The following is a 41,278-nucleotide window of genomic DNA, read 5'->3' on the forward strand; positions in this document are numbered from 1 at the left end:
GCCGGCAGGATCACCAGCGCGATGCTGGCAGTGTCGCAGTTGCCGGCCGATGCCGCTTCGCAGGCCTGGTAGGTCAGGGTCAGCGGGCCGGACACGATGCCGGCAGGCACGGTCAGCACGCCATCGGCCGCGAGCACGAAGCCGGCCGGCGCGCCGACCAGGCTCACCAGCACCGTACCGGCGGCCGGCGGCGAAACGTTGTTGAGCGAGTCGTTGGCCAGCACGCTGGTACCGGTGCTGCCGCCCGGCGCGACGGTGAAGCTGTCATCGGCCGCCGCCAGCGTGCCGTCGTTGATGTTGAGCGTCACCGTGGCCGTGCCGCACAGCGCCGCATCCGGCGCAGGCAGGCAGGCCTGGTAGGTGAAGGTCACCGGGCTGGGCGTATTGGCCGGCGCCGTGTAGGTGAAGCTGCCATCGTTGTTGAAGGACAGGCCGGCCGGCACGGTGCCCTGCACCGAGAACTGCGAGCCGGTGGGCAGGTTGTCGTTGGCGGCCACGTTGCCGTTGCTGATGGTGCCCGCCGCCAGCACCGAATAGGCATCGGCCTGCGGCGAGGGGGTGATCACCAGCGCCACCGTAGCGGTGTCGCAGTTGCTCGGCGCGGCAGCTTCGCAGATCTGGTAGGTCAGCGTGGTGGCGCCGGACAGCACGCCACCCGGCACGGCGATGGTGCCGTCGGGATTGATGACGAAGCCGGCCGGCGCGCCGACCAGGCTGAGCTGCACGCTGGCGGCCACCGGCGGCGTGCCGTTGAGGCTGTCGTTGGCCAGCACGCTGGCCGTGGTGCCGCCGGCCGCGATGCCGCTGAAGCTGTCGTTGGCGGCGGCCAGGGTGCCGGTGTTGACGTTGATGGTGGCCGTAGCGGTGCTGCACACCGCCGTGTTGGGCGCCGGCAGGCAGGCCTGGTAGGTGAAGGTGACCGCCCCGAGGGTGCCCACCGGCGGCGTGTAGCTGAAGCTGCCATCGGCAGTGAACGCCAGCCCGGCCGGCGGGGTGCCCTGCACGGCCCAGCTGGAGCCCGCCGGCAGGTTGTCGTTGGTGGCCACGCTGGCACCGGTCAGGCTCGCGCCGGCCTGCACCGCGAACGCATCGGCCTGCGGCGCCGGGGTCACCACGAAGGTGATGGCCGCGGTGGCGCAGTTGGTCGGCGATGCGGTCTCGCACAGCTGGTAGGTCAGCGTGGTGGCGCCGGCCGGCGCGCTGGCCGGAATCTGCACGCTGCCATCGTTGTTGATGATGAAGCCGGCCGGCGGCGCCACCAGCAGCAGCTGCACGGCCGCCGACGGCGGCGGGGTGACGCCGTTGAGGACGTCGTTGGCCAGCACGCTGGGCGTCACCGAGCCGGCCGTCAGCGGCGCGGCGAACGCATCGTCGTTGGCGACGATTGCATTCACGGCGATGGTGAGGGTTGCCGTGGCGGTGCCGCACACGGCGGCATCCGGCGCGGGCAGGCAGGCCTGGTAGCTGAAGGTGACCGGGCCCAGGGTGCCCGCCGGCGGCGTGTAGGTGAAGCTGCCATTGGCATTGAACACCAGGCCCTGCGGCGGCGACGGCACGTTCCAGGTGGAACCGGCGGGCATCGCATCATTGCCGGCGACGTTGCCGGTATTGGCCTGGCCGGCCTGCACGCTGATGGTGTCGTTCTGCGGCGTCGGCCGCACCACCAGTGCGATGCTGGCGGTGGCGCAGTTGTTGGCCGCCGCCGTTTCGCACACCTGGTAGGTCAGCGTGGTGGCGCCACTGGCCGCATCGGCCGGCACCGACACCGTGCCGGTGGGGCTGATGCTGAAACCAGCCGGTGCGCCCACCAGCGTCAGTGCCACATTGGCCGGTGCCGGCGGGCTGATGCCATTGAGGGTGTCGTTGGCCAGCACGCTGGCGGTGGCAGCACCCGGCGCGATCGCACCGAAGCTGTCGTTGTTGGCCAGCAGGGCACCGTTGTTGATGTTCAGCGTCGCCGTGGCGGTCGCGCATACCGCGCTGTTCGGCGCGGGCAGGCAGGCCTGGTAGACGAAGCTGGTGGGGCTGGTGGTGCCGGCCGGCGGCGCATAGGTGAAGCTGCCATCAGCGTTGAAGGTCACGCCGGCCGGCGGCGTGCCCTGCACGGCGAAGGTCGAGCCCACCGGCATGCCGTCGTTGCTGGCCACGTTGGCGGTGACCGACAGGCCCGCCTGCACGGCGAAGGCATCGTTGGCCGGCGCCGGCGCGACCACCAGGGCCACGTTGGCAGTGGCGCAGTTGGTCGTGGCGGCCGCTTCGCAGACCTGGTAGGTCAGCGAGGTGGCGCCCGATGCGGTGCCGGTGGCCACGGCGATCGTGCCATCGGCGGCAATCGAGAAACCGGACGGTGCACCGACCAGGCTGAGCACCACCTCGTCCGCCGCCGGCGTCGCGCCGTTGAGCGTGTCGTTGCCCAGCACGCTGGACGTGGCGCTGCCAGCAGCAACCGGTGCAGTGATGGTGTCATCCACCGCGACCAGGGTGCCGCTGTTGACGTTGAGGGTGGCGGTGGCAGTGGCGCAGGCGCCGCTGTCGGGCGCGGCCAGGCACACCTGGTAGCTGAAGGTGACCGCACCGCTGAAGCCCGTCGCCGGGGCGAAGATGAAGCTGCCATCGGCGTTGAACTGCAGCCCGGGCGGCGGGGTGCCGACCACGCTGAACTGCGCGCCGCTGCCGACGTTGTCGTTGCCTGCCACCGAACTGGCCAGGTCCACGCCGGCCGGCGTGGACAGCGCATCGTCGACGGCCGACGGTGCCACCACCAGGCGCAGCGTGGCAGTGGCGCAGTTGCCCGGCGCCGCCGCTTCGCACAGCTGGTAGGTCAGCGTGCGGCCACCGGCCGGCACGCCCGCGGCAACGCTCACGGTGCCATCCGGGTTGAGACTGATGCCGGCCGGTGCACCAGCCAGGCTCAGCAGCACATCGGCGGCGGCCGGCGGCGTGCTGCCATTCAATGCATCGTTGAGCAGCACCGACGGCGTGCTGCCACCGGTCACCGGATTGACCGGCGCGCTGCTGAAATCATCGTTGTTGGCTGCCAGGCTGCCGACCGTGATGTTGATGCTGGCCGTGGCGGTGGCGCACAGCGCGGTGTTCGGTGCCGGCAGGCATACCTGGTAGGTGAAGGTGACCGGGCTGGCCGCGTTGACCGGCGGCAGGTAGGTGAAGCTGCCACCGCCGCCAAAGCTCAGGCCGGCCGGCGTGGCGCCGACGATGGTGAACACCGCACCGGCCGGCACGTTGTCGTTGTCACCGACACTGCCGTTCAACGGCTGGCCCGCGGCTGTGGAATAGCTGTCGTTCTGCGCCGACGGCGTCACCACCAGGCGGATGCTGGCACTGGCGCAGTTGCTGGGCGCAGTGGTTTCGCAGATCTGGTAGCTCAGCACCGTGGCGCCGGCGGCGGCGCTGGCGGGCACCTGCAGCAGGCCCGCCGTGGTCAGCGCATAGCCCGACGGCGCGCCCACCAGGGCCAGGGTGACGCTGCCGGCCGGCGGCGGCACGCTGCCATTGAGGCTGTCATTGACCAGCACGCTGGTGCTGCTGGTCGCGCCCGGCGCCAGCGGCGTCGCGCTGAAGTCGTCGTCCATCGCCACCAGGGTGCCGGCGTTGACGTTGATGGTCGCCCCGGCCGTGCTGCACAGCGCGCCGTCCGGTGCCGGCAGGCAGGCCTGGTAACTGAAGCTGACCGGCCCGGTGAAACCGGCCGGCGGCGTGTACTGGAAGGTGCCGTCGCGGCCCAGCTGCAGGCCGTCCGGCGTGGTGCCCGACACCGTGAACACCGCGCCCACCGGCGCATTGTCATTGCTGGCCACGCTGCCCGACAGCAGCTGCCCGGCCGGCGTGGAGAACACATCGGCCACGGCGGTGGGCGACACCACCAGGCGGATCTGCGCCGAATCGCAGTTGCTCGGCAGCGCGGTTTCGCACAGCTGGTAGGTCAGCGTCAGCGCGCCCGACGGCACGCCCGCATCGACGTTCAATACGCCATTGGCATCCAGGGTGAAGCCCGACGGCGCACCGACCAGGCTCAGCAGCACATCGGCCGATGCCGGCGGCTGGGTACCGTTGAGGCTGTCGTTGAGCAGCACCGACAACGTGCTGCCACCACCGGCACCGATCGGCGTGGCACGGAAGTCATCATCACCGGCCACCAGGGTGCCGGCGTTGACGTTGAGTGTAACCGTCGCGCCCGCGCACACCGTGCCGTTCGGCGCCGGCAGGCAGGCCTGGTAGGCGAAGGTGACGATGCCCTGCGTGCCGGCCGGCGGCGTGTAGGTGAACGCACCGCCAGCGTCCAGCACCAGGCCCGCCGGCGCGGTGCCGGTAACGCTGAAGGTGGCACCGGCGGGGACATTGTCGTTGCTGCCGACATTGCCGCTGACCGGCACGCCCACCGCGGTGCTGACGTTGTCATTCACCGCCACCGGTGCCAGCAGCAGCTGCACCGCACCGTCATCGCAGTTGGTCGGCAACTCGGCCTCGCACAGGCGGTAACCGAAGTTCACCGCACCCGCAGCGGCGCCACCGGGCACCGAGATCGTGCCATTGGGATTGAGCACGTAGCCGCTGGGCGCACCCAGCAGGCTCAGGATGACTTCGGCCGGGGCCGGCGGAATCGCACCGTTGATGGTGTCGTTGGCCAGCACGCTGATGGTGGTTCCACCGGTGGCTGGATTCAACAGGCTGCCGCGGAAGTCATCGTCATTGGCGACCAGCGTGCCGGCGTTGACGTTGATGGTGGCCGTGGCGGTGCTGCAGACGGTGTTGAACGGCGCGGCCAGGCAGGCCTGGTAGCTGAAGGTGGTGGTGCCGGTGAACTGCGCCGGCGGCGTGTAGGTGAAGCTGCCATCGGCATTGAACACCAGCCCCTGCGGCGCGGTGCCAGTGACGGCATAGGTGCTGCCGGCAGCGACGCGGTCATTCACCGACACATTGCCGCTGACCGCGCGACCCACCTGGGTGGTGAAGCTGTCGGCCACGGCCTGCGGCGCGATGACCACGGCGATGGTAGCGGTGGCGCAGTTGCTGGTGCCGGCCTGGCACAGCTGGTAGGCAAGGCTCAGCGGTCCGGCCGGAGCGCCCGCCGGTACCTGCAGTTCGCCGGTGGGCGCCAGCGTGAAGCCGGCCGGCGGCGCGTTGATCAGCGACAGGGTGGCCTGCGCTGCGTCGATCGCCACACCGTTGAGCGTGTCGTTGGCCAGCACGCTGGCGGTGGTGCCGCCGGTGCCGGGCACCGGCGCGGCGGTGAAGTCGTCATTGCCCGCCACCACGGCGGCGACCGCCACGTTCAACGTCACCGTGGCTGCATCGCAGATGCCGCCATTGGGCGCCGGCAGGCAGACCTGGTAGCGGAAGCTGTCCGCGCCCGAATACGTGCCCTGCGCGGTGTAGCTGAAGCCGCCATCGGCAGCAACGCTGACCGTGCCGTGCGCGGCACCAGCCAGCAGGCTGAACTGCGAACCCGCAGGCACGTTGTCATTGCCGGCCACGGTGTTGGCCAAAGCTACGCCCGCGGTCGCGGCAAAGCTGTCGTCCACCGCATCGGGGGCGATGACCAGCTGCACGTTGGCGGTGGCGCAGTTGGTGCCGCCCGGCAGTTCGCAGATCTGGTAGGTGAAGTCATAGGCGCCCGCTGCGACGCCGGCGGCTACCTGCAGCTGGCCGGCAGCGTTGGCGGTGATGCTGGCCGGTGCACCGCTCAGTGCCAGGCTGACACCCGCCGGGGCCACCGCCGTGCCGTTGAGGGTGTCGTTGCCGAGCAGGCTGACGGCGGTGGTGGTGCCCGGCTGCAGCGGCGTGGCGAACAGGTCGTCGGCGGCGGCCAACTGGTTGGCAGCCACGCTCACGGTCACCGTGGCGGTATCGCAGACGGTGGCGTTCGGTGCCGGCAGGCAGAGCTGGTAGGTGAAGGTATCCGGCCCGGTGTTGGCGTTGGCCGGGGTGTAGGTGAAGGTGCCATCGGCATTGACCACGGCCGTGCCACGGGTGGCCTGGGTGCCCAGAGTGAAGACCGAGCCGCTGGCGAAGTTGTCATTGCCGGACAGGGTGCCGGTCACCGGGCGACCCCCGCCCGGGGTGCTGACCGCATCGTCCACCGCATCCGGGCTGACCACCAGGTTGGCAGTGGCCGTCGCGCAGTTGGTGGCCGCGTTGGCATCGCACATCTGGTACGTCAACGCCCGCGGACCCGCAGCAGCGCTGGCCGGCACGACGATGGTGCCGTTGGGATTGATCGAGAAGCCGCTGGGCGCACCGACCAGGCTCAGCGTCACCTGCGCCGGCGTGACCGGGGCGGTGTCGAAGGTGTCGTTGCCCAGCACGCTGGGCGTGGTGCCACCCGCACCCGGCGGCAGCGGCACGGCGAAGGTATCGTCGTTGGCCACCAGCACGTTGGCATCGACCACGACCGACGCGATCGCCGTCGAACAGACGCTGGCATTCGGCGCGGGCAGGCACACCTGGTAGTTGATCTGCACGGGCTGGACGATGTTGCCGGCCGGTGCGTAGGTCAGCGTGCCGGTGCTGCTGATGGTTGCACCGGCCACCGGCGTACCGGTCTGGCTGTAGGTGGCGCCGGCCGGCGCGTTGTCGTTGGCGGCGAGGTTGCCGGTGAGCGATGGGGTGCCCGCGTTCACGTTGTAGCTGTCAGCCACGGCCGTCGGCGCGATGACCAGGCTCGCGGTGGCAGTGGCGCAGTTGGTCGGCGAGGCGTTCTCGCAGATCTGGTAGCCGATCGACGTTGCGCCTGCCGCGGCACCGGCCGGCACCGCGATGACGCCCGCGCTGTTGATGGTGAAGCCCGCCGGCGCGTTCTGCAGCGAAATGATCAGGTTGCCGCCGACCACCGGCTGGCCGTTCAGGGTGTCGTTGCCCAGCACCGTCGGCGTGCTGCCACCGGTGGTGGAGGAAACGGGCGTGGTGAAGCTGTCGTTGGCCGCGACCAGCGCGTTGGCCTGCACCGGCACGGCCGGCGTGGTGGCGCTGTTGTCGCCCGGGGTCGGGTCGGTGGTACCCGACGGCAGCACCAGCGACACGCTGTTGGCCGGCACCGTGGCCGGGGTTGCGGCCGGCGCCGTGCCGTTCACCAGCAGCACCACGCTGTCACCCACGCCCACGCTGACCAGCACGTTCACCGCGTTGCCGCTGCCGCTGGGCTGCGCACAGGACGACGCCGCCGTGGTCGGCTGGCAGGTCCAGGCCACGTTGGTCAGCAGCGAGGACACCGTATCGACCACGCCCACGCCGCTGGCCGCCGATGGCCCCGCGTTGTTCACCTGGATGCGGTACTGCACCGGCCCGCCTGCGGCCACCGGGCTGGCGCTGACCAGGGTCTTGCTCACGCTCAGCTGCGCCTGCAGGGCCAGGGCGTTGGTATCGGTGGCGCTGTTGTTGCCCGGCGTGGGGTCGGCCACGTCGGTCGGCGCGGTCACCGTGGCGGTGTTGTTCAACGGGTTCGGGTAGCTCTGCGCCAGCAGCGGCGGCGGCAGCAGCAATGCCAGCACGGCCATGGCATGCGCGATGCCGGCCGAAGCCCTGCCTGCCCTGCCCTGCCTGCCCACTGCTGCCATGCGTCCGTCCTCGAATGCACGCCGTCGCCTGTTGCAGGCATCCGGCATCGGTGGTCCTGTCCTTCCCCCGCGCAGGGCATTCCCCGCGCGCACTGCACTGCACCGCGCGCTAGTAGGCGCCCGGGTTGTTGCTGAAGCTGACCGGCACGCTGATCGTTGCCTGGCCACCGTTGACCAGGTTCACGCCCACGTTCACCGCATTGCCGCCTGCCGCGCCGCCGCTGGCCGCCGCGCAGGTACTGCCGCTGGTCGCACTGCACGTCCACGCGCCACGCAGGGTGGTGCCGTTGGGCAGGGTGTCGGTGACCGTCGCATTGGTCACCGCATCGGGCCCGTTGTTGACCACCTGCAGCGTGTAGGTCGCGGTGCCGCCGGGCGTATAGGTGCCGCTGCCATCGCTCTTGGTGATCGACAGATCGGCCTGGCGCGTGCGGTTGGTGATGCGGCACACCAGGGTGGTGGCGGTGGCGGTCATCGCCGGCGCCTGCAGGGTGAAGCTGCCGCCGCTGCCCGACGAGACCACGGTGTTGTTCTGGTCGGTGCACTGCCAGGTGCTGGCATAGCGGGTCAGCGTGGTACCGGCCGCCGCCGCCTCGGCCAGCGCATAGCTGCCGCCAGGCACGGTGATGATCGCCGCGGTGGCGCCGTTGTTGCCGACGTTGCTGGCCGAGCCCACCGTGCTGCCGTTGTAGGTGATGGACAGGTTGAAGCGACCGCTGTCGCTGGTCGGCTGCAGGTCCTTCACCAGCTGCAGGGTGGCGGCGCAGGCCTGGGTCACGCCTTCCACGGTGAACACCGCCTGGCCTACGCGGATGCCGAGCAGGGCCAGCAGGTTGTCGACCACGCCGCCGAGCACCGCGGTCAGCACCGGCGTCACCACCGCATTGACCAGCGTGCGCACCGGCGTCAGCAGCGTGTTGACGATGCCGTTGACCAGGTCGGCCACCGGCAGTGGCAGCGACAACGAGCCCAGCAGCGTCACCTGTGGATTGCCACTGATGAGCTGGATGTTGAGTGAGTTGACCAGCGTGGAGACCAGCGTGGCCGCGCTGACGGTGCCAGCCGTGAGCGTGCGTGTCTGTGGGTAGGGCCCGGTGAAGCTGGCGCTCTGCAGGCCCGGTGTCGCCGTGGCAAAGCCACGGATGCCCACCGCGATCGGGATGGTGATGTCGGCCACCGGCACCGTGGCGCCCAGCAGGGTCACGCCCACCCGCACCTTCACGCTGAGGTTGGTCAGGGTGGCGGTGGTCAGCGCCGTTTCGGTCAGCACCGTGCTGCGATTGAAGAAGGTCGCATCGCTGATCTGGCCGACATACAGGTTGACCAGGCCCGGACGCGCCTGCAGGGTCACCGCGTTGCCGACCAGGTTCACCGCCGAGATCGACCCTTCGGCGCGTGCGACATCGGCGTAGACCTGCAGGTGCAGCACGTCGGCGCTGATGCTGGTGTTGGACAGCGAGACGCCGAGCAGGTTGAGGCCATTCAACGCGGCGGTCAGGGTACCGGTGTTCAGGCCCTGCACCAGGTCCATGTCGAGCTTGATGCGGATGGCCGCGCTGTGGAATGCGGCGCCGACCGTGCCGCAGTTGTAGCTCGGCGGTTCGATCACCTGCGCCCACAGGCGCACGTTGGCCACGCCGTTGAGGCCCAGGGCCGCGGTGTTCACCGTGATCGGGGTCGGCGTGGTCAGCACGTTGCGGAAGTTGTAGAGCTGCACGCCGCCGGTCAGCAGGTCGAGCACGTTCAGGCGCACCGTGGCCAGTGAACCGGTCGGCAGCGCGACCTGCAGGATGTCGGCCAGGCGGATGCTGCCGGAGGTGCCGGCCACGCCCAGCGGCAGCACGTTCAGTACGTTGGCCGCAGCGGTCTGGCCATCGGCCTGCAGCACCTGCACCATCGCCGCACGCAGCTGGCCCAGGGTGATGTTGGTGTTGAGCACCTGGCTCGGGTCGCTGACGGTGACGCCGCCATTGAGCTGGGTCAGCAGTGCATTGAGGTTGACGTTGGCGCCCGCCAGGCTGTTCCAGTCGGCGACGCTGAGCGTGAGACTGGTGCCCGGCAGCAGTGCGCTGAACAGCAGGTTGAGGATCGGGCTCTGGGTGGAATCGACCGACACCAGGCGCGGTCCAGCGCTGACGCAGGCCCCGGCGGTGCAGGCGGACTGGGCCTGTGCGCGGCCCAGGCAGGAGAGCACTGCCAGCACCACAAGCATCACCAGCGCCTGCCAGCGCAATGACGATGCTTTCACGCCCTTCACATTAACCATGCATCGTTCTCCGCCGATTTTTGGCAGAGGCACGCCGTGGCGACGTGATCAGCGCGTCGTCCTGGAGTAATCGCTCCGCCGGTGTCGCTCCCTGCGTGGGACTGCGTTCATTTCCGGTTCGGTTCGATTAATCCGGGGCAACGAAAGGCCGTCAAACAAGACGGCGTGAAATCGGGGGGAAGAGGCGCTTGCGGGCGCGCAGGAACGACGCGCAAGCCTCTTGAAGTGCAGAAAGGGACAGCAATTCTGTACACGCAGACAAAGTATTGCTGTCAGGGAAGCAGCGCTTACCGAACATGGAGAGGGGGTGAAATATGCAGGCTATGTGCGACAGAATCCGCCGGGCCCGACTAACGGCTGGCCTTTCTCAAACACAGTTGGCGTTGCATTGCGGGGTTCGCCGCAGCGCCGTAGCTCAGTGGGAACGTGACGGCGGTACCGTTCCCAGTGTGCAACATCTCTCGAAACTCGCGATTGTGACGCAGGTCCACTTTGAGTGGCTGGCCACCGGTCGTGGCCCCGGGCGTCCGGAAGACGGCGAGCTGGTCGCTCCGGAATCTGTCGCAATCGACCCGGCACGCAGCCCGCAGGAAAGCGCGATCCTGTCCCTGCTGCGGCGACTGCCGCCACGCAAGCGCCAGGTCGCCCACGCCATCATTGAAATGCTGACCGAGTAGGGTCGAGCCCGCGCGCCGTCAGAGACTGGCGCGTGGTGGCAGTGACCAATCGATCGGTGCCTGGCCCTGGCGCTGCAGGTACTCGTTGGCCATCGAGAAGTGGTGGCAACCGAGGAAGCCGCGGTGCGCCGACAGCGGCGAGGGATGCGGCGACTTCAGCACGCGGTGGCGACGGGTGTCGATCACCTTGCCCTTCTTCTGCGCATACGCGCCCCAGAGCATGAACACCAGGCCGTCGCGCTCGCGGTTGAGCACGTCCACCACGTGGTCGGTGAAGCCTTCCCAGCCACGCCCCTGGTGGGCACCGGCCTGGCCCTCCTCCACCGTCAGCACGGCGTTGAGCAGCAGCACGCCGCGCTGCGCCCAGGGCACCAGGCAACCGTGGTCGGGGCGGGCGATACCGAGGTCGCCCTCGATTTCCTTGTAGATGTTCAGCAGCGACGGCGGCACCGGCACGCCCGGCGCCACCGAAAAGCTCAGGCCGTGGGCCTGGCCGCGGCCGTGGTACGGATCCTGGCCCAGGATCACCACCTTCACCTGCTCGAAGGGCGTGGCGTCGAAGGCGGCGAAGATCTGCGGGCCCGGCGGAAATACCGCTGCACCGGCAGCCTTGCGCTGGCGCAGGAAGGCGGACAGCTCGCGCATCTGCGGCTGCAACAGGTAATCACCGACATGCTGCTTCCAGCTCGGTTCCAGCTGGATCGCCGGGGTGTCCACTACGTCATCCATCATCACGCCACTTCTATCGCAACAGGGGTCCATCGTTCAAACGCGCCAGCCGCAACTGGAACAGCACCTTGGTCACCAGCAGGCGCTCCTCGATCGGCTTGAGCACCAGATCGTTGGCGCCGGCCTGCAGCAGCCCGGTCTGGTTGTGCGGGTTGCCGTCGCCGGTCATCACCAGCACCGGCAGGCGGCGCTTGCCGTAGCCGAAATCCACGCGCACGCGCTGCACCACGTCGCGGCCGCTCAGCTCACCCTTCAGGGTGACGTCGGTCAGCACCAGGTCGATGCGGTGGCGGCTGCGGCCCAGCGATTCGGCGGTGAGCAGGGTGAAAGCTTCCTCGGCGCTGACCACGTGCATCACGTTCAGCTGCTGCCGCTCGAGCATGCGTTTGGTCGCTTCGGCCACCACGCGGCTGTCCTCGACATAGAGGATGGTGGCGCCGGGAATGGTCTGCGGCTGCACGTAGCCGCGGATGAAGGTCGCCAGCGCCTCGTGGCCGAGCGCCTTGTCGAAATAGTCGGTGACGTACTCGGTGAAGCGGCGCTGTTCCAGGTGCTGCTGCGCGTCGCCGGAGACCACGATGACCGGCACGTAGGCCTGGCCGGCGGCTTCGCGCACGCGCTTGGCCAGCGCCAGGCCGTCGCCATCGCGCAGGGTCAGCGAGGTGGTCACCAGGTCCACCGGACCCTGCTCCAGCACCTTCTGCGCCTCCTCGATGCTGTCGCAGCCGATCACCTCCACGCCCGGCAGGTCACGCTGCAGGACGTCGGCGATCAGCCTGCGCACCAGCTTGGAACCATCGACCACCATCACCCGCGTCGCGGGCCCTTCAAGGTGCTTCAACGCTTGCGGTTGCATGCCGGTCTCAGGTGTCGGTGGGGCGGGTCTGGCGGAGGAAGTGGCCGGTCACCAGCCAGGCACCCAGCCAGCCCAGCAGCAGGGTGCCGAGCAGCACCAGGCTGCCATGCAGCAGGTCCAGGCCGTGCAGGACGAAGGGGCTGCCGTAGCTGCGCGACAGTTCGGCCAGCGGCGTGCGCAGGGCAGCACCGGCGACGCTGATCAGGGCCAGCGCGACCGCACCGGCGCCCAAGCCATACCAGGCACCCAGGTACAGGAACGGGCGGCGGATGAAACCATCGCTGGCGCCCAGCAGCTGCAGCACGCCGATTTCCTCGCGGCGGGCCTGGATGTCCAGGCGCACGGTATTGCCCACCACCAGCGCGGCACCTGCACCGAGCAGCGCCGACAGCACCTGCACCAGGCGCGCACCGAAGGCCAGCCAGGCATCCAGGCGCTGCCGCCACAGGGCATCGTGCTGCACCAGGTCGGCACCGGGCAGGCTTTCCAGCGCGCGCGCCAGGCGGGCGTCATCCTGCCCCTGGCCCGGGGTGACCACCAGCAGCGACGGCAGCGGGTTGTCGTTGAGTGCGTCGATGGCTTCGCCGAGGCCGGAGTCGCGCAGTTCCTGCAGGCCCTGTTCGGGCGTGCGCACGGTCACGTTGGCCACGTCCTGGCGGTCGCGCAGTTCGCCCGCCAGGCGAAGCGCGCCGGGGCCATCGACATCGGCCTTGAGGAACACGTTGATGTCGCGCGACTGCTGCACGCTGCCGGCGAACTGCTTGAGGTTGTCCAGGGCGATGGAAAGCCCCAGCGGCAATGCCAGCGCCAGCGCCATGACCATCACCGTCAGCAGGGTGGCCCACGGCTTGCGGCAGGCGCGGCCCAGGCTGAACACCACGCTGTGGGCATGGTGATGGAACCACACGCCCAGGCGCGACGGTGCGGCGGTTTCGCTGTTTTCGTTCTTGCCCATGCGTTACTCCGCCAGGTCCTGCGGCGAGATGTCGTCCGCCAGCCGGCCATGGTCGAGGATCAGCACGCGCTTGCGCATGCGGCGCAGCAGCGGCAGGTCGTGGCTGACCACCAGCACGCTGGTGCCGCGCGAGGGCAGCTCGGCGAACAGGGCCATGATCTCCGCCGCCAGGGTCGGGTCGAGGTTGCCGGTCGGCTCGTCGGCCACCAGCAGCTTGGGTTCGCCGACGATCGCGCGGGCGATGCCCACGCGCTGTTGCTCACCGGCCGACAACTGCGAGGGCAGTGCCTTTTCGCGGTGGCCCAGGCCCATGCGTTCCAGCACCGAGCGCACGCGCTTGGCGATATCGCCGCGGCGGGTGCCGCGCAGGATCAGCGGCAACGCCACGTTCTCGGCGATGGAGCGGTCCATCAGCAGGCGGTGATCCTGGTAGACCGCGCCCACCGCGCGCCGATGGCGCGGGATGTCACCGCCGCGCACCTTCAGCAGGTTGCGCTCGTCGAACACCACCGCACCGCGGCTGGGCCGCTCGTCCAGGTGGATCAACTTGAGCAGGGTGCTTTTGCCCGCCCCGGAATGGCCGGTGACGAACAGCATTTCGCCGGGGGCTACTTCGAAGCTGACATCGGTCAGGGCTTCGTGGCCACCGGCGTACTGTTTGCTGACATTGTCGAAGCGCAGGACACTCATGCCCCGATTATGCAGGACCGGCGCGACGGATCGGTAGCGCCGGGCCATGCCCGGCGAAAACCTTCCGGTCCGGTGGGTGCCGACCGTTGGTGGTGGGTGCCGACCGTTGGTCGGCACGCCGTTAAAGCCACCCGACCAACGGTCGGGCGCTACCGGTCGGTTTGGTGGGTGCCGACCGTTGGTCGGCACACCGATCAGCTGCCCGACAGCATCCGGCGGATCTTGCGGCCGATACGGGTCAGGAACGAATCACCGGTGTCGGCAGCGGTACGCACCGGCTTGGCCACCACCTGCACCGGGGTGACCGGGCTGGCGCCATTGCCGGCGGTGTTCTGCGCGCCCTCGGCACCTTCGACCGGACGGCCGTGGCGACGACGACGACGCTTGCGCGTCTTGTGCTCGCCATCGGCGGCACCTTCCGGTGCGCCTTCGGCACGCGGCGGGCGCGGCGGACGCGGGGCCTGGGCAGCGGCGCCTTCGGCACCGGCAACCGGCGCGGCAGCAGCCTGCTCGCCTTCCACGCGCGGCTTGCGCGGGCCACGCGGACGGCGTTCGCCACTGCGCTCACCGTCGCGGCCACCACGGCCACCGCCGCCGCTGCCGGAACGGCCGCCACTGCGGCCACCGCCACGACGCTCTTCCTCGGCGGCGCGGGCTTCGCGCGCTTCGCGGAAGATCTGGCCGACGCTTTCGTTGTCGTCGCCTTCCTCGCCTTCGGCCGGGGCCGGGCGTTCCGGGCGCGGCAGCGGGGTCATCAGTTCCTTGGTGACCGGCTCGGACGGAATCTTCTGCTCGATGTAGGCCTCGATGTCCGGCAGGCCCATCGCGTAGCGCTCGCAGGCGAAGCTGATCGCATCACCCTCTTCGCCCAGGCGCGCGGTACGGCCGATGCGGTGCACGTAGTCTTCGGCGTCGAACGGCAGGTCGTAGTTGTAGACGTACTTGATGCCATCGATGTGCAGGCCGCGGGCGGCCACATCGGTGGCCACCAGGATTTCCAGCTGGCCCTTCTGGAAGCGGTTGAGCAGGCTCTCGCGCTTCTTCTGCGGCACGTCGCCGGACAGCACGCCGACGCGGTAGCCGGCCTTTTCCAGCGAACGCGCCACGCGCTCGACGAACACCTTGGTGTTGACGAAGACCATGGTGCGCGCGCCTTCGCTGCGCGACAGCAGGCCCAGCAGCAGCGGGATCTTCTCGTCATCGGCCGGGAAGTAGATGCGCTGGCGCACGCGCGCGGCGGTGATGGTCTCGGCTTCGACCACCAGCTTCTGCGGCTCGTTCATGTGCTCGTAGGCCAGCTCCAGCACGCGGTGGCTGAGGGTGGCGCTGAACAGCAGGGTCTGGCGGGTGGTGCGCTCGGGCATGCGGCGCAGCAGGAAGCGGATGTCCTTGATGAAGCCCAGGTCGAACATGCGGTCGGCTTCGTCCAGCACGCAGATCTCGCAGGCGTGCAGCGAAACCACCTTGTGCTGCTTCACGTAGTCGATCAGGCGGCCCGGGGTGGCGATGATCACGTCCACGCCCTGCTGCAGCAGTTCGCGCTGCTTGTCGTAATCGACGCCGCCGTAGACCAGGGCGAAACGCAGGCCCAGGTCGGAACCGAACTTCACCGCATCCTTGTGGATCTGGATGGCCAGTTCGCGGGTCGGCGCCAGGATCAGGGCGCGCGGGTCTTCCGGCTTGCGGTCGGCCAGTGCCGGACGCGTCAGCAGGCGGTTCACGACAGCGACCAGGAAGGCCAGCGTCTTGCCGGTGCCGGTCTGCGCCTGGCCGGCAACATCACCGCCGGGCAGCGCGACCGGCAGGGTCAGCGCCTGGATCGGGGTGCAGCGGGTGAATCCGGCTCCTTCAAGGCCGGCCTGCAGGGCCGGATGCAGCTCGAAGGAGGAGAAGGTCAAATCGGTCAGCGGTTTGTCGCTCATGAGTCCGTCTTGGTATGGCCGCCGGCCCACGGGGCGGCTGGCACTTCATCGTCTAGGGGCACCGTCGCAAACTGCGGCCCCTGCGGCGGGTTGGCAGGCGGGGACCACCCGGTCCGCACGCCGCACAATGCCCCAGTTTAACGCACTCGGGCCGGCAAACCGGAACCGCCCGTCTCATGGGACCGGGAGACGGCGCCCCCCCGCACGGGGCCTTCACCCAGCCACACGCCACTTGAACGGCCCTGTGCCGGCCACTGGCCCTGCCCCGGTGCCACCCCCATCTCCTCGAAGACAGTGAAATCCGACACATACCGGGCTGGGACACGATCACGATACGCTGGGTTCCAGCCAGCAACTGTCCCTGCCGCGCGATAGGGGTACACTGCCGGCCGTGAGCGTCCAGGCATCCCGCCGAACGCACCGCGGCAGACCGCCGCGAGGCAACGACGAGGGTCGCGCCACCGGGCATGGCCCAGTTCACCCACCTCCGGCCTGGCCGGGTGCAATCCAAGACGAGAAACCAAGATGAGCGACAAGGTTGTACACGTCGGCGATGCCGACTTTGATAGCGCCGTGCTGAATTCCAAGGAACCGGTGCTGGTCGATTTCTGGGCAGAGTGGTGCGGCCCCTGCAAGATGATCGCCCCCGCGCTGGACGAACTGGCCGACGCCTACCAGGGCCGCGCCAAGATCGCCAAGGTCAACGTCGACAACAACCGCGCGCTGGCCGCCAAGTACCACGTGCGTTCGATCCCGTACCTGGTCGTCTTCAAGGACGGCGAAAAGGTCGGCGAGCAGATCGGTGCGGTGGGCAAGGCCCAGCTGGCCGGTCTGCTGGACAAAGCCCTGGCCTGATCCTGATGTTCCACGGCAGCCGCTGACCGCGGCTGCCGCTGGGCGCCCGGCGCCCGCATGAATGCAATACCCGGTGACCCTTGCACGGCGCCGCTGGCCGATGATAGTGTCGGCATATCCGGCCGCGTTCGCGTGCCGCACCCTCTGGACGCAGTTTCTTCCAGACCCATTCCCAACGTTCGCCGCCCCAGCCGGGCGCTCGCACCTTCAAGCGAGGAATAACGCTCTTGTCCGATAACACTCCCGAAACCGGCAGCGCCGATGCGCCCGCCGAAAAGCGCGTGCGCAAGCCCCGCGTGAGCAAGGCAGCCGCTCCGGCCGCCGCCGAAACCAGCGCTGCGCCCGCGCAGCCGACCCTGCCGCTGGCACCCGCGCCCGAAGCGCCGGCACCGGCCGCAGCCGCCCCCGCGCCGAGCGCGCCCGCTGCTGAAGCCCCCGCCTCCGGCGGCGGTGATGGCGGCGAAGGCCGCGAATCCGGCCAGCCCCGCCAGCAGAACCACCAGGGTGGTCAGGGTGGCGGCCAGAACCAGGGCCAGAACAACAATCCCTACAACCAGGGTGGCCAGAACGGCCATCAGGGCCAGGGCAACCGCCGCGACCGCTTCCGCAACCGTCGCGACCGCGACCGTGGTGGCCGTGGCCGCGATGACGGCATGCCGCAGGACGGTGGCGAGCAGCAGCCCTTCGTGCCGCGCCCGCACGCCAACGTGCCGGAAGGCTTCCCGGTCTACTCGCTGAGCGACCTCAAGCGCATGCCGGCGCAGAAGCTGCTGGAAATCGCCGAGCAGCTGCAGATCTCCGAAGGCGTCGCCCGCGCCCGCAAGCAGGACGTCATTTTCGCCCTGCTGAAGGTGCTGACACGCCACGGTGACGGCGTCGCCGCCGACGGCGTGCTGGAAATCCTGCCCGACGGCTTCGGCTTCCTGCGCGCGGCCGAGGCCAGCTACCTGGCCGGCCCGGACGACACCTACATCTCGCCCAGCCAGATCCGCCGCTTCAACCTGCGCACCGGCGACCACATCTCCGGCCGCATCCGCTTCCCGAAGGACGGCGAGCGCTACTTCGCGCTGAACATCGTCGACACCATCAACGGTGAGCCGATCGAAGCGTCGAAGAACAAGGTGCTGTTCGAGAACCTGACCCCGCTGTTCCCGCGTCGCCGCTTCACCCTGGAGCGCGGCAACGGTTCCTCGGAAGACATCACCGGCCGCATCCTCGACCTGATGGCGCCGCAGGGCAAGGGCCAGCGCTCGCTCATCGTCTCCCAGCCGAAGGCCGGCAAGACGATGATGATGCAGCAGGTGGCCACGGCCATCACCACCAACCACCCGGACGTGCACCTGATCGTGCTGCTGATCGACGAGCGCCCGGAAGAAGTGACCGAAATGCAGCGCACCGTGCGCGGCGAGGTCATCAGCTCGACCTTCGACGAGCCGGCCGCGCGCCACGTGCAGGTGGCCGAAATGGTCATCGAGCGCGCCAAGCGCCTGGTCGAGCACAAGAAGGACGTGGTGATCCTGCTGGACTCCATCACCCGCCTGGCCCGCGCCTACAACAACGTGGTGCCGAGCTCGGGCAAAGTGCTGACCGGCGGCGTGGACGCCAACGCCCTGCACCGCCCGAAGCGCTTCTTCGGTGCCGCGCGCAACGTGGAAGAAGGCGGCAGCCTGACCATCATCGCCACCGCGCTGGTCGACACCGGCTCGAAGATGGACGAGGTGATCTACGAAGAGTTCAAGGGCACCGGCAACAGCGAGGTGCACCTGAGCCGTCGCATCGCTGAAAAGCGCGTGTTCCCGGCCATCGACATCAATCGTTCGGGCACCCGCCGCGAAGACCTGCTGATCGAACCGGAACTGCTGCAGAAGATCTGGATCCTGCGCAAGCTGCTGCATCCGATGGATGAAATGGCCGCGATGGAATTCCTGCTGGACAAGATGAAGAACACCAAGTCCAACGACGAGTTCTTCGGTTCCATGAAGCGATAAGAAGAAAGCCCCGCACTGCGGGGCTTTTTTTGGGCTTTCGCGGCGGCAGGCATCCACGCATGGCGTGGATCTACTTCGTTCGCCGGGCTGGCCCGGCGGCGTGGATCTACCGGTAGCGCCGGGGCATGCCCGGCGAGATGCCTCTATGCGCAGACCTCGCGCGGGTCCAGGCCGAGGTCACGGCAGATGCGGTCGTGGGCAAGGCCGGCACAGCGCAGCGTGCCGCCCAGCATTTCGCTGAGCATGCTGCTGCCGCGATAGGCCAGGTAGCACCACGGTTCGACCGGCACCTTGCCGCCCTGCGCCTTCATCACCACGCGCGCCTCGTCCCAGGCACCAACAAGGTAGAGGGCCAGGGCGAACTCGGCGCGATGGCGGCGCTCACGCGATGAGGTGCAGGACGCCAGCGCGCGCTCCAGGCCGGCGGGCTGCACGTCCAGCCAGTCCAGCAGCGCCTTGCGCACCAGGTCGGCCAGGCCGGGCACGTCGGCGGTGCGCACCACCCCGACGATCTCCAGCGGCGCATCGCACTCGTCCATCCACGGGTAGGTCCATTCCACCACGTGCGCCGCGATCGCCGCATGGGCATCGCGGCCGCGCGGGGCGTTGTCACTGATCCAGCGCAGGTACGCCCACATCTCCTCGTCACTGCCGTCCCACTTTTCCATGCTGGCCTTGGCCAGCATGTAGACCGAGGGTGCGTGGTACGGCGCCAGCGCCATCACCTGCGCGAAGCGCTCGCTGCGCGCCTCACGTTCGATGTCGCACACCACGTCACAGTGCAGCAGGCCATAGAACGCCAGCGGCGGTGCGTCCGCACGCTCGGCCAGTGCCTTGAACAGCCGCTGCGCCGCCTGGAACTTCAGCGGGAAGGCGCGCCGGCGCGCTTCGGGGATTTCATGGAAGTAGGTTTCGCCGCGCAGGCGCCATCCTTCGCCCAGCTCGGCAAAGGCCAGCAGCAATGCGGCATCGATGGAATCGGGCGCGTGTGCGTGCCATTGCGCGGCGAGCGCAGGCGCCTGCACCTGCTTGCCGAGGTAGGCGTAGAAATCCACCTGGCTGCCTTCGTGGAGCTCGGCCATCATCGCCGAAGCCTGCGCGTACGCGCCCTGCCGCACCAATTCAAGCAGCGCGCGTGCTTCGGTCACGCACGTGACATCGATGGTGGAACCATGAGGCTGCAGCCTCACGCTCTGGAGTAAACGGCGCATGGTCGTCCTTGTCTGTGGATCCGCACGACACGCGGATCGCTTCCTGGTGCGCCAGTTTAACGGCGCACCAGGACACGTGGACGGAACGGCATCAAGCTTTGATCCGCTCGCCGGCCATCACCCGGCGCCACCGCGTGGCTTACGGGCAGGCCACCGCACCCTCGGCATTGGCCGTATTGGCGGTCAGCTTGACCTGGGTGAACGCTGCAGCGAACGGCGTGTCGGCGGTCACCACGAACGGGGCTTCCACCGCGCCCAGTGCCACGCCCTGCTTGGCGAAGCACGCCAGCGGCACGGTCACCGTCTGTTTCTGGCCGGGCGAGAGCTTGGCCAGCAGCGGCGCGATATCCACCCCACCCTCGCAGCCACTGCCGCACTGCATGGTCACCTTCACCGGCGAGGCCGGGCGCTTCACCAGCTGCACATCGAACTGCAGCGCGCCGTTGCTGCGTGCCAGTGCGCCCAGGTTGCGACGCGAGGTGCTGCGTGCGATCAGCTGCGCGGGGGCCAGCCAGGTCACCTCCTTGGCGTCCTGCTGGGTGTTCACCTGCACGGTACGCACCTGCACCACCGGCTTGGCGGTGGGCCAGCGCAGCGTGGCGTTCAGATCGCTGCCCAGCGGCTGGGTCGCACCCGCGGCGGCCACGTGCAGGGCGAACGGCGGCGTGTCGGCACGGTTGAAGATCGGCAGCACGGTCACTTCACCGCAGCTGTCCGGGTTGGCTTCGTCCAGGCGCGCGACCTTGCCGCCCTTGGCGTAGCTCAGGCCATAGCCCAGCGCGAACAGCGACGGCTTCTTCGCATCAGGCTGGTCGATCGGTGCCGGGCACGGCACGCCCGGCCACGGGAAGCTGAGGCGGCCACGGAAGTCGTGCGCGGGCTTGCCGCCCTTGCCCGCCACCAGCACGTCGGTCACGCCCTTGCCTTCGGTGCCCGGCAGCCAGGCCGCGACGAAGGCGCTGGACAGGTTCAGCAGGTCGTTGGTGTACATCGGCCGGCCGGACATATAGACCGTCACCACCGGTTTGCCGGCCGCTGCGGCGGCCTTCAGCACGGCCAGGTCCTGCGGATAGGCGCGGCTGTGGCTCACCGTGTCCGAGGCGAGGATGTCGCCGTTGGTTTCCGCATACGGCGTCTCGCCGATCACCGCCAGCACCACGTCGAATGCCTTCGGATCGATGCCCTGGCCATCGGCGCTGAAGCTGACCTTGTCCGTACCCAGTTCGGCGCGCAGCGCGCCCAGCACCGAGTCGGCGTTGGGGAAGTCGGCATTCCTGTTCTCGGTGCCCTGCCAGGTCAGCGACCAGCCACCGGACTGGTCACCGATGTTGTCGGCGCCCTTGCCGACTACCAGCACGCGCGCGTCGCGGCGCAGCGGCAGCACCTTGCCTTCGTTCTTCAGCAGCACCAGCGATTCGCGCACCGCACGCCGCGCCAGCTCGCGGTGCTGCACGGCAGTGGCATCACCGGCATAGCGGCTGTCGGACGGCTTGTGTTCGAACAGCCCGGCACGCAGCTTCACCCGCAGGATGCGCGTCACTGCGTCATCAATGCGTGCCATCGGGATCTCGCCCTTCTGCACTTGCGCGGTGGTGTTGTCGATGAAGGCCTTCCAGTCATCGGGCACCATCACCATGTCGATGCCGGCGTTGATGGCCTGCGCGCAGCTGTCGTTGCGGCAGCCCGGCACCTGGGCGATGCCGTTCCAGTCGGAGACGACGAAGCCGTCGAAGCCCATCTTGTCCTTCAGCGCATCGGTCAGCAGGGCCTTGCTGCCGTGCATCTTGCCGTAGTCGATGCCGGCGGCACGGTCGTTCCAGCTGTTGAAGGAGGCCATCACGGTCTGCGCGCCTTCGGCCAGCGCGCCGTAGTAGCCCTGCGCATGCACGTTGATCATCGTCGCCTTGTCGACCAGCGCCTCGCCCTGGTCGCGGCCGCTGTCGGTGGCGCCGTCGCCCAGGTAGTGCTTGGCGGTGGTGATTACGTTGCCGTCATCCTTGAAGGCGCCCTGCGCGCCCTTCACGTAGGCGTGGGCGAAGCTGCGGATCACTGCCGGGTCGGACGAATAGCTTTCGTAGGTGCGGCCCCAGCGCGGGTCGTGGGCCACGGCCAGGGTGGGCGCGAAGACCCAGCCGATGCCGGTGGCGCGCACCGACCGCGCGGTCGCCTCGCCGATGCGCTCGATCAGTTCGGGATCACCGGCGGCGCCCAGGCCGATGTTGTGCGGAAACAGGGTCGCGCCCAGCACGTTGTTGTGGCCGTGTACCGCATCGGTGCCCCAGATCACCGGCACCGGCGTCTTCGCATCGGTGGCCAGCGAGGCGGCATGGTAGGCATCGGCCAGCTCCAGCCACGCCTGCACGCTGGCGTGCTTGTTCATGCCCGGCCACGAGCCGCCGCCATTGAGCACCGAGCCGATGTAGTAGCGGCGTACCTGCTCCGGCGTGATCGTCTTGATCTCGGCCTGGGTCATCTGCCCGATCTTCTGCGCCAGCGTCATCTGCGAAAGGATCTGCTGCACGCGGCTTTCGATCTGCGCGTCGGCGGTGATCGCGCTGTGCACGCGCGGCCAGTCCTGCAGACGTTCGCCGCTGGCCGGTGCGGCACCGACCGGCGCGGCAAGGGCGGCCAACAGGCAGCTGGCAAGAAGGGTCTGGGTGTGGCGATTCACTGGGCTCTACCTCCGTGGATGAAATTCCTGGCGCGCGTGTCTGCGACCGCACGCCGGCATGGGCGCTTGCGCACCGCTCCTGACAGCGCTGTCATATAAGGCGACCCCGCTGCTGTCAATCGTTGTTGGCGGGCAACGTGCCGGGCGTCCCGCAACCACGGGGCCTGGCGCATCATCGACGCGCCATCGCAGTGCGCGGGTGCTGCATCGCGACACGAAATCGGGACGTGCCAGCGCCCCTCCTGTCGTGGCACCATCCGCCTGCTTCGGCAACATCGACCGGGCCAGCACGCACTACCATCGCCGCGTGCCCGCCGCCTTCCAGGAGGAACCATCGCACCATGCGCAGTCGAATCGAGGATGTCGCCGCCGTTGCAGGGGTTTCGATCAAGACCGTGTCGCGCGTGCTCAACCATGAGCCGAACGTGCGCGAGCAGACCCGCGAACGCGTGCTGGCGGCGGTGGCGCGGCTGGGCTACAAGCCCAACCTGTCGGCGCGCAGCCTGGCCGGGCAGCGCTCGTATGCACTGGCGCTGGTCTACAACAATCCCTCGCGCAACTACCTGATGGAAATCCAGAGCGGCATGCTGGAAGCCTGTCATGCGCAGCACTACAACCTGATCCTGGGCCCGGTCGGCACCGGCCGCCGCACCCTGCCCGACCTGGCCGCGCTGTTCGAGAATTCGCGCCCCGACGGCGTGGTGCTGATCCCGCCGCTGACCGATGACGAGGTGGTGCTGTCCTGGCTGGAAGAACAGGACATTCCCTTCGCCTGCATCGCGCCACGCCATCCGGAAGGCCGCATCGGCGTGCGCATGGATGAAACCACCGCCGTGGTCGAACTGATCGGACACCTGGTTGCGCAGGGCCACCGCCGCATCGGCCACATCAAGGGGCCACGCGCGCATGGTGCCTGCCAGTGGCGCCACGCCGGCTACCGGCAGGCGCTGCGCGAGGCCGGCATTGCCTACGATCCGCAGCTGGTGGCCAACGGCCAGTTCTCGTTCGAGTCCGGCGTGGACGCGGCCAACGTCCTGCTCGACCTCGACGATCCGCCGACGGCGATCTTCGCGGCCAACGATGACATGGCCGCTGCGGTCTACCGCGTGGCCGGCGAGCGCGGGCTGCGCGTGCCGCGCGATCTGTCGGTGTGCGGCTTCGACGACACGCCGATTGCCGGGCACATCTACCCGGCACTGACCACCGTGCGCCAGCCGACCGCGCACATGGGCCGGCTGGCCACCGAGCAGCTGATCGAGCACATCCGCGCCGATGCTGCCGGGCGCATGATCACCGTCGAGCACGCGGTGCTGGAACGCGAGTCCACCGCCGCGCCGCGCCGACGCTGAGCCCTGCCGCAGCGGGCCAACGCGCCCGTTGTGGCGTCGCCGCACGTACTGTCCGCTGACAGTCGTCACCATGTCCAGAACCTGTCCTCCCGGTCAGTGATTCAAGTCATCCAGTGGACATGCACGACATCCACCGGTCATTGCCGTTGTCCAGCGCTGTCAGTCCTCTCCTCCCGCCATGCTGAAGCGCCCTGGCGCGGCATCCGCGCAGTTTCGTTCTGCACCGCACAACGTTTTTCCGCCGATCGATTGGCAGCGCTGTCATGCCTGAAAAAGCGCTGCAGATGCCGCAGCCAAAGGCAATTCATCGGCGTGAGCAGGTGCATGGCAACGGTTACATCGCGGCCCACGCAGGCGTTGGCCAGGCGCACTTGATGGCAGTTTGTTGACAACGCTGTCAACCGTCGCTCCAATCCGGCCATGTGCAGTAACCCGCGATCGAGACAACGCCGCAACGACACAACCGAATTCCCTGGGGAGGGAGCTTCCATGAAGACGTACAAGGCAGTACCTCGCAAGACGATGCTCACTTCCGCGCTGCTCGCAGCGCTCGCCGCACCGGCATGGGCGCAGGACGCACCTGCCGGCGACACGCCCGACCCGGCCACGCTCGATACCGTGCAGGTCACCGGTATCCGCGGCAGCCTGCAGTCGTCGATGAACCTCAAGCGCGACAGCCAGGGCGTGGTCGATGGCATCGTCGCCGAGGACATCGGCAAGTTCCCGGATACCAACCTGGCCGAATCGCTGCAGCGCATCAGCGGCGTGTCGATCGACCGCACCTCCAGCGGCGAAGGTTCCAAGGTGACCGTGCGCGGCATCGGCCCCGACTACAACCTGGTGCTGTTGAACGGCCGCCAGATGCCCGCGTCCAACCTGGGCAACGGCGGTGCCGGCCTGAACGGTTCGCGCTCGTTCGACTTCGCCAACCTCGCTTCCGAATCGATCTCCGCGGTGGAGGTGTACAAGACCAGCCGCGCCGACAACCCGGCCGGTGGCATCGGCGCCACCATCAACATCAAGACCCTGCGGCCGCTGGAATCGGAGCCGGTGATCAGCCTCGGCCTGAAGGCGGTCAACGATTCCTCCAACGACAACCTGCCGCGCACGCTGCAGGGGTCGAACGTCACCGGCGAACTGTCGGGCATCTTCAGCCAGCGCTATGCCGACGACCGCTTCGGCGTGGCCTTCAGTGCCAGCCACCAGGAGCGCGATTCCGGCTTCAACCAGGCCACCGTGGCCGAGGGCTGGGCGACGTTCTACGGCAACAACACCACCGATGGGCGCACCCTGCCGCAGCCGGGCCAGGGTTACTCGGACCGCATCACCAACCGGCCGGGCCCGAACGATGTGTATGGGCGGCCGCAGAACACCGCCTACAACGTCAACGGCGTGCAGCGCCAGCGCACCAACGCGCAGGCCACGTTCCAGTGGAAGCCGACCGACAATGTCACCACCACGCTGGACTACACCTATGTCGAGAACAAGGTGCAGCAGCAGCGCAGCGAGCTGTCGGTGTGGTTCAACTACGGCCCGGGCGACAGCACCTGGACCAATGGCCCGGTGGCCGCGCCGATCATCTACAGCGAAGACATGACCAATTCGGACGTGTCGATGGGCGGCGCGCGGCTGGCCACCAAGACCGGCATGCACTCGCTGGGCTTCAACGTGGACTGGGAAGTGAACGACGCCCTGGACCTGTCGTTCGATGCGCACAACTCCACCGCCGAATCGCAGCCGGACAGCCCTTACGGCTCGGCCGGCGTGCTTGGCGTGGCCGCCTTCGTGCGCGGCAAGACCACCGTCGACTACAGCGGTGACCTGCCGATCATCAACATCGCGCTGCCCCCGGGCGGCGTGCAGGCCTCCGATGCGCTGGTCACCGGCTCGGTGTTCCAGAACAGCTACAACAAGTCCGAGGTGCAGCAGTACCAGGGCCGCGGTACGTTCCGCTTCGCCGACTATTCGGCGCTGGATTTCGGCATCGGCCACACCCAGGTGGAGAACCGCTCGGCCTCGGCCATCATGCAGCGCAATACCTGGGGCGGCCTCGGTTCACCGGCCGACTATGCCGATGACATCTGGTACGCCGACAACATGGCCAAGTACTTCAAGGCCTTCTCCGGGCACAGCGATCCGCGCCTGACCGGCCAGTTCCTGGTGTTCGATTTCGACCGCCTGATCGACCGCGCCGCCCAGGTCGGTACCGCTGCCGACCCGGCCTGCCCGACCTGCTACTACGCACCGAGCGAGTACTCCGAAGACATCCGCACCACCGAGAAGACGCGCAGCGCCTTCCTGCAGTACCGCACCACCTTCGACTGGTCGATGCCGCTGCACGTGGCCGCCGGCGTGCGTTACGAGCAGACCGAAGTGGAATCCAACGCGATGGTGCGCGTGCCGACCGGCATCAGCTGGGGCTCGGCCAACGAGCTGAACATCGTCTACGCGCCGGAAAGCAGCTTCATCGGCGGCCGCGGCAAGTACGACTACGTGCTGCCCAACGTCGACCTGAAGCTGGACCTGAGCGAATCGCTGGCACTGCGCGGCAGCTACAGCCGCACGCTGGGCCGCCCGAGCTGGACGCAGATCCAGAGCGGCCAGTCGCTGGCCGACATCGTGCGCACCCAGGGTGGCAGCGGCAGCCGCGGCAACCCCAGCCTGGAGCCGCTGATCTCGGACAACTTCGACCTCTCGCTGGAGTGGTACTACGGCGAGGCCAGCTACGCCTCGGCCGGCTTCTTCCGCAAGAACATCAAGAACTTCATCAGCGACACCGTGGTGCGCGAGAACAGCGGCAACCTGCACACGCCCGTCGGCGGCGCCTACTGGAACGAGGCACTGGCGTCGTGCGGCGGCACCGACATGCCCTGCATCCGCGATTACATCTTCACCAACCATGCCGGCGACCCCGGCGTGAACTTCACCGGCGTCAACTCGGCCGGCCAGCTGACGGGCACCATCGAAGGCCTGCCGACCGATCCGATCGCCGGCTTCGACATCACCGTGCCGGCCAACCAGCACTCGGACCACCTGGATGGCTGGGAAGTGGCGGTGCAGCACCTGTTCGGCCAATCCGGCTTCGGCGTGGCGGCCAACTACACCAAGGTGAAGTCCGGGCTGACCTTCAACAACCTCAGCCTGGGCGACCAGTACCCGATGATCGGCCTGAGCGACTCGGCCAACCTGGTCGCGTTCTATGACAAGAACGCCTGGCAGGTGCGCGCGGCCTACAACTGGCGTGACAAGTTCCTCAACGGCATCGGCGGCCAGGGCCCGAACCCGAACTACACCGCGGCGTACGGCCAGCTCGATCTGAACATCAGCTACGCGGTGAGCGAGCAGCTGACCCTGAGCCTGGAAGCGATCAACCTGACCGACGAGACCATGCGCACCTACTCGCGCCACACCAACATGCTGCGCTACGCCACCCAGACCGGCCCGCGCTACATGTTCGGCGTGCGTTACAAGTTCTGACCGGCTGCAGTACTGTGGAGCCGAGCGTGGGCTCGGGTCTACAGGATCGGCTTGTGCACTGCTGTAGAGCCGAGCCCATGCTCGGCTCCACTCCGCTCCGGATACCCACGCATGCTGCCCCAGCCCCGCCCCATCGAAGAGATCCACGGCCTGGACCCGGCGCAGCTGCACGCGCAGCTGCCCACCTGGACCACGCCGAAGGTGATCCGTGGGCTGGTGGCGCACTGGCCACTGGTGAGGGCCGCGCGCCGGTCCGCCGCCGAGGCGGTGGCCCACCTGGCCGGCTTCGACCACGGGCAGATGCCGGTGACGGCGACCACCGCCGCACCCGACACGCACGGGCGGCTGTTCTACAACGAGGACATGAGCGGCTTCAATTTCCGCCGCGAACAGATCCCGCTGAAAGTGGTGCTGGCCACCCTGCTGAAGTACGCCAGCGATCCCGCGCCGCCGTCGATCTACGTCGCCTCGACCACGCTGGACAGCTTCCTGCCCGGCTTCAGCCAGGCCAACCCGCTGCACCTGGGCGTCGCCGATCCGCTGGCCAGCATCTGGATCGGCAACCGCTCGCGCATCGCCGCCCACCAGGACGTGCCGGACAACCTGGCGTGCGTGGCGGCCGGTCGCCGCCGCGTCACCCTGTTCGCGCCCGCACAGGTCGAGAACCTGTATGTCGGGCCGCTGGATTTCACCCCCGCCGGACAGGCCATCAGCCTGGTCGATTTCCATGCACCGGACCTGCAGCGCTTCCCGCGCTTCGCCCAGGCTTGGGAGCACGCCCTGGTGGCCGAGCTGGAACCGGGCGATGCGGTGTTCATTCCCTCGCTGTGGTGGCACCACATGGAAGGCCTGGAACCGTTCAACGTGCTGGTCAACAGCTGGTGGCGCCCGGTGCCGGCGTGGATGGATTCGCCGATGAACGCGCTGATGCTGGCCATCCTCGCCCTGCGCGACCTGCCGCCGGAACAGCGCGCGCACTGGCGCACGATGCTCGATCACTATGTGTTCGATGCGGGCGAACATACGGCCGCGCATGTGCCGCAGGATGCGCGTGGCGTGCTCGCGCCGCTGGATGCGGCGGGCGCCGAGCGCGTGCGCGATACGCTGCGGCGGCGCCTGCAACGCTGACACCGGGACACCGGGCCTGTCCCTGCGGAGGGCGAATGTGCCCATAATGGCGGCTCCCCCATCGTTCGTGCCCGGCTGCGCTGCCGCAGCAGTGGGCGCAGTCGCTGCATGCCACCCATCTCCAACCGCCTCAACCTGGGCAAGCTGATTCTTGCGCTGGCCCTGCTGAGTACGCTCATCGCCCTCGGCAACACATTGCTGGCCAGCTACCGCGTGCAGCGCGACCAACTGGTGGGCAACACCCTGGAAGCCAACCGCGTCTACACCAGCAAGCTGGCCGAAACGACGCAGACCTTCCTGCTGTCCGCGCAGCAGCAGCTGGCCTACGCTGCCACCCGGCTCGGTGAGAGCGGGCTGGATGCCGGCCACGCGCAGGACGAAGCCAGCCGCCTGCAGCTGCAGTCCAGCAGCTTCAACTCCTCGCTGGTGGTCAATGCCAGCGGCCTGGTCATCGCCACCTCACCGCAGACCCTGCAGCTGCAGGGCGAAGTGCTCAAGAGCTTCGGCAGCAACCAGGCACTGGCGCGCCGCCAGCCGTTGATCAGCGATCCCTACCAGTCGGCCACCGGCAAGCTGCTGATCTCGCTGTCGCACCCGGTATTCGACCGCCAGGGCACCTACCTCGGCTACGTCAGCGGCACGCTGTACCTGCGCCAGCGCAGCGCGCTGCACACGCTGCTGGGCAAGCACTACTACCGCGACGGATCCTACCTGTACGTGGTCGACCACAACGGCCGCATCATCTACCACAACAACCCGAAGGAAGTGGGCACCTACGCGCTGGACAACGCGGCGGTGAAGGCGGTGATGGGCGGTCGTTCCGGCAGCCAGCAGCTGGTCAACAACCATGGCGTGGCCCAGCTGTCCGGCTATGCCCCGGTGCCGGCCACCGGCTGGGGCATCATCGCCCAGCGCCCGGCCGAGGCGACCCTGCAGCCGCTGTCGCGCCTGATGTCCTCGGTCATCTGGAACGCGATCCCGCTGGGCGTGCTGTCGCTGCTGATCACCTGGTGGTTCGCGCGGCGCATCTCGATGCCGCTGTGGCAGCTGGCGCGCAACGTGCAGGAAGGCGAAGACACCGGCAATGCGATCAACCACGTCACCGGTATCCGCGCGTGGTACTTCGAAGTGGCGCAGCTGAAACAGGCGGTGCTGTACAGCTTCAACGCACTGCAGGACCGCATCGGTACCCTCAACCGCGCCAGCCGTACTGATCCGATGACCGGGTTGCTGAACCGCCGCGGGCTGCAGAACGCGCTGGAGATGCTGCAGGCACAGGGCCAGCCGTTCGCGATCGTGGCGCTGGACATCGACCGCTTCAAGTCGATCAACGACGGCCACGGCCACGACGTCGGCGATGCCGCCATCGTCCATATCGCCGAGCAGATGCGCCGCCATTCGCGCGAAACCGACGTGCTGTGCCGCGCCGGCGGCGAGGAATTCCTGGTGCTGCTGCCGGGCGTCGGTGTAACGGCGGCGCAGCAGACCGCCGAGCGCCTGCGCCAGGCGATTGCCGGGCAGCCGTTCGCGCCGGTCGGTACCCTCACCGTATCGCTGGGCGTGGCCCACTTCCCCACGTTCCATGCCGATGTGGAACAGGCGCTGCGGCTGGCCGACAAGGCGCTGTACCTGGCCAAGGAACAAGGCCGCAACCGCGTGGTGGTATACCCGCACGCGGAGTGACCTGCATACGGAAGCGCCGGGCGATACCCGGCGCTGTCGTCACCGCGCCGCTCAGCCCAGTGGGGTCAGCAGGCGCGGGCCGTCGTTGCGGCCGACCATGTAGACGCCGCCTTCGGGCAGCAGGTCGCTATCGGTGGCCTTTTCGTCTTCGCCGGTCTTCCACGGTGCCTGCTGGCGCGGGCCCGGGATGTAGGCCGACCAGCGGCCGTAACGCTCCGACCGGGCGTCGAAGGCGTAGTTGACCGGCACGCGCACGGTCCAGAATTCTTCGTCCTTGTAGTCGCCGGTGGTCGGAATGCTGAACGTCCAGCTGCGGGCAGTACTCACGCTGGCCTTGGCCAGCACGTCGCGCAGCATCTGCATCTGGCGCTCCGGCGCCACCACGGTCAGGTTGGTACGCTCGGCAACCACGTCGGCCACCTTGCCATCGCGCCCGACCTTGACCAGCAGCGTCACCTCACCCTGGCCGCGGATGGCCGCCGCCCGTTCCGGGTAGACCGGCGGGCGCATCTTCAGTGCCCTGACGTTGTCGCTGGACAGCGTGTTCTCTTCATCGACCGGGCCGAAGTTCGCATCGGCCACGCGGACCTGCATGGTGGTGCCGGTCAGGCTGTCCGCCAGCAGCCGCAGGCGGACATCGGTCCGCGCGCGCACGGCCTTGCCGTCGACCAGCACCGGTTCGAAGCGCCAGCTGTTGACCGTGCCCTCGACCAGGCGCGCCACGTCGGTGGCCACCTTGTCACGGTGGTCCAGCTGGAAGCCTTCGACCTGGCCTTCGCGGCCGATGTTGATGACGCCGCTGAGCGTCATGCTGGCCTCCATCTGCTTGCGCACCTCGCGCACGCTCTGCGCGTCTGCGCTGCCGATGCAGCCGGCACCGCCGCCGAGGGCCAGCGCCAGCGCCAGGAAAAGGGAAGATCGCATCACACTCACTCCTTGTGCTTGAAAGACAGGTTCCTCGTTGCCAGCGCGCGGCATGCCACGCAGCCCTGGAACACGAGGGACCGGATGGGACTCAGTCCTTTGCCAGTGCCGTCAGCAGACGCAGGCCACGATTGGCACCATCCACCATGTACACGCCGCCGGCCGGCAGCAGGTCACTACCCTCCTGCGCGACATCCTGCTGGCGCCACGGCGCCGACTGGCGCGGGCCCGGGATGAAGGGCTTCCAGACGCCGTAGGGCGTTGGCTGGACGCCCGGCCCGTCACTCATCGTGTAGCTGACCACCGTACGCACCGTCCACTCGGCAGCGTCCTTGTCCTTGCCGGTGGTCGGCGGTGCAAAGGTCCACTTGCGGGCGGCGGCGGTGCTGGCATTGGCAAACAGATCACGCATCTGCCGCATGGAGCGCTCGGGCCCCACGACCCCCAGGTTCACCTGCTCGGTGGCGACGTCGGCTGCATTGCCGTTCCGGTCCACCCTGATCAGCAGCACCACCTCGCCCTGCACGCCGTTGCGGAACGCCTGCTGCGGATAGCTCGGCGGCCCCATCTCGCGCCGCGTCACGGTGTCGGTATCCTTGTCGCTGTACACGTTGAAGTTGACGCCCGTCATGCGCACTTCCATCGTGCCGTCAGCGGCAGGCTTGCCGAGCAGGCGCACGCGGATCGGTGCCGTCACGGACACCGCACGTCCGTCCTGCACGGTCGGTTCGAAGCGCCAGCTGCGGATGGTGCCGTCGACGAAACCCGCGATCGTGGGCGTCAAGCGCTCGCGCTGGTCCAGTACGAGATTGCTGACCGAGCCGTCAGTGGCCACGTCGATGGTGCCGGTCAGCACCATGCTGGCCTCGGCGGTGGCGCGCACCGCCTTCGTGGTCTGCGCAGGGGCATCAAAAGCGGTGATGGCGGCAACGCTGCCGACCGCCAGGGCAAGAGCAAGACAAAGGGATGAGCGCATCGGTACCGGATCCTTGGCAATGATGGTCCAGCCTAACCGAGTTTCGCGCCGCAGGGCCAGTGGCCGGGTCGGTCAGGCCAATCGATGATCGGCGGCATACGGTGGCGTGTCAGGGTAATCGCCACTGGCGAAGCGGGCCTGCAGGCCTTGCCACCAGGCGGGATCGAACAGGTGGCGGTAGTGCTCGCGCACCGCTGCCAGCTCCTGCGCCGGCAGCCCCATGAACGGCCCGAAGCGCTCGGGGAACACATCGCGCGGGCCGACATGGAACCACGGCTCGTCGGCAAGGGCTTCTTCCGGCGTGCGTGGCTGCGGCCAGGCGCGGAACACGCAGTCACTGACCAGGCACAGCTCGTCGTAGTCATAGAACACCGCGCGACCATGCCGCGACACACCGAAGTTCTTCGGCAGCATGTCACCGGGAAAGATGTTGTTGCGGGCCATGTCGCTGATCGCCTGCGCGTAGTCCAGCGCGGCCGCGCGCACGGCCGGCGCACCCTGCTCGCGCAGGTACAGGTTCAACGGACGGAAACGGCGTTGCACGTAGCACAGGGCGATCTCGATCTCATCGCCCTGCACGCGCACGCTCTGCGCGCACTGCTGCAACAGCTCGTCCAGCAGCGCCGGGGCGAAGCGCTCGCGCGGGAAGCGCAGGTGGCGGTAAGGCTGTGCATCGAGCAGGCGGCCAACGCGATCCAGGTTGAACACCAGCGCGTACTTCTCTTCCACCTGCTGCCGCGACATTGCCTTGGGCCAGGCGAAGCGGTCGCGGATCAGCTTGAACACCAGCGGGTAGCTGGGCAGGGTGAACACCGCCATGACCATGCCCGGGGTGCCCTCGGCGTGCACCAGGCGCTCGTGCGGGTGTTCGTTGAAGTGGCGGAAGAAGGTGCGGTAGCGCTCGGTCTTGCCCTGCTTGGCACGGCCCAGCACGGTGTAGATTTCGTCGATGGGCTTGCCGGGCAGCAGGCTGCGCAGGAACACCACCGCGTCACCGACCGTGGCCAGGCCGGCCTGGAAATAGCTGCGCGAGACACCGAACAGATGGGCGACGTCACGGCGGCGGGTCAGCACCGCGTCGGCACGCAGGCCCTGTTCGTCGTTGACCAGGGCGATGATGCAGGGCGAAAAGCGGTGTTCGCCGAACACACGGCCGACCAGGTAGGCACGGCGTTCGCGGTAGAACACCGTGTCGAGCAGCTCGATGCTGCGCACCGGGGTGTCGCCCCAGTGCGCGAGGTCATCCTGCAGGCGGATGGCGATGGCCGCTGCGCAGCGCAGCTGGTGTGCATACGGCACGTCGAAGCGGTAGTCAGCCAGCACCCGCTGCAGCGCTTCCACCGGGCGCGTGGGCGATACCGCATAGGTGTGGCGCGCCACCGGGTGGGTGATCGCATCGGAGGGTTCGATGTCGAACGCGATGAACTCCAGCGCCGGGTCGACGCCCCGGGTCGCGAACAGGCGCCGCGCCAGGGTGTTGTAGAAGGTCTTGTACAGCTCGGCGTCGATCAGCCCCTGCAGCAGTGCGCTGTAGTGCGCGTGCACCTGCAGCCACAGCGCACGCACGCCGATGGCATCGCCGGCCATGCGCCGCAGCGCGTCCATGCGCTCGGCGATGCACAGGTCGTACAGGGCGATGCGCTCGACCGCATCCTGCCGCGCGGCGGTCCAGTCGCGCTGCTCGAAGCGCAACCGCGCCCGCGCCGTGATCGCGGCAAAACGGGCGTGGTAGTCCTCGAAGCCATCGCGGATGGCCACGGCGATGCGCGGTGCCAGGTCGGCGGCGATGTCAGGCTGGGACATGCACGGCTCGGCAGGGAGACGGGCATCCACCATACGCCGGCGTGGGGTGGGTTGTGTAGAGCCGAGCCCATGCTCGGCTGGCTTCGCTTCTGTAGAGTCGAGCTTGCTCGACTGCTTCTGGCAGAAGTCGAGCAAGCTCGACTCTACGAAAGGCCGGAGCAGAAGCAGCCGAGCCGGTGGCTCAGATCGCCAGCTCGGATTCCACGTCCTGCACCTTGCGCCGGGCCAGGGCGAGGTTGCTCTTCGCACGGTCCAGCACGATGTAGAAGAACAGGCCCCGCTTCTTCGCCACCGGGCGCATGATGTGGTACGCCTTGCCCAGCGAGATGAGGATGTCCTCGATGCTGTCATTGAGGTTGAGCGAGGCGGCGGTCTTCATCTTCGCGCGGATCACTTCGGTGTTGCCTGCCGCGGCCACTTCCATGTCCATGCCCGCGCCGGCTTCGCCCAGCAGCATGCCGCTCTCGTAGTCGACCAGCGCCACGGCCTGCGCGCCGTCGATACCCATCAGTGCATTCAGCGATTCGGTCAGTCCAGCCACGTCGTATCCCCTTGTCAGTGTTGGTTCGAGCCCTTCGTTCCCCTGCGGCCGGGCTCACGATCCGCTGAGTTCGGCCAGGATCGCCTGGCCACATTCCCTGCTCTGCCACAGCACCTGGCCGATCACGCTGCGCTGGTCACAGGCCGCCATCAGCAGCAGCGGCGCGCGGCCTTCGGCCTGGATCGCCAGCATCAGCACCTTGCCGCCCAGTGCTTCCAGCATCAGCGTCTGCAGATCGCCCAGCGCCAGCTCGCGACCCACCGCCGCCGCCAGGGCCAGCATCGCGCTGGTCATCGCGGCCAGCCGCTCGCCGCGCCCTTCGGCACCGGCACTGACCAGGGCGAAGCCATCGACACTGGCCAGCACCACCGTGCGCACCCCTTCCACGCGCCGCTGCAGGTCCTGCAGCAGTGGCTGCAGGCGCTCGCGCTGGCCGGCATCGGGCAGCGTCGCCACCTGTCCATCAGCCATGCAGGGCCACCAGTGCGTGTGCTTCCATTTCGCTCATCAGCACATCCATCAGCAGCAGCCCCTGCGCGCGGTCCCGCGCATCCACGGGCAGCAGGGGAAGCGGCTGGTCATCCAGGCACGCCCGGCTGGCCCAGTCGTCCAGCTGCGCATCGGGCACCTGGTCCAGGTGGGTCACCGCCACCACCAGCGCCAGCGTGCCGGCAAACGGCCGCAGCGCCTGCAGGTAGGCATCCAGTTCGTCAGCGACGCCGGCGCGGCGCGCATCCAGCAGCAGCACCGCGCCACGCGCGCCCTGCAGCAGGATCGGCCACAGGAAGTCGAAGCGCTGCTGGCCGGGCGTGCCGTACAGGCGCAGGCGCTCACCGTTGGGCAGGTCGATGTCGGCGTAATCCAGGGCGACCGTGGTCGAGGCCTTGTCCGCGCCCGCACGGTCGCTGTTGGCGACGTCGGTGTCGATGACCGCACCGGCCGCGATGCTGCGCACCAGGGTCGACTTGCCACTGCCCATGCCGCCAAGCACCACCACCTTGTGCTCACGCATTGCGCTCGCTCCCGCGCAGGCTGCGCCAGAGGCGTGCCAGCAGGCCATGGTCGGCGCTGCTGCCCCGCGCCGCGGCAACTACCGGCGCGGCAGCCTGCAGCTGCGCGTAGCCGCACAGGTAGGCGGCATGGATGAAATCACGCACGGCGGCCGGCGGCAGCTCCAGCAACGCCGCGCACTCGTCCACCGTGCACGCGCGCTTGAGCAGCAGCGAGCACAGGCGGAATCCATCGTGGTCGTGGCCGAGCACGCGGAAGTCGGGCCAGCGCAGCAGCTTCACCGCCGCACCGCGCAGGCGCTCGTCCAGTGCGTGCCAGTGGCGGCTGCGCTGCGCCCATTGCCACAGCAGCGGCCGCAACGGCTGGCGCGCGCGGTTGCCTGCCAGCGCCCGGAACTGCGCCGGCGTCAGCGCATCCAGATGGAGATGTTCGAAGCCCTGGGCCAGGCGTTCCACCAGCACGGCGGCCGGCTCCTGCAGGAGTACGGCCTGGTCCTGTTCCAGATCCAGCAGCAGCAATGGCTGCCCGCTCTCGCCCAGCAGTGCATGGCCCTGGCGCACCGGCAGGCGCTCGCGCAGCAGGCGGGTGATGGCATGGGCGCCGTCGGCCAGGCGCACCGGCGCGGGTTCGGCGTTGCCCTGCATGCCACGCAGCGCGCGGCCGATGGCCCCATCATCGAGGACATCCTGGCGGCCATGGCCCTCGCGCAGCTGGCCGCCGATGCCTTCGATCCAGCACTGCAGGCGCGGGCGCTGCTCGCGCATGCGCAGCGCGGCATTGCGCAGCGCCGGCGTATCGCGCACCACCAGCAGGTCGCAGTGGTCCAGGTCCTGGCTGCGGCACACCTGCCCATCGGGCAGGGCCGAGGCCAGGCGCAGCCGCTGCAGCAGGGCCTGTTCGCCCTGGAGATCGGTTCCCACCACCAGCACGCGTGCCATCCGTGTTCCCCGGGCGACCGCCTCCCCGGCGGTCTCGCGTCGCCAAGGCTAGGGCATCGCCACGCGCGGCCGTCGTGATCGACTGCTCAGATCGACGGCGACCGCAGGTACGCACTGATCCGTTCTGCGACGGCCATCGTGGGCAAGTTTCATGCCGTTTTGACGGCGCTCCACAGGAAAAAAGAAACCCGCGCCGGAGCGCGGGTTTCGATGTCACCTGCTGCGGGCGATGGATCAGCCGCGCAGCTGCTCCAGCGCGGCGTTGAAGGTCGCGCTCGGGCGCATGGCCTTGCTGGCCTTGGCCACGTCCGGGCGGTAGTAGCCGCCGATGTCCACGGCCTTGCCCTGCACCGCGGCCAGCTCGTCGACGATCTTCTGCTCGTTGTCGGTCAGTGCCTTGGCCAGCGGGGCGAAGCGGGCCTTCAGTGCGGCGTCTTCGTCCTGCGCGGCCAGGGCCTGGGCCCAGTACAGCGCGATGTAGAAGTGGCTGCCGCGGTTGTCGATGCCACCCACCTTGCGCGAAGGCGACTTGTCGTTGTCCAGGAACTGGCCGTTGGCTTCGTCCAGCGCCTTGGCCAGCACGCGGGCAGCGGCGTTGTCGTAGCGGTTGCCCAGGTGTTCCAGCGACGCGGCCAGGGCCAGGAATTCACCCAGCGAATCCCAGCGCAGGTAGTTCTCTTCGACGAACTGCTGGACGTGCTTCGGGGCCGAACCACCGGCGCCGGTCTCGAACAGGCCACCACCGGCCATCAGCGGCACGATCGACAGCATCTTGGCGCTGGTGCCCAGCTCCATGATCGGGAACAGGTCGGTCAGGTAGTCGCGCAGCACGTTGCCGGTCACCGAGATGGTGTCCTCACCCTTGCGGATGCGGTCCAGCGAGAAGGCGGTCGCTTCCACCGGCGGCAGGATGCGGATGTCCAGGCCGTTGGTGTCGTGGTCCTTCAGGTACTGCTCGACCTTGGCGATGACCTGCGCGTCGTGGGCGCGGGCGGCATCCAGCCAGAACACGGCCGGGGTGCTGCTCAGGCGGGCGCGCTCGACGGCCAGCTTCACCCAGTCCTGGATCGGCGCGTCCTTGGTCTGGCACATGCGCCAGATGTCACCGGCTTCCACGGCGTGCTCGAACACCACGGTGCCGGCCTCGTCGGTGACCTTGACCACGCCATCGGCAGCGATCTGGAAGGTCTTGTCGTGCGAGCCGTACTCTTCGGCCTTCTGCGCCATCAGGCCGACGTTCGGCACCGAGCCCATGGTGGCCGGGTTGAAGGCACCGTTGGCCTTGCAGTCGTCGATGACGGCCTGGTAGACGCCGGCGTAGCAGCGGTCGGGGATGACGGCCTTGGTGTCCTGCAGCTTGCCTTCGGCATTCCACATCTTGCCGGAGTCGCGGATCATCGCCGGCATCGAGGCGTCGACGATGACGTCGCTCGGCACGTGCAGGTTGGTGATGCCCTTGTCCGAGTTGACCATGGCCACGCCCGGACGCTGCGCGTACTCGGCGGCCAGGTCGGCTTCGATGGCGGCGCGGGTGGCTTCGGGCAGCGACGGCAGGCGCGCGGCCAGGTCACCGATGCCGTTGTTGGCATCGAAACCGGCCTGCTTCAGCACGTCGGCATGCTTGGCCAGCACGTCCTTGTAGAACTCGTTGACCGCCACGCCGAACATGATCGGGTCGGAGACCTTCATCATGGTCGCCTTCAGGTGCAGCGAGAACAGCACGCCCTGGGCCTTGGCATCAGCGATCTGCTCGCCGATGAAGGCGGCCAGCGCCTTGCGGCTCATGACGGCGGCATCGACGATCTCGCCGGCCTTGACCGCGGTCTTTTCCTTCAGCACGACGGCGCTGCCGTCCTTGCCGTGGAAGGTGATCTTCAGCGAACCGGCGTTGGCCACGGTGGCCGACTTCTCGCTGCCGTAGAAATCACCGGCAGCCATGTGCGCGACGTGCGACTTCGAGTCGGCCGCCCAGGCGCCCATGCGGTGCGGGTGCTTGCGCGCGTAGTTCTTCACCGACAGCGGTGCGCGGCGGTCGGAGTTGCCTTCGCGCAGCACCGGGTTCACCGCGCTGCCCTTGACCTTGTCGTAGCGCGCCTTGTAGTCGCGCTGCTGGTCGTCGGCCGGGGTTTCCGGGTAGTCCGGCAGCGGGTAGCCCTGGTCCTGCAGTTCCTTGATGGCCGCCTTCAGCTGCGGCACCGAGGCGGAGATGTTCGGCAGCTTGATGATGTTGGCGTCCGGGGTGGTCGCCAGCTGGCCCAGCTCGGCCAGGTCGTCGCTGACCTTCTGCGCGTCGCTGAGCAGTTCCGGGAACAGCGACAGGATGCGGCCGGACAGCGAGATGTCACGGGTTTCCACCACGATGCCGGCGGTGGCGGTGTAGGCGTCGACGATCGGCAGCAGCGACTGGGTAGCCAGGAACGGTGCTTCGTCGGTCAGCGTGTAGAGGATCTTGGACATGGGGGACTTGGACTCTGTAGCGGTTCTCAGGGGAAGGCCGGCGCAGGCGCCGTGCCACGTGCAACCGTGTCACTTTCCCCGTCGCCGTCAGGGTGGGCGCGCGGCGGGGAAACCCCTGCATTGTCGCGTTTTCAGCCGCGCGGGGCAAAGCCATCCCATACGCTGCGGTACTGCACCACGGCAACGCTGTGATCCAGCTGCGTGGTATCGGATGCAACCATGCCCGCCGTGCCCGCCAGTAAATCCACGCCATGCGTGCCACGCCCGCCAGTAGATCCACGCCATGCGTGGATGGAGCTTTCCCATGAGCCACAAACAAAAAAGACGCAGCCTCGCGGCTGCGCCCATCGTGAGTCCAACCGGGAGAGAGTCGGCGGGACTTACTTGACCTCGAACTCCTGCGGCGTTCCGGCCGCCTTGCCATCGACCATGACTTCGGCGCGGTACTTGCCTGCCGGCCAGCCATTGGCGTTCTTGAAGGTGATGTTGGTCGTCTCGGCACCGGAAGCGTTCAGCGTGGCGTTCTGCTCGCCGGCCACCTGGCCATCCTGGAAGGTCAACTTGGCACCGACGGTGACGTTGTTCGCGGCGGCATCGGTGCGCACCGAGACGATCACATCGTCCTTCGGCGCGAACAGTGCGGCCGGGGCCACCGACTTGTCAGCGGCAGCGGTCTTGCCCACGGTGACGGCCGATACGGCGACCGCAGCAGCTTCAGCCATCGGCGGCGGCGCACCGGTCATGGGGGCCGGTGCCGGCTCGGCCGGGGTCGTCGCCGCCGGGGCGGCGTTGTTGTCGGTGGATTCTTCGTTCTTCTTGCAACCGACCAGGGCAACGCTGCCCAGCAGGGCGGCGATCAGGGCGGCATGGAGCGGGTTGGTCTTGATCATTCGGGTGTTCCTCCCAGGGATTGTCGGACGGCCTTCGTGCGCCGCGCGGCGCGGGCCGGTCATTTCGGCGGCAGCTTCAGTGTCTGGCCCGGGAAAATCTTGTCCGGGTCGTCGAGGACATCACGGTTGGCCTCGAAGATCTTCTTCCAGGCATTGGCATCGCCCAGGTGCTGCTTGGCGATCTTCGACAGCGAATCGCCCTTCTGCACGGTGTACGTGCCGACACTGACCACATCGGCGGTGCTGTCCACCGATGACGTGACGCCGGAGAAGTCCGCCTTGGGTACCAGCTCGGCGGTACTGTCGACGCTGGCGGTGACGCCGGAGAAATCGGCCTTCTTCTCGGTGCTCATCCACACACTCCCGTCTGCATGACTACGTGGATGGCACGGTGACATGATGGTTGTTAAATGGGGATGGTGCAGATGTGAAGCCGCCACGGGGGGCGGCTGAACAATCGGGGCCCAGAGCGGCCGGCACGACCCGTAACCGCCTGCAAACCACGGTAGCGCCGGGCCGTGCCCGGCGGCTTCTGCTCTGGCCGCGGCGCGCGCCGGGCGTGGCCCGGCGCGACCCGTAACCGCCTGCGAACCACGGTAGCGCCGGCCGCTGGCCGGCGGCTTCTGCTCTGGCCGCTGCGCTCGCCGGGCGTGGCCCGGCGCTACCCGTAACCGCCTGCGGCGGTTACTGGCGCAGCTCGCGGACGGTCGCGGCCGGGGCGGCGATCCCGTGGCTGGCGCGCCAGGGATTGATGTCCAGGCCGCCACGGCGGGTGTAGCGCGCTTCCACTTCCAGCCACTGCGGCTGGCAGCGCGTGGAGACCTCGCTGAAGATGCGCTCGACGCACTGCTCGTGGAACTCGGCATGCTCGCGGTAGCTGACCAGGTAGCGCAGCAGGCCGGCACGGTCGATCTTCGGGCCGCGGTAACGCAGGCTGACCGTCGCCCAGTCCGGCTGGCCGGTGACCGGGCAGTTGGATTTCAGCAGCGCCGAGACCAGCGTCTCTTCCACCACCTGCCCGGCATCGGCAGCGAGGTAGTCCGCCTGCGGCGGGCCGTAGCAGTCGATCTCCACGTCCAGCCCATCGATGGACTCGCCCAGCGGCGACTCGACAAGCTGCGGCAGGCCGAACTGCACCTGCACCGGCGCGCCCGCGCAGGCCGACAGATCGGCCACCAGGCGCTCGCGCAGCGCATCGGCGCTTTCCATGCGGGTGCTGTTGAGGGAGTTCAGATAGAGCTTGAACGACTTCGATTCAATCAGGCGCGGCGACGTGCAGGGCACCTGCACGGTGGCCACGGCCACCTGCGGCTTGCCGCGCGGGTCGAGCCAGCTCAGTTCGAAGGCATGCCAGCGGTCGTGGCCGACGAACGGCAGCGCGGCGTCATCGAGACCGATCTCGGTGCGGGCCCCGATGCGGGGGATGGGAAACAGCAGGCCGGGATCGTACTGCGACGGGTAACTGACCTCGCGACCGAGGCTGGAGTCCTGGGGGGTGTTCATGGGTGCCATTGTATCGCGGCGGGGGCGGGCCTTCGGCCGGGTCGGCCAACGGCGGAGCCCCTCCGTGGTGGTCAAGAGCAGGATCTCGGGGTTGGCCGGGAGGGTGGGTTGGCTGGGGGACGCCGTGAATCTGTGGTGGTCAACCATTTCTGGACACTCTCAAGGGGTGTTCAGGCTGCCTGCGCTTCGTGGAGCGCAGGCGGGACC

At 68.4% G+C, this 41,278-nt stretch carries 28 protein-coding genes (1 of these 28 only partly in view); 7 read left to right on the plus strand and 21 right to left on the minus strand.

Translation table 11 applies throughout. The features are described from left to right. Positions 1 to 7,571 carry the 5' portion of an Ig-like domain-containing protein gene (locus tag QMZ26_RS06295; RefSeq protein WP_283220916.1) on the minus strand. 7,480 nt of this gene lie to the left of the window's left edge, so the window shows 7,571 of its 15,051 coding nt (coding positions 1–7,571); it begins with the start codon at positions 7,569 to 7,571; its stop codon lies beyond the left edge, outside the window. 109 nt (positions 7,572 to 7,680) lie between these two features. Beyond that, complete coding sequence (locus QMZ26_RS06300; RefSeq protein WP_200732583.1) at positions 7,681 to 9,837, minus strand: DUF11 domain-containing protein; 2,157 nt, start codon at positions 9,835 to 9,837, stop codon at positions 7,681 to 7,683. A 323-nt stretch (positions 9,838 to 10,160) separates the two neighbouring features. On the opposite strand from QMZ26_RS06300, the gene QMZ26_RS06305 reads away from it, so the two are divergent. Continuing rightward, positions 10,161 to 10,514: a helix-turn-helix transcriptional regulator gene (locus QMZ26_RS06305; RefSeq protein ID WP_283220918.1), complete on the plus strand. Its 354-nt coding sequence runs from the start codon at positions 10,161 to 10,163 to the stop codon at positions 10,512 to 10,514. Positions 10,515 to 10,532: 18 nt separating this feature from the next. Here the strand turns inward: QMZ26_RS06305 and ung are convergent, their stop codons facing one another. The 5 genes from ung to rhlB all read right to left on the minus strand — a co-directional run bounded on the left by ung (position 10,533) and on the right by rhlB (position 15,666). Further along, complete coding sequence (ung, locus tag QMZ26_RS06310) at positions 10,533 to 11,246, minus strand: uracil-DNA glycosylase (RefSeq protein WP_079223795.1); 714 nt, start codon at positions 11,244 to 11,246, stop codon at positions 10,533 to 10,535. Between the two features lie 10 nt (positions 11,247 to 11,256). After that, the gene (locus QMZ26_RS06315) at positions 11,257 to 12,099 is read right to left on the minus strand and encodes a response regulator (RefSeq protein ID WP_108747506.1); all 843 of its coding nucleotides are present in this window, start codon (positions 12,097 to 12,099) and stop codon (positions 11,257 to 11,259) included. A 7-nt stretch (positions 12,100 to 12,106) separates the two neighbouring features. Continuing rightward, entirely contained in the window at positions 12,107 to 13,054 is a 948-nt protein-coding gene (gene ftsX / locus QMZ26_RS06320; RefSeq protein WP_283220921.1) for a permease-like cell division protein FtsX, read from the minus strand. Between the two features lie 3 nt (positions 13,055 to 13,057). Further along, a complete protein-coding gene (gene ftsE / locus QMZ26_RS06325) occupies positions 13,058 to 13,744 on the minus strand; it encodes a cell division ATP-binding protein FtsE (protein WP_079223801.1) in 687 nt (228 codons plus the stop codon). 194 nt (positions 13,745 to 13,938) lie between these two features. After that, positions 13,939 to 15,666 (minus strand): ATP-dependent RNA helicase RhlB, encoded by a 1,728-nt coding sequence (rhlB, locus tag QMZ26_RS06330; protein WP_283220922.1) that lies wholly within the window; start codon positions 15,664 to 15,666, stop codon positions 13,939 to 13,941. Between the two features lie 525 nt (positions 15,667 to 16,191). Here rhlB and trxA point away from each other — a divergent pair. Both trxA and rho read left to right on the plus strand, forming a co-directional pair. Beyond that, positions 16,192 to 16,521: a thioredoxin gene (trxA, locus tag QMZ26_RS06335; protein ID WP_025878607.1), complete on the plus strand. Its 330-nt coding sequence runs from the start codon at positions 16,192 to 16,194 to the stop codon at positions 16,519 to 16,521. Positions 16,522 to 16,748: 227 nt separating this feature from the next. Next, on the plus strand, positions 16,749 to 18,509 hold the full coding sequence (gene rho / locus QMZ26_RS06340; RefSeq protein ID WP_283220923.1) for a transcription termination factor Rho: 1,761 nt from the start codon (positions 16,749 to 16,751) through the stop codon (positions 18,507 to 18,509). Between the two features lie 143 nt (positions 18,510 to 18,652). Here the strand turns inward: rho and QMZ26_RS06345 are convergent, their stop codons facing one another. Together QMZ26_RS06345 and QMZ26_RS06350 are read right to left on the minus strand one after the other, a co-directional pair. Continuing rightward, complete coding sequence (locus tag QMZ26_RS06345; RefSeq protein ID WP_283220924.1) at positions 18,653 to 19,657, minus strand: hypothetical protein; 1,005 nt, start codon at positions 19,655 to 19,657, stop codon at positions 18,653 to 18,655. A gap of 202 nt (positions 19,658 to 19,859) precedes the next feature. After that, the gene (locus tag QMZ26_RS06350) at positions 19,860 to 22,391 is read right to left on the minus strand and encodes a glycoside hydrolase family 3 protein (RefSeq protein WP_283220925.1); all 2,532 of its coding nucleotides are present in this window, start codon (positions 22,389 to 22,391) and stop codon (positions 19,860 to 19,862) included. Positions 22,392 to 22,732: 341 nt separating this feature from the next. On the opposite strand from QMZ26_RS06350, the gene QMZ26_RS06355 reads away from it, so the two are divergent. Further along, positions 22,733 to 23,740 carry a LacI family DNA-binding transcriptional regulator gene (locus tag QMZ26_RS06355; RefSeq protein ID WP_283220926.1) on the plus strand — a complete coding sequence of 336 codons (1,008 nt, stop codon included), beginning with the start codon at positions 22,733 to 22,735 and terminating at the stop codon, positions 23,738 to 23,740. Between the two features lie 137 nt (positions 23,741 to 23,877). On the opposite strand, the gene QMZ26_RS06360 is transcribed toward QMZ26_RS06355, so the two are convergent. Further along, positions 23,878 to 24,162, minus strand: a complete 285-nt coding sequence (locus tag QMZ26_RS06360) for a hypothetical protein (protein ID WP_283220927.1) — start codon at positions 24,160 to 24,162, stop codon at positions 23,878 to 23,880. 67 nt (positions 24,163 to 24,229) lie between these two features. Here QMZ26_RS06360 and QMZ26_RS06365 point away from each other — a divergent pair, with 67 nt between their 5' ends. From QMZ26_RS06365 to QMZ26_RS06375, 3 genes are all read left to right on the plus strand, one after another. Then, a complete protein-coding gene (locus QMZ26_RS06365) occupies positions 24,230 to 27,217 on the plus strand; it encodes a TonB-dependent receptor (RefSeq protein ID WP_283220928.1) in 2,988 nt (995 codons plus the stop codon). Positions 27,218 to 27,328: 111 nt separating this feature from the next. Next, on the plus strand, positions 27,329 to 28,345 hold the full coding sequence (locus tag QMZ26_RS06370) for a cupin-like domain-containing protein (protein ID WP_283220929.1): 1,017 nt from the start codon (positions 27,329 to 27,331) through the stop codon (positions 28,343 to 28,345). A 108-nt stretch (positions 28,346 to 28,453) separates the two neighbouring features. Next, a complete protein-coding gene (locus QMZ26_RS06375; protein WP_283220930.1) occupies positions 28,454 to 30,028 on the plus strand; it encodes a sensor domain-containing diguanylate cyclase in 1,575 nt (524 codons plus the stop codon). 51 nt (positions 30,029 to 30,079) lie between these two features. Here QMZ26_RS06375 and QMZ26_RS06380 read toward each other — a convergent pair whose 3' ends face one another. The 11 genes from QMZ26_RS06380 to queF form a co-directional block, all read right to left on the minus strand. Continuing rightward, positions 30,080 to 30,952 (minus strand): energy transducer TonB, encoded by an 873-nt coding sequence (locus QMZ26_RS06380; RefSeq protein ID WP_345782660.1) that lies wholly within the window; start codon positions 30,950 to 30,952, stop codon positions 30,080 to 30,082. A gap of 91 nt (positions 30,953 to 31,043) precedes the next feature. Further along, complete coding sequence (locus QMZ26_RS06385; protein ID WP_079223816.1) at positions 31,044 to 31,928, minus strand: energy transducer TonB; 885 nt, start codon at positions 31,926 to 31,928, stop codon at positions 31,044 to 31,046. Positions 31,929 to 32,000: 72 nt separating this feature from the next. Then, on the minus strand, positions 32,001 to 33,731 hold the full coding sequence (gene aceK, locus QMZ26_RS06390; protein ID WP_283220932.1) for a bifunctional isocitrate dehydrogenase kinase/phosphatase: 1,731 nt from the start codon (positions 33,729 to 33,731) through the stop codon (positions 32,001 to 32,003). Positions 33,732 to 33,912: 181 nt separating this feature from the next. Continuing rightward, positions 33,913 to 34,272, minus strand: coding sequence for a hypothetical protein (locus QMZ26_RS06395; RefSeq protein ID WP_079223818.1), 360 nt, complete (start codon positions 34,270 to 34,272; stop codon positions 33,913 to 33,915). 54 nt (positions 34,273 to 34,326) lie between these two features. Next, entirely contained in the window at positions 34,327 to 34,743 is a 417-nt protein-coding gene (locus QMZ26_RS06400) for a roadblock/LC7 domain-containing protein (protein WP_079223819.1), read from the minus strand. Continuing rightward, complete coding sequence (locus QMZ26_RS06405; protein WP_108747517.1) at positions 34,736 to 35,284, minus strand: ATP/GTP-binding protein; 549 nt, start codon at positions 35,282 to 35,284, stop codon at positions 34,736 to 34,738. Before QMZ26_RS06405 ends, QMZ26_RS06400 begins: the two co-directional genes overlap by 8 nt. Beyond that, positions 35,277 to 36,221, minus strand: coding sequence for a hypothetical protein (locus QMZ26_RS06410; protein ID WP_283220933.1), 945 nt, complete (start codon positions 36,219 to 36,221; stop codon positions 35,277 to 35,279). Before QMZ26_RS06410 ends, QMZ26_RS06405 begins: the two co-directional genes overlap by 8 nt. A gap of 234 nt (positions 36,222 to 36,455) precedes the next feature. Beyond that, on the minus strand, positions 36,456 to 38,678 hold the full coding sequence (locus QMZ26_RS06415) for an NADP-dependent isocitrate dehydrogenase (RefSeq protein WP_283220934.1): 2,223 nt from the start codon (positions 38,676 to 38,678) through the stop codon (positions 36,456 to 36,458). Between the two features lie 380 nt (positions 38,679 to 39,058). Next, positions 39,059 to 39,568: a hypothetical protein gene (locus tag QMZ26_RS06420; RefSeq protein WP_108759033.1), complete on the minus strand. Its 510-nt coding sequence runs from the start codon at positions 39,566 to 39,568 to the stop codon at positions 39,059 to 39,061. A 59-nt stretch (positions 39,569 to 39,627) separates the two neighbouring features. Further along, positions 39,628 to 39,921, minus strand: coding sequence for a LysM peptidoglycan-binding domain-containing protein (locus tag QMZ26_RS06425; protein ID WP_079223824.1), 294 nt, complete (start codon positions 39,919 to 39,921; stop codon positions 39,628 to 39,630). Positions 39,922 to 40,252: 331 nt separating this feature from the next. Next, on the minus strand, positions 40,253 to 41,071 hold the full coding sequence (queF, locus tag QMZ26_RS06430) for an NADPH-dependent 7-cyano-7-deazaguanine reductase QueF (RefSeq protein WP_283220935.1): 819 nt from the start codon (positions 41,069 to 41,071) through the stop codon (positions 40,253 to 40,255). Between the last annotated feature and the right edge of the window lie 207 nt (positions 41,072 to 41,278).

The organism is Stenotrophomonas sp. PFBMAA-4, from assembly GCF_030053215.1.
Taxonomy (GTDB): domain Bacteria; phylum Pseudomonadota; class Gammaproteobacteria; order Xanthomonadales; family Xanthomonadaceae; genus Stenotrophomonas.

Excerpts from the sequence above, each read along its gene's own strand:
- QMZ26_RS06385 (WP_079223816.1), bottom strand. The coding sequence starts at position 31,928 with ATGCGCTCATCCCTTTGTCTTGCTCTTGCCCTGGCGGTCGGCAGCGTT.
- aceK (WP_283220932.1), bottom strand. The coding sequence starts at position 33,731 with ATGTCCCAGCCTGACATCGCCGCCGACCTGGCACCGCGCATCGCCGTG.
- ftsE (WP_079223801.1), bottom strand. The coding sequence starts at position 13,744 with ATGAGTGTCCTGCGCTTCGACAATGTCAGCAAACAGTACGCCGGTGGC.
- QMZ26_RS06410 (WP_283220933.1), bottom strand. The coding sequence starts at position 36,221 with ATGGCACGCGTGCTGGTGGTGGGAACCGATCTCCAGGGCGAACAGGCC.
- QMZ26_RS06300 (WP_200732583.1), bottom strand. The coding sequence starts at position 9,837 with ATGGTTAATGTGAAGGGCGTGAAAGCATCGTCATTGCGCTGGCAGGCG.
- QMZ26_RS06360 (WP_283220927.1), bottom strand. The coding sequence starts at position 24,162 with ATGGCCGGATTGGAGCGACGGTTGACAGCGTTGTCAACAAACTGCCAT.
- QMZ26_RS06415 (WP_283220934.1), bottom strand. The coding sequence starts at position 38,678 with ATGTCCAAGATCCTCTACACGCTGACCGACGAAGCACCGTTCCTGGCT.
- ung (WP_079223795.1), bottom strand. The coding sequence starts at position 11,246 with ATGATGGATGACGTAGTGGACACCCCGGCGATCCAGCTGGAACCGAGC.
- QMZ26_RS06400 (WP_079223819.1), bottom strand. The coding sequence starts at position 34,743 with ATGGCTGATGGACAGGTGGCGACGCTGCCCGATGCCGGCCAGCGCGAG.
- trxA (WP_025878607.1), top strand. The coding sequence starts at position 16,192 with ATGAGCGACAAGGTTGTACACGTCGGCGATGCCGACTTTGATAGCGCC.
- queF (WP_283220935.1), bottom strand. The coding sequence starts at position 41,071 with ATGAACACCCCCCAGGACTCCAGCCTCGGTCGCGAGGTCAGTTACCCG.
- ftsX (WP_283220921.1), bottom strand. The coding sequence starts at position 13,054 with ATGGGCAAGAACGAAAACAGCGAAACCGCCGCACCGTCGCGCCTGGGC.
- QMZ26_RS06370 (WP_283220929.1), top strand. The coding sequence starts at position 27,329 with ATGCTGCCCCAGCCCCGCCCCATCGAAGAGATCCACGGCCTGGACCCG.
- QMZ26_RS06425 (WP_079223824.1), bottom strand. The coding sequence starts at position 39,921 with ATGAGCACCGAGAAGAAGGCCGATTTCTCCGGCGTCACCGCCAGCGTC.
- QMZ26_RS06315 (WP_108747506.1), bottom strand. The coding sequence starts at position 12,099 with ATGCAACCGCAAGCGTTGAAGCACCTTGAAGGGCCCGCGACGCGGGTG.
- QMZ26_RS06365 (WP_283220928.1), top strand. The coding sequence starts at position 24,230 with ATGAAGACGTACAAGGCAGTACCTCGCAAGACGATGCTCACTTCCGCG.
- QMZ26_RS06305 (WP_283220918.1), top strand. The coding sequence starts at position 10,161 with ATGTGCGACAGAATCCGCCGGGCCCGACTAACGGCTGGCCTTTCTCAA.
- rhlB (WP_283220922.1), bottom strand. The coding sequence starts at position 15,666 with ATGAGCGACAAACCGCTGACCGATTTGACCTTCTCCTCCTTCGAGCTG.
- QMZ26_RS06380 (WP_345782660.1), bottom strand. The coding sequence starts at position 30,952 with ATGCGATCTTCCCTTTTCCTGGCGCTGGCGCTGGCCCTCGGCGGCGGT.
- QMZ26_RS06420 (WP_108759033.1), bottom strand. The coding sequence starts at position 39,568 with ATGATCAAGACCAACCCGCTCCATGCCGCCCTGATCGCCGCCCTGCTG.
- QMZ26_RS06355 (WP_283220926.1), top strand. The coding sequence starts at position 22,733 with ATGCGCAGTCGAATCGAGGATGTCGCCGCCGTTGCAGGGGTTTCGATC.
- QMZ26_RS06405 (WP_108747517.1), bottom strand. The coding sequence starts at position 35,284 with ATGCGTGAGCACAAGGTGGTGGTGCTTGGCGGCATGGGCAGTGGCAAG.
- QMZ26_RS06375 (WP_283220930.1), top strand. The coding sequence starts at position 28,454 with ATGCCACCCATCTCCAACCGCCTCAACCTGGGCAAGCTGATTCTTGCG.